Here is a 57671-nt window from a genome sequence, read left to right as displayed (position 1 = left end):
TTGGAGCCATAACCATTGCCGGTTCCTTACTGTTAACCAACCTCTCGGCAGAACAGATAGTGGGCCTCAACGGTCAGGCATTTACCGAAGGGATATTAGTAATGGCCTGGGAGACGCTTGCAGCAATCGCTATGGTATTGACTGCTTTAATACTCCTTCCAAAATATATGCGTTCGGGTATTACAACCATACCCCAGTTTATTCAAAATCGTTTTGATAAACAGACCAAAGCCATACTTTCAATTCTATTTCTTTTTGCCTATGGTCTTGTTTTGCTTCCTACCATATTGTACTCAGGGTCATTGGCATTTGCTTCTATGTTCGATTTACCCAGTCTACTGAACTTAAGTCAAAACCAGACCATTTGGTTGTGCGTTTGGAGTATAGGTATTATAGGTTCAATCTATGCAATATTTGGAGGATTGAAGGCGGTTGCCGTTTCTGACCTTATAAATGCAATCGGTTTGCTCATTGGAGGAATTTTGATTCCCTACTTTGGATTGAGGCTCGTTGGAGACGGAGACATTGGAAAAGGATTGATCACAATTTGGGAGAACCACCCAGAAAAATTTGAGTTGAAGGGAGAAGTGGATTCTTCCATACCTTTTGGGACCATATTTACAGGTATGATTTTGGCCCAAATGTATTATTGGGGAACCAATCAATCCATTCTTCAAAGGGTTTTTGGTGCGAAAAGCCTAAAGGAAGGGCAAAAAGGGGTAATGTTAGCAGCATTGGTAAAGTTTCTAATTCCAGCAATAGTTGTTTTACCAGGTGTAATCTCTTGGCATGTCTTTGATGGTGATTTGGCAAACGCAGATTTGGCGTATCCAGAACTGGTACAAAAAGTTCTACCTGCATCACTGTTGGGCTTTTTTGCCGCCGTTTTGTTTGGAGCCGTTTTGAGTTCCTTCAATAGCCTGCTAAATAGTAGCGCGACCCTTTTCGGTTTTGATTTATACAGACAGCTGTTCAAAAAAGACGCTTCGGAATTACAGGCCGTGAAAGCAGGAAAACGTTTTGGTCTTGTACTTGCTTTGGTGGCTGTTTGCATAGCTCCATTTATCGCTTCGGCAGATAGCCTTTTTGCATATATACAAGAAGCTCTGGGCAGTTTAAGTGTTCCTATTTTTGCAGTGGTCGTTGTAGGTATTTATACCAAGAGAGTTCCAGCTTTGGGAGCTAAAATTGTTCTCACAGCGGGTGTTTTGATGTATTTAATAAGTCAATTCGTGATTAGTCCGATAATGATTGAATCTGCACTCGCAGAAGCGGCCGCCAATGGAATTACCGACCCAAAACAATTAAGTATTATAGAGGCTAAAGCGTATCCTCACTTTTTGCACGTTATGGGTATTCTTTTCATTATTAATGTAGGTATCATGCTATTGGTTGGTAAGTTGAAACCTATGGCAGAACCTCAAAAAGAGGTAATTACAGACGAAATAGACATTCAACCTTGGAAGTATGCTTTTCTGGCCGGAGGTGTAATTACTTTACTTGTTCTGGGGACCTACTTTATTTTTTAAAAAAGGTAGTCTAAAGCTCGATTTTATGAACTGAGAAGTATTCTCGGATTTTTAGAGATTTCTGGGTTGAGCAAAAAAATGGTAAGTTTAAGTGTAAAGAAAAGGCTTCTTGGGCATATTATTTTTAGTAATCTATAGCTGTCCTACCTTTTCATAGAATAATTGCTGAATAGTGAAGTACCTTAGGTTTTTGTCCGTTCTTTTTTCATTTGGTCTTTTTGCACAGGAGCTGCCACCTATTCAAAATTATGCGCCAGTTGACTACAATGGAGAAAATCAAAACTGGTCGATTACCCAATCTGAAAACAAACTGGTATACATCGCTAACAACAAAAGTTTGTTGGAATTCAATGGTTCTTCATGGTCAAAATATGCTTCTCCCAATGAAACGGTAATACGCGCCGTTAAAGCCGTTGGAAATAGAGTGTATTCCGGAGCCTATATGGAATTTGGGTTTTGGCAAAAGGATAGTTTTGGAATATTAAAATATACTTCACTTTCCAATAAGATAAAGGATGACTTTTTGCCTGATGAAGAATTTTGGAGTATTTGGGAGATAGAAGACTGGGTAGTCTTTCAGTCTTTGGCTAGAATTTACATTTATAACCTAAAAGACGCTTCCATTTATCATATTGATTCTGAGACCACAGTGCCAAGCCTGTTCAGCGTGGACCAAAACATCTATTTTCAAAAGAAGAACAAAGGAATTTTTAAAATAGAAAGTGGAAAGGGTTCTCTGGTTTTTGATGATAAAACAGTGGTCGAAGATGAAGTTGTAGGAATCTTTCGTCAGGGGAATGAGTTTTTGGTTTTGACTAGGGATCATGGTTTTTTTCAATCTAGGGGTGAAGATTTGGTGAAATGGCAGATTGATGCGAATGAGCTTTTGTCCGAGGTTAGTGTCTATACCAGTCTTCAACTAAGAGATGGTACTTTCGCTTTGGGAACGATATCACACGGACTTATACATTTGAACAGGAACGGGAACCTATTACACCATGTCAGTCAAATTAATGGATTAAGAAACAATACAATCCTTTCTTTGTTTGAAGACGCTAGAAGCAATCTTTGGTTGGGTATGGATAATGGAATAGGGTATATCGACCTGAAATCACCCTTTAGGGTATACCAAGATAAACGTGGGGTAGTGGGTAGCGTATATGCTACTGCAGTTGTAGGGGATGTAATGTATTTGGGAACCAATCAAGGACTGTTTTATAAGAATAAAAATGACCTTTCAGATTTTACGCTCATCGAAGGCACCCAAGGTCAAGTTTGGTCCCTGAATGAAATTGACGATACATTATTTTGTGGACATCATAGAGGAACTTTTCTTATAAATGGAAATAGTGCTAAGAGAATTGCAAACATTCAAGGTACATGGACCGTACGAAATATTGAGGATTACCCAAATAGACTGTTGCAGGGAAATTATGATGGATTATACGTTCTAGAGAAAGATGGAACAGAATGGAGGCTTAAAAACAAGATTCAAGGGTTTGAACACTCTTCAAGATATGTTGAACTTTACGGAGCTGACATATTTGTGAATCATGAGTATAAAGGAGTGTTTAAAATAGAAGCCGACAGTTCGTATTCTGTTGCAAAAGAAGTAGATGTGGACACGGTCCTCAAAGGTTCTAACTCCGGATTGGTCAAATACAAAGATCAACTGCTCTATGCTTCCAAAAATGGTATAGCCAGGTATAATGGTCAACAGAAAGCTTTTATCAAAGACAGTCTCTTGAGTCTGGCCTTTTCTGAGAATGAATATGTATCAGGAAAACTGATTGTTGACAAACGAAATCAATATCTGTGGGTACAAACTGATTCCAACATTGGATATTTTATGGAGGGAAAGTTAGATGGTATCCCGCGACTACAGTCCATTCCTTTAACGGAGAATATGAGGGATGGAATTGTAGGCTATGAGAATATTTCGGTTACCAATGCGGATACCTATCTGTTTGGAAATAACTCCGGGTATTTTACGGTTTCAATCAATGATTTGAAAATCCCCGAATTCAAAGTAGAAATTGATAAAATACAGGCCACAGACATTCAAGGAGGAGAAAGTATTCATGACAAACGGGAAGAGGGGAAATTTGAAGATATTCAGAACAATATTAATCTATCATTCTTTACAACGGAGTATAATAAGTTTTTAAAACCTCAATATCAATACAAATTGGAAGGTTTGTATGAAGAATGGAGCGAGTGGTCGAGCGAACCGAAGGTATTCTTTAAAAACCTGCCTTCCGCTGACTATTCATTCAAAGTAAGATCTCGAGTAGGAAATACAATATCTACCAACATAGCCTCATATTCTTTTATCATTGCTAGGCCTTGGTATTTTTCCAATATCATGTTCTCCCTATATCTTATTGGGGCAATTCTTTTGGGCGTAGCGATTCATAATTTGTACAAAGGATATTACCATAAAAGGCAGAATAAATTAATTGAGGAAAACCAACGCCAAATAGAGCTCGCCAGAGCACAGAATGAGAAGGAGATAGTACAGCTTAAGAATGAGCAGCTCAAAAAAGAGTTTCAGAACAAAAGCAATGAATTGGCTGCCTCCACCATGAGCATCATCAAGAAGAATGAACTTTTATCCAAAGCCAAAGAGCAGCTTGTGGCCAATGTGGAAGAAAAAGAATCCGTAAAACCAATCATCGATATTATAGATAAGAACTTAAACCAAAACGATGATTGGGAGCTATTTAAGGAAGCCTTCAACAATGCTGATAGAAAGTTTTTGAAGAAACTTAAGAAAGTACATCCTAATTTATCTCCCAATGATATACGACTTTGTGCGTACTTAAGACTTAATCTTTCTTCAAAGGAAATAGCTCCTTTATTGAATATTTCTGCACGAAGTGTAGAAATCAAACGATATCGTTTGCGTAAAAAGATGGGGTTGGAACATGATGATAACCTTGTTAATTACATTCTCACCTTATAGCCCCTTCATTTTACCTCAACAATACCTATACAACCCACTTTTTAACAGGAAATACCTTCTTACTATTCCTACCCCTTAAGGCCTTTAATTTCAAGGAATTTTGTCAAATTCATAAAAAAAAATCACTTTTTTTACGATGTATATTTTTTGTAAAGGTGATTTTTATGGCATTGCTATATTTTTAAGATATGTTTAACCTTCTGAAGATTGACTCATTCTGCTATTGAAGGTTTCAAAGTCATATTTGTTCTTGCTAACCACAATCTTCGGAGCTGAACTAAAACTAAACTACACTATGAAAAACAAATTGCTAAGATTACTGCTCTTTCTTTTTGTGACAGGTATCTATTCCCAATCGGATCAGGTATCGGTTGTAAAGAACCAGGAAGGCACTAAGTTGGTTGTCAATGGAAAAGATTTCATGATGAATGGAATGAATTGGGATTACATCCCTATTGGCACCAACACGGTTAACGCTGCCTTTTGGAAAAAACCAGACGATATTATTAAAGCAGGACTTGATACTGAGATGTCTTTGCTTAAAAACATGGGTGTCAATGTAATCAGACAATACACGGGTGTACCTGCCAAGTGGATTCGGTACATCTATGAGAACTACGGTATTTATACCATGTTGAATCATTCTTTTGGACGGTATGGTTTGACTTTAAACGGAGTATGGACACCTGTAACGATTTACGATGATCCAACGACCATGGAATTTTTAATGACCGAAATGGAAGAGTTGGTCAAAGGGTACAAAGATACCCCTGGACTTTTGTTGTATTTGTTGGGTAATGAAAACAATTACGGGTTGTTTTGGGCCGGGGCAGAAACTGAGGACTTTCCAGATGATGAGGGTAGAATTCAATTCATAGGCGAAAGCAGGGGTAGGCCGATGTATAGGCTCATGAATGAAGCAGCTAAAAGAATGAAGGAGTTGGATTCATCCCATCCCGTGGCTATTTGTAATGGGGATGTGCTTTTTATTGACATTGTCGCGGAAGAATGTAAAGATGTAGACATCTATGGTACCAACACATATCGTGGTGCTTCCTTCGGTGACATGTTCCAGGTAGTAAAGGACAAGCTGGACATGCCGGTTATGTTTACCGAGTTTGGAGCAGATGCCTTCAATGCCATCGAAAATAAAGAAGACCAATATTCCCAAGCCTATTATATGGTTGAGAATTGGAAAGAGATCTATGAGAATGCTGCTGGTCTAGGAAAAGTTGGCAATTCTATCGGGGGATTTACTTTTCAATTCAGTGATGGATGGTGGAAGTTTGGATTTGATGATAGAGAAAATGCAGACGTACATGACAACAATGCTTCATGGTCCAATGGAGGTTATGCTAGGGACTTGGCAGCACCGGGAGCAAACAACATGAACGAAGAATGGTTTGGAATTTGTGCCAAAGGTGCAACCAATCCAAGAGGACTCTACGAACTATACCCACGTGCTGCCTATTACGCATTGAAAGAAGCCCATCAATTGAATCCATATGCCGAGGGTGTGAATATGGAATTTGTGAAAAATCATTTTAATAATATCGAATTGATGGATGCGGTTTTGAAGGCTCGTGGGGACAAAGCGGCCTTGCAAGGTGAGCAAAGTAATTTACTTCGTATAAGTAACCTTCAAGCAAAATTCGCAACATTTAGTACTGGTGGAAGCCTTATTACAACACCAGATACACCTGACCCAGATGAACCAAATACCTTCCCAAATCAACTAGGCTTTGACCATTTGCAGTCTTACTTTGTTGGAGTTGAAGGAAATCCTGCTCCCAACATGAGAGCAGAGGTGAATCTCAATGTCGTTGGAAATGTAGCTCAGAATCCAATAAATGAGATTTTTTATGAGAATAACTCGCGCCCTATAGATGTAAGCACGGACCAAGGTGATGTTGTTGTATCGGACGTCAACAGGATTAGGGTGTATCAGGCCGAATTTGAGTGGAATGCAAAAGAATTCGATTTAAGAGGATTCTATAGAACAGGACACTACCACTGGGGATACGAAGGCGACTTTTTCGGATTTTATCCGGAAGCCAACTATGGCCCCAACTTAGATATTTATAATGGTGAAATTTTAGGAGCCGAACTGGATGGAAAAGGACCTCTTAAGGGTTTGAAAGTTGCTATAGGGCCACAATTATGGTGGGGAGCAAATCCAACAATGCTCTTCAAGTACCAAAAACATATTGGAAAGTTTGATGTAACAGGTATTTACCACAGAGATTTTGAAACCAACGTGGTTCTTGATGAAAATGGTCGTCGTGTCCTTGATGCCAATCAATTGCGTAGTGGTGTGATTCCACCATGGCCCACTGAAAGAGCTTCAATTGCAGTTGAACGAGAGTTTGGAAAATTCGGAGTTCATGTTGGAGGGATTTGGGCAGGTAGTCCATTGAATGGCATCTCTTTTCAAGATGTAAGGGGTACACCAGGCAATTATGTAGTTTTCGAAGATAGAATTCAAGCTAGTGACAACTGGGGAGGAAAATTCAAAATCACTTATGAAGGAGGAAAATTCAACTGGTATGGTCAAGCATCGGCTATGGGATTGATTGCCAATGGCGGTGCAGACCAAACCTTGACTTTCACCGGATGGAAATTAAGGGATACGGGAAGTGGTAATGTAACTAGTGTCTTGTCAGGATTGACCTATGCTACCGGTAAATTTCAAATAGCACCGAATTTTATGTGGCAAAAACCTCTGGTTGAGGCCATTCCTCAAGATGTTCAGGGGCCTGGACGTTTACGTAACATCATAGATGATCCTTTTGCGGTACGTTGGAATCGTGAGACTACTGCTGGTGAGATACTGTTAACTTTTGACCCCACACCAGGTACCTGGATGTATGAGTGGGACAATGACCAAGCCGAAGATGCAAAGTTTGCTATGAACCTTGGTTTTGTATATCGACACCTTCCTACTACCATGGATGCACATATTGGTTTCAACGCAGCTCGTGAATTTTTCGCTTTTCCTACTTCTGCGCCAGCGGAAGATTTATGGGAAGTTCATTCAAGAATGGTTTCCAAGATCAATCCAGAACTAGGCCTTATTGGAAATTTCTATTACGGTAACGGACAAGGCAATGGAGATAGTGATAGGTTGATAAGACGATTTGGAGCTGAAATAAGGGGGATTTATAAGAAATACAGACTATCCACTCATGTAAGGGTAAACGATTGGGGGCCATATGATTATCATAGGGATTTTAACTTAACGTTCCCATTACAACTAATGTTGGATCTCTCTACGACTTTGGGTAAACCAGATTGGTTCATTTTACCAGATACCCAAATAGGAATACGTGGTACATGGAGATCTTTAGATCAATTCTCACCAAGATTCTCTCCAAATGCGGTAGCAGATGAATTCGCAACCGAACCCATCATAAGCCCTGTAGGATTTGGTAATGGTAGCGAATGGGAGATTATGACTTATGTACACATCAACATTGGCAAATAAAAAGATTGAGAAATGAAAAATTATAAAAATATCAACATACGTTTTATAGTGCTTTTGAGCTTGGGTATTGCTATTATTTCAAGTTGCGAAAGAGACTTTTCAGATGATGTACAGTTTGCCACGTTTAATAATAACGGGGACATATTCACGGATGCACCTGTAGGGCTTACCGATGAGTTCTTCGATTCTTTTGACCCTGCGGGTCCCAATCCTGCAAATCCAGAAGGTTTTGGCACGGATGATAACGTTGCTTTTATGGGGACATCTTCTATACGGATTGATGTTCCAGCACCGGACGATCCCGACGGTGGCTTTATTGGAGGTATTTTCTTAGATCGTGGTGATGGTAGAGACCTTACCGGATTTGATGCCCTAACTTTTTATATTAAGGGTTCCACAACGGCGACTGTTGGTGAGGTAGGTTTTGGAACCGATTTTGAAGAAAATAAGTTTGCAGTAATTGCCCAAAACATACGTTTGTCCACGGATTGGAGAAAGATTGTTATTCCTATACCGGACCCATCTAAATTGGTACAGGAAAGAGGGATGTTCTTTTTCTCTGCCGGTACGCAAAGTACTGGTGGTTTTGGGTATACTTTTTGGATTGATGAATTACGTTTTGAAAAACTGGGAAATATTGCCCAGCCAAGCCCTGCTATATTTTCAGGACAGGATATTTCAATTCCTGCTGTCAACGGCATAGAGTTTTTGGTTACTGGGCTTACCCAAACATTTAATTTAGCTTCTGGTATCAATCAAACGGTTATAGCAGCTCCCGCATATTTCGATTTTACATCATCTGATAACTCTGTGGCGATAGTTAACGAATCCGGTGAAATTGTTGTGGTTGGAGCAGGTGATACTTCCATTACAGCACAATTGGCAAATGTTGCGGCTTCAGGCTCTTTGAATATTAGTTCCAACGGAGTTTTGCCAACTGCCCCGCTCCCAGCAGAGTCGGCGGCAAATGTGAGTTCTATCTTCAGTAATGAATTTACAAATGCTGTAGAAAGCAACTTAGAACCCACATTTGGTGGGTCTACAACTAGCATTCAGCTTTTTCCAAACAATGGTGATGAGGTATTAGTGTATACCAATAATAACTTTACCGGAATTGTTTTCAATAATACGCTGGATGGTACTAGTCGTACCACTCTTAATATAGATGTTTATCCGTTAGATGAATCCACAGCCGTGGAAGTACAGATTCGGGATGTTGGTGCTAATCAAGTATTGGAAACAAATATTTTTACGGGACTTCCTGATGGGGACGATGTAGACCGAAGATTCTTAATAAATGGATTGACACCTGGACAGTGGACCTCGGTTGAAATTCCTTTGGACGGAGATTTGGTTGCCCAAAGAAACAATCTAGGGGCACTAATCTTGGCCGGTGGACCAAACTTCATATTCGACAACATTTACTTTTTCACGGAATGATGCTGGATTTAAAATCGAAAAAAATGATTATGAAATATATACAGATTAAAACAATACAATCATTAGCGCTAACATGCCTTGTGGCAATTGCAATGAGCGTTATATCGGGTTGTGAGACAGACGAAACTCAGACAGTGGCTACATTTACCAATTTAGTTTTAGACGAAAATTTTGATACCGAAGGAGCGCCAAACGCAGAACTTTGGAGTTTTGACATTGGTACTGGAGTTGACGGCTGGGGAAACCAAGAACTGCAATACTACACCGACCGACCCGAAAATGTGCAAATACAGAATGGTGTATTACTGATTACGGCACGGGAAGAGTCTTTTGAGGGATCTGACTACACTTCTGCCCGGTTGATTACCAAAGATAAATTTGAGCAGCAGTATGGTCGCTTTGAAGCCAGAATCCGATTACCGTTTGGACAGGGAATATGGCCTGCATTTTGGATGTTGGGAGCAGATATTGATGAAAATCCTTGGCCAGGTGCCGGAGAGATTGATATCATGGAATATCGAGGGCAAGAACCCTCAATTCTTGTTGGTAGCATCCATGGACCAGGCTACAATGGAGGAGACGCTATTTCTAAAGAATTTACTTTGGAAAACGATCGTTTTGATACGGGTTTCCACATTTTTGGAATAGAATGGGGTCCTGACTTTATCAACTTTTATGTTGACGATGTGCTCTACAATCAGCTTACCCCTGAAGATGTTGAGGAGGAAACGGATGGTGAAGGTGTGTGGGTGTTCAACAAGCCTTTCTTCATTCTAATGAATCTCGCGGTGGGAGGAACTTTTGTTGGTTCTCCTAATGAAGAGACCCAATTCCCACAAACCATGATTGTTGACTACGTGAGGGTATATGAAAATTAATAAACTAAACTAACTACTATAAAAATGAGACAATTACTTAACAAAGCCGGAATCTTTTCGCTTATCATTTTGGCCATATCCTTTTTGGGATGTGAAGACGATGATGATGCCAATGGACTACCCGAGGTGGTAGCGGCCTTTATACAAACACAAATTGAAAATACTGGAGTTGTATCTTTCACCAATATTTCAGAAAATGCAGATAGCTTTATGTGGGATTTTGGTGATGGCACCACTTCGACTGAGATAAACCCGGTTAAAACCTTTGCGGATGGAGCTTTTACGGTTACCCTGACGGCCTCGAATGCTGCTGGGGCGTCTAGCACCTTTTCTGATGATTTGACCATAGATTTACCGGATCCGCCGCCACCATTTGACAGTGGGTTATTGGCTAATGGTGATTTTGAGGATGGAGCGACCCCTTGGTTCACAAACTTCGGAGACAATATTCCTGAAATTAGGGAAGAAGGAGGAAATAGTTTCTTCTTTGCTAATGTAGAAACGCCAGATCCTATGCAACCCTTTGTAGTTAATTTGAGCCAGGTTGTTGAAATAACTCAGGGAACCAACTATATTTTAACTTTTAACGCTTCTTCAGATAGAGAACGAACCATTTTGGCAGGTATTGGACTAAATGAGGCTCCTTTTTCTAGTTCATCACCTGAGGTGACCTTGACTGCTACTACACAAACCTTTACATTACAGTTGGCAGCAAGTGATTTTGGAAGTGCAAATGGTCGTGTGCTGTTTGATTTGGCAGGTGCGGCAGGTACCGTAGTTCTTGATAACATATCTTTGGTAGAAGGTGGTGATGGAAGTGATTCGGATACTGGAGGCGGTGGAACTGCCACTGAACCTACAGAAGCAGCGACTACACCGACCCAAGACGCTGCAAATGTAATTTCGGTATTTAGTAACGCTTACACAGACGTGGCGGGAACAAATACTAGAGCCTTCGGAAATGATGGTGGGGCCGTGTTCTCAGCGGTTCAGGTAGCTGGTGACGATGTATGGAGGTACGATAATACCGATTTCGTTGGGATACAAAATGATACAGGTTTTGACCTTACCGGCATAACCAATTTCAGTATGGATATTTGGGTGGCGGAAGATGTTTCGTTCAGGGCTGGCCTTATTTCCTTTACCACCCCTACCAGTAGAGAAGACGTAGAGGTAAATTTGACAGGTGGTCAATGGACAACTATTGATGTAGCCATTACAGATTTGGTACAGTCGTTAGGAGCTGAAGGTCCATTGCCTGACGACCCAACCATCAACCAGATTATCTTTGATGTTCTGGGTGTTGATGTAACAGCAAATATATTTGTAGATAACGTATTTTTCTACACAGAGGTTGTAGCTACAGAACCAACGGTGGCAGCTCCAACACCAACCCAAGATGCAGCAAATGTAACTTCGGTATTCAGTAATGCCTACACCGATGCAGCGGGAACAAATACCAGAGCCTTCGGAAATGACGGTGGTGCTGTGTTCTCAGCAGTTCAGGTGGCAGGTGATGACGTGTGGAGGTACAACAACACTGATTTTGTGGGAATACAAAACGATACGGGCTTTGACCTTACTGGTAGAACTAATTTCAGTATGGATATTTGGGTAGCGGAGAATAATTCGTTCAGAGCTGGCCTTATTTCCTTCACTACCCCAACAAGCAGGGAAGACGTAGAAGTGAATTTAACAGGTGGTCAATGGACAACCATTGATGTGGCCATTTCGGATTTAGTGCCTTCGGCAGGTAGTGAAGGGCCATTACCTGATGACCCAACCATTAACCAGATTATCTTTGATGTTCTAGGTGTTGATGTAACAGCAGATATCTTTGTGGATAACGTGTTCTTCTACACTGCAGGTGGCGGAGGAAGTTCTGCTCTAGTTGATGAAACTTTTGATGCTGCAACATCAATAGATTCCTGGATTCGGGCTGGTGATGCAGATACTTTTTCGGCTGAAGCAACATTGACCTTCAATGCTGCCGAAGGAAATCCAGATGGAACTATTGAACTGGCAGGAGCTAACACTGTGACTTCTGCCGGACGGGCCTATATTTTCCAGAACATATTTGGAGGTATTGATTTTAGTGGAGTTACTGATGCTCGACTTACATTTGATGCGAGATTGGGAGCACCTCTAACAGCTGCAGCAATTCAGCTTCAAACTGAAATTGAAGGCCAAGGTACTGTCAATACCAACGATATACAAAATCAAGGCATTAATGAATCCACTTGGACCACAATTACTGTAGATTACACGGGTATATCTGCTGGAACCGGATTTTTCAGGTTCAATGTCAACATTGCTGCTGGTGCGGTGGTTGGAGCAGGAACTACCTTGTATATTGATAATATCCGTTTGGAGCAGACAAACTAATTGATATCTATAGAAGGCCAGTAGGATAAATCAATTTTGCTGGCCTTTTAAAACTGTTAACCACTTTATTTCTATTCTTAGCCATAGCCAAGAAACGTAACTATGACCACATCGTGGGTTAAAATATTAGTTGGACAATTATTCCTTGTCTCGTGTTTCTTTTTGTCTTGCAAAAAACAAAGGATGACTACAGAAAATACAGAATCCATTATAGAGGAAAAGATTGACTCTTTACTTGGTATGATGACCTTGGATGAAAAAATTGGTCAAATGACCCAAGTGCGGCACTTCGATGATATTTCTGAAGAAGATATTGCAGGGAAGTTTATTGGTTCCGTAATTCATACCCAAGGGCCATTACCAGGTAATAATGCTCAGGAATGGCAAGCGAAGTTTAAGCATCTTCAGGAATTGGCGTTATCAACCCGGTTGGGAATTCCCCTTGTTTTCGGAGTAGATGCTGTCCATGGTCAGAATACCTATGAAGGCGCTACCATTTTTCCCCATAACATTGGAATGGGTGCTGCGGGAAACGCTGAGTTGGTGGAAAAAGCAGCCAGAATTACCGCAATTGAAACTCAAGCAACCGGGTTTAATTGGGTTTTTTCCCCTTGTATTGCCATCCCCTACAATGAAAAATGGGGAAGGGTATATGAAGCATTTTCTGAAAGTACAGAATTGACAGAAGAACTGACCAAGGCTTCGATAATGGGGCATCAAGGAAATGATTTAAAAAGCAAGCGTTCTGTAATGGCAACAGCCAAACACTATGTAGGTGATGGCGCAACTGATTTTGGAGTGGAAGGTGGAGAAACTACTTTGGATGCGGAAGAAGTAGAAAAAAGATTGCTGCCGCCATATCGGGTAGCCGTAGAAAATGGTGTAGGTTCTGTTATGGCTTCATTTAACTCATTGAAGGGCATACCCATGCACGCACATAAAACCTTAATCACCCATATTCTTAAAGGCACCATGCAGTTTGACGGCATTGTGGTTTCGGATTGGAAAGGATATTCAAGATTCGGGGAAAACGATGTTATCAATGCCGGTGTAGACATGATTATGGCCGTGGAAGGAGATTTTGATATGTACCAAGAAGGGCTGAAGGGAGGAGTGGAAAGTGGCGAAGTTTCTATGGAAAGGATAGATGATGCTGTTCGCCGTATTCTTAGGCAAAAATTTAGACTGAATGTTTTCGAAAACCCTTTTCCTAATTCAAGTTTAATCCCTGAAATAGGAATCAAAGCACATAGAGATGTTGCAAGACAGGCTGTACGCGAGTCTTTGGTTCTGTTAAAAAACGAAGGAAACATGCTGCCCTTGGATAAGAACCTATCTAGAATTGTGGTTGTTGGTGAACACGCCAATAGTTCAGGACTACAATCAGGCGGTTGGACCATTAATTGGCAAGGCACCAAGGAGAATTATAAAGGAGCTACCACCATTCTAGAGGGCATTCAACAAATGGCTAAAGGTGAGGTTATTTACGATTCAGATGCCAATGGAAACCATTATGATGCCGATGTAGCCATTATTGTCGTAGGTGAAACTCCCTACGCGGAATCATTTGGCGATATAGGTGGAGAAATGGATTTGTATCAAATCACTTTGACGGAAGCACATCAAAAATATATAGAAGCCTATGCTTCAAAAGGTATAAAAACTGTTATTGTACTGGTTTCGGGCCGCCCATTGGTTGTCACCAAACAAATTGAACAGTCAGATGCTTTTGTTGCTGCTTGGCTGTTAGGTTCAGAAGGTCATGGAGTGGGGGAAGTCCTATTTGGAGACTATAATTTTAAAGGAAAACTGCCGCATTCTTGGCCAAAATCTGAAGAGGATTACAATGGAAAATACGGACCCAATTTCTGGGATGATTCCATCACTCCGTTGTTTCCTATCGGATTTGGTCTTAACTACTGATGTCGGAAATAGAAAGAAACAAATACGAAGTAATACAGCAATACTATGAAACCAATCTTAAGACTTTTTACAATTAGCTTCATTTTATTGGTTGCTTCCTGCGGTACTAAAAAGGAAAAAAAAGAAATTGAAGAAACCCAAATAAAAAAAGAAGTGACTGCAAAAGATATTTTAGGTAATCCAGATTATCTCGCCATAAGCTATGGAGGATATAGAGAAGTAAGCCGTGATAGTCAACCGACTGTTGCGGAGATTAAAGATGATATGAAACTGTTGTCTGCCATGGGAATAAAGATTCTTAGAACCTACAACGTGCAGCTACCACATGCTGGAAACGTCCTTAATGCCATCAGGGAACTTAAGACGGAGGACCCCGAGTTTGAAATGTATGTTATGCTTGGGGCATGGATAGACTGCAAAAACGCTTGGACAGATAAGGAACCAGACCATACTATGGAAAGCGAACAGAATGAAGGTGAGATTGCACGAGCGGTAGCCTTGGCCAATACCTATCCTGATATCGTTAAAGTGCTAGCCGTGGGCAATGAGGCTATGATTAATTGGGCGACAAGCTATTACGTTCAACCGGAAGTGATTCTCAAATGGGTAAACCATCTACAATTTCTAAAAATCAATGGGGAATTACCAGAAGACCTATGGATAACAAGCTCAGATGACTATGCTTCATGGGGAGGTGGTGAAGAAAGCTATCACACAGAAGATTTGGAAAAGCTGATTAAAGCAGTGGATTACATATCTATGCATACTTATCCCTATCATAATTCACATTATAATCCAGAGTTTTGGAGAGTCCCAGAATCCGAAGCACATCTTTCAGATATCGAAAAAATAGACTCGGCTATGTTGCGCGCCAGAGGTTTTGCAAAAAATCAGTATAACGCAGTAAAGGAATACATGCTTAGTTTGGGAGTAGATAAACCCATTCACATTGGAGAAACAGGATGGGCCACCACATCGGATGGATTCTATGGTCCAGAAGGCTCGAAAGCAACGGACGAATACAAAGAAGCACTCTACTATCAACATATGAGAGAATGGACCAACACGGAAGGTATATCGTGTTTTTATTTCGAGGCATTCAATGAACGTTGGAAAGATGCTGGTAATCAAAATGGTTCTGAGAATCATTTTGGATTGATTACCATTGATGGTCAGGCAAAATACGCATTGTGGCCCCAAGTGGATTCCGGGGTTTTTGATGGCTTGACAAGGAACGGAAATTCAATTACTAAAACGTATGAAGGCGATAGAGAAGCTTTAATGAAAGACGTACTGGTCCCTCCAATGGCGGAAGAACAATCCGTGGCACACTAGGAAGTGGATTGCCAAAAGAGACACAAAAGATGAAAGTGAAATCAAATGAAAAATTTTAACCATATTTATTTCATGCTGATATTGATCATAACACTAAATGGGTGTGTTGTAGAGCAAAAACTGGAAGTTGAGGTCTATGAAACTTCTGCCACTGGCCATAAACTAGATTCTATCACCGCTTTTGATACAGACGGTGAGACATCACAAATTAGGATACTGCCTGAACAAAAATTTCAGACGATAACAGGTTTTGGAGGTTCTTTTACGGAAGCTTCCGCTCATCTGCTAAATAAAATGGGCAAGGAAAATAGAGAGAAAATAATCAATGCCTATTTTGGGGAGGACGGTGCCATGTATTCCTTGACCCGTACCCACATGAATTCATGTGACTTTTCAGTTAGCAATTACTCTTATGCCCCAGTCGAGGGGGATACGGAGCTGAACAACTTCTCAATAGATGAGGATAGGGACGACATTATACCCTTTATCAAAGAGGCCATGGCGGCTTCGAAAGACGGTTTTAAGATACTGGCTTCGCCATGGACCGCTCCTCCTTGGATGAAAGACAATAAGGATTGGATGGGAGGAAAATTGCTCCCTGAGTATTACGATACTTGGGCGTTGTTCTTTTCAAAATACATCGATGCCTATGCCTTGGAAGGAATTGATATCTGGGGATTCACGGTGGAAAACGAACCATTGGGAAATGATAGTAATTGGGAAAGTATGCATTTTTCACCTGAGGAAATGACAGATTTCGTTCAGCATTATTTAGGACCCAAATTGGAACAAGATGGCCATAATGTTAAGGTTTTGGGCTATGACCAGAATAGGGAGCATTTACAGGAATGGGTTGATGAAATGTTCAGGACAGAAGCTTCTTCAAAATACTTTGATGGTACCGCCATCCATTGGTATGCCAGTACGTTTGAAGTTTTTCCCGAAGCCTTACAGTATGCGCACTCCAAAGCCCCAGATAAGTACCTGATACAATCCGAAGCTTGTGTTGATGCTGATATCCCTAAATGGAAGGACGATAATTGGTATTGGTCCAAAGAAGCCACCGATTGGGGTTGGGATTGGGCTCCTGAAGACCAAAAACATCTTCACCCTAAATACGCTCCAGTAAATAGGTATGCTCGTGATATTATTGGATGCCTGAACAACTGGGTTGATGGATGGATTGATTGGAACATGGTTTTGAACAAGCAAGGCGGCCCCAATTGGTTTGAGAATTGGTGCGTGGCCCCAGTTATTGTGGATGAAGAAAATGATGAGGTGTATTTTACACCCATTTATTATACCATGGCGCATTTTAGCAAGTTTATTCGACCTGGCGCCATAAGGATAGGGTTTGAAAAAACCGATGATGATTTATTGGTCACTACGGCAGAAAATCCTGATGGTTCCATAGCTGTGGTGGTTTTCAATGAAGGTGAGTCCAAAAAACAGTTTGAGCTTGTTTTGGGAGAAGCTACCCAAGGGGTGTCCATCAACCCAAAGGCAATTCAAACCGTAATAATAAAACCAACAGAAACTAACTAAAAGAACTTTTTATGGCAACGGTAAAAACAGCTAAATCAGATAGAGTCCCTTTAGGGCAAAAAGCCGCCTTTGGAGCTGGTCATTTGGTTTTAAACCTATACCCTGGAGCTCTGGGCTTTTTTATGTTTTTCCTATTGACTGCTTTTGGAATGGATCCTTTTTTAGCAGGACTTTTAGGTGGATTACCTCGGTTTTTTGACGCAATAACTGACCCAATAATGGGATTTATTTCGGATAACACAAGTTCAAAATGGGGTAGAAGAAGACCATATATATTGGTAGGCGGAATTCTTAGCGCTATTACCTTTGTTTTGCTTTGGCAGTTGGATGAAAATAATTCATCAGACTATAATTTCTGGTACTTTTTAATTATGTCAATGGTCTTCCTTATCGGGAATACCATGTTTGCCACACCCTTGGTAGGTCTTGGTTATGAGATGACATCCGACTATAACGAGCGAACACGTTTAATGGCATTTTCCCAAACCGTTGGTTTACTAGCTTGGGTTATTGTGCCTTGGTTCTGGGTTATCATCGCAGACCCCGATATTTTTAGCGACCAAGCGCAGGGGGTAAGAACCATGGCAATTTATGTAGGTGTGGCCTGTTTGCTGTTAGGCCTGTTGCCTGCTATTTTTTGCAGAGGTATTGATGCTTCACATATGGCAAACAGAAAAAAATTGACCTTCACTTCAATATTTAGCAACTTAAAGGACTTGTTTGTAAGCATAAAGGAGGCGGTAAAAAACAAACCCTTCATGAAGTTGTGTGGAGCTACATTTCTAGTATTTAACGGATATCAGATTGTGGCCTCTTTTAGCTTCTTTATTTTCGTTTTTTATATATTCAACGGTAGCTATGAAGCCACATCCACCTGGCCAGCATGGTTCAGTTCCATTGGAGCTTTGGTTTCTGCATTTTTGGTAATTCCCATTGTTTCGAAAATGGCTGAAAAATGGGGTAAAAAGAATGCGTTCATTATTTCTACGGCACTCTCCATTATTGGATATGTAATGAAGTGGTGGGCGTTTACCCCTGATAATATTTGGCTATCTTTTATTCCAATTCCCCTTATGTCATTTGGATTAGGAAGTTTATTTACATTGATGATGAGTATGACCGCCGATGTTTGTGATTTGGATGAATTGGTGAACGGAATGCCAAGGAAAGAAGGTACATTTGGAGCCTTGTATTGGTGGGTGGTAAAACTAGGTCAAGGACTAGCTTTGGTTTTAGGAGGTTTGGTACTTAAAGTAATTGGGTTTGATGGCAATGCTGCAACACAAACCGCAGAAACCCTAACACAATTAAGAATAGCGGATATTGTCATTCCTGCTGTGACCGCCGCATTGGCCATTTGGATTATGTGGAAATATAGTTTGTCCGAAGAAAGGGCAAAAGATATTAAAGCGCAATTGGAAGAACGAAGAGGGGTATTATAATAATCTTGAACAGGTTGTAAATCATTTAGAAAAAACAAAAAGATGTCAACAAAAATAATTATCCTATCCATTGGAGTTTTGCTTACGCTTTTGGCATTGCTCGGTAGCATAAAAGGAAGCTCAGGAAAAGGACTTATAGGTTCCAAATTGGGAGTACCCATCGGTATCATTGGTGTTTTGATGATGATATTTGGTAGTTATTCTTCCGATTTAGTTAATTACAACACTCAAATTGAACAAGTCTCCATTGGAAAAAAGTTGAAAATTGAAGGATCGGTGGATGCGGTTAAGGTAGTTTCCCCAATTGATAAGGATTCCGTGGACTGCCGTATTCTAACCATGGGTGTTTATCCTGAATCACATGAGGAAGATATTTGGGTCATCATTAGACCTACTGATGATCGTTATTATCCCCAATCAGACCACACCAATACATCTTATAAAAGAGATGGGGAATGGCAGGTTGTAACTCGCTTTGGCGGAGATAAGGGAGAAGTTTATGATTTAATTATCTATGAGACGGATTCGGAGGCATCGGCGTTTTTTAGTTCCACGATAGAAAAATGGAAAGAAGCAGATGACTATCCTGGGCTACAACTTGAAGAAATGCCGAAAGGCGCCAAAGAAGTGGAACGTATAAAAATCTATACAAGAAAGAACTGTAGAGGTATTTTCTAGGGTTCTTAAGAGAATCCATCAAAATAAAGGAAATCGTATCGATTTCAATAAAATGAAAGAATTATAAACTGAAGTAATTCCCATAATACACTATAAAAGAATACTATGTCTTCATCTAGAAAAGAAAAATATTTGGCTTTGGCCTCTCTCGACTATAATGGAAAGTCGAGCGACGAACTAAAAAGGCTTTGCAAAGAAGTTTTGGAAGGAGGAATGCACGGACTATGTTTTAGTCCTTATGAAGAAGGGCAAAAACCTGGAGAGCAAATAAACGAAGAGCAGATACGGAGAAGGATGGAAATTATAAGGCCTTATACAGATTGGGTCCGTTCCTTTTCATGTACCGAGGGAAATGAATTGATTCCTAAGATTGCCCGTGAATATGGTATTAAAACCATGGTTGGGGCTTGGTTGGGAGATGACCCAAAAATTAATGAACAAGAGGTAACCAATTTAATACAAATGGCGAATGAAGGCTATGTGGATATAGCTGCTGTTGGGAATGAGGTGTTATTGCGAGGTGACCTTACAGAAGATGAACTGTTAGGTTTTATGGGGCGTGTAAAGCAGGCAATACCAGATGTTCCCATGGGATATGTGGACGCCTATTATGAATTTTCCGACCATCCAAGAATAGCTGATGCCTGCGATGTGATTTTGGCGAACTGTTATCCCTTTTGGGAAGGATGCGATTTGGATTACTCCCTATTGTACATGAAAGACATGTATCAACGGGCGCTTAGAGCGGCCAAAGGTAAAAAAGTGATTATATCCGAAACTGGGTGGCCAAGTCAAGGTTCAAGTTTGGAAGGCGCCTATCCTTCTTTGGACAATATGCTTAAATACTTCATGAATACCCAAAAGTGGGCTCAAGAAGACGATATTGAGATTTTCTACTTTTCTTCTTTTGATGAATCATGGAAAGTAGGGGCAGAAGGGGATGTTGGTGCCTATTGGGGACTTTGGGATGCCCAAGAGTCACTTAAATTCTAAAAGACATATTTCAATTCTTGTAGAGAACACGGGGCCCTTCAAAAGAGGTTATTTTATAATTATCTTTTGACAGGGCTCTTTGTCATTATTCACGTTTTTTATTACTTCGTTCTTTAAAAAAATAAGCTATGACATTATTTGTGGATATGGATGAGGTCCTTGCAGATACCTATCAAGCCCATATAGATGTATATAATTCAGAATTCGGAGCGTCTCTTACACGTGAAGAGTGTTATGGAAAGGAAGTATGGCAGTGTGTTCCAGAAGAACATCAACAAAGCGTAAGGCAACATGCGCATACCCGGGGATTTTTCAAAGAGTTGCCGGTTATTGAGAACAGTAGCGAGGTGCTTGAACAACTCAATGAGAAATACAAAGTATATATAGCCTCTGCGGCCATGCAGTTCCCAAATTCACTCGAGGAGAAATCGGATTGGTTGGACAATCATTTTTCATTTATCCCATGGCAAAGACGCATTCTTTGTGGCTACAAGCATATTTTAAAAGGAGACCTATTGATTGATGACAGAAGCTATAATTTGGAAAGATTTAATGGAAAAACCATTCTTTTCACTTCACCACATAATGTTAATACCAAAGGTTTCGACCGTGCCAATACCTGGCTGGAAATCGCAGATAAACTTTTGTAACTTGTGGCATGCCCAAATTAAAACATGTTTTAAAAATAGTTTTAATCACCTGCTATTTAGGTTTGAACGCTTGTCAATCCCAATCTAGATTGATTCGTGGGGAGCTGAACACACTCACAGAAGAAAACCTGAAATACTATTTATACTATCCTGAGGGATATGATTCAAACGAAGAGGATGAATTTGGTCTCTTGCTTTTTTTGCATGGAGGTGGAGAATCCGGCGGTACATTAAGCGATCTACGTGGAAGTGGGCCTCCCAAAATGCTGGTGGAAGGGAAGCAATTTCCTTTTTTGGTTTTGGCTCCACAAAATCCCCACAAAAAGAAATGGTGGAACACTCAAGCATTGATACAACTTTTGGATGATGTTTTGGAAAATAACAGGATTGACCCCAAACGGATTTATTTAAGTGGTTTGAGCAGGGGAGGGAGTGCTGCCTGGAGTATGGCAGTGCAATACCCGAAAAAGTTTGCGGCCATGGCGGTGGTATGTGGTATGACCCCATTACCTTATGCCCATTGGATAGATAAAAATATGCCAATATGGGTTTTTCATGGTAATAAGGATGAGGTAATTCCGGTTTCCGAGTCTGATACTATGGTCAAGAAATTAAAGTCGATGGGCTATAATGTAAAATACACCAGATATGAGGGTGTAGGGCATAACTCTTGGGCTAAAGCCTATACCACCGAGGAATTATATACTTGGTTGGCTGAACAAAAACGAAAGTGATGAAAAAATATCTGGTTTTCTGCCTTATTTTGATAATTACCTCATGCAAACGAAATAATAGTGCTTCAGCTGACGTGAGCCTTCCGGAAAAGGATAGTATCGAAAGTATAGTAAAGGATTCTGTACTGCCAGTGAAAGAGAAGAAGCCTCTAAAGACGTTTACTGGTTTAGCAGATACAACCTTTGTGCGCGTTGCGGACTTTAGCCATGATTTTGAGTACGACTTACGCTATGCCACGGAAAACAATTTCTTGAAATCCAAAGTGTATGACTGTGCTGAGTGCTACACAAGGGTAAAAACGGCTAAAGCCTTGGTTAAGGCCAATGCTGAATTCATGGAAAAGGGATACAAAATCAAGTTTTTTGATTGTTACAGACCCAACTTTGTGCAATTTAAAATGTGGAAAATTGTACCCAATCCCCAATATGTAGCGAATCCCGTTAAAGGTTCCATTCATAATAAAGGAGGCGCAGTTGACATAACCTTAGTAGATTTTGAAGGAAACGAATTGGACATGGGCACTGATTTTGATTTCTTCGGAAAACGTGCCTATCATGATAATATGGATTTGCCTGAAAATATCCTTCAAAACAGAAAGCTATTAAAAGAAACCATGGAAAAATATGGGTTCTGGTCCATCCGTACGGAATGGTGGCATTATAACCTGTCCGGTAGTTCCAAGGATAAAATTGCCAATTTCAAATGGGTTTGTCGGCAAGAATCTGAGTAGGATGTTCACGTAGGTTCCGTAATTTTTTCGCAGATGATAACCCGTTTACCGTCATCTAAGGTTTTTGTGAAAAATACATAGTCATCACCCCCATCTAAGATTTCATACTTTTTGCGTAGTTGGGCAACTGTTGTTGGAAAATTTCTTGTGGTAATATTCGCCTTTGTTCTCTTAAAAGATTTCATGGTATTCTTTGAATAAGGAAGATTTGATTTTATGGTAAATCTCCTTCCTGGAAATTCAATTAGCTTATCCGAGGTGTACAGGTGCGAATGCTCATGCAACTTTCTTAATCCGAACTGCTGTCCTACAGACTTAAAGGCTCCTATCTTTAAAATAGCAGAATTCGGTTCGTAGAGGTACTTGGTGGGTAAGCCCAAATTTGGAGGTTGTGATTTTTCTTCTGTTTGCTTGAAGACGAAAGAATCTTTTCTTCCAGAACTAAGATTCACTGCATGAAACAAAGTTTCACCATCAAAATCCCTATCTAATATAAAAAGGAGTTCTTTCACCTCATTGTGAACAGCTACAACATGAACTTCTTTTACCAATTGGAGGTCTTTTATAGCTTGGGAGATGTCCAACAATGGAGATACTTTAACCAAAATCTTCTTTGAAAATTGAAATAATTCCGGTAGGGTATCTGGGACATTGGGTTCACAATCTTTTAGCAGAAAGACCTTTGTTTTTGTCTTGTCTCTTCGAGATGGGTCCACAAAAATCCAATCAAAAGTAGCTGATGAACTTTTTAAAAATTGAAAACCGTCTTCAGGAATAAAAGTAACATTTTCTACCTTAAGCTGATTGAAATTATGAGCGGCAATTGCACTCAATTCTTGGTTGGTTTCACAATGAAACACCCGGGTCATTTTCTTTGAAAAAAAATAGGTGTCCACCCCAAAACCTCCCGTTAGGTCAACCAAAGTTTTTCCATTCACCAAGTTGGATTTGTACTCCGCGGTGACTTCAGAACTGGTTTGTTCAATATGAAGTTTTGGAGGATAATAAATCCCATCAGCATTGAACCAAGTGGGAAGCTTTTGCTTAGCCTTTTTTTTGGATTCCAGTTGCTGGACCAACTCTTTTTGTGATATTCCGTGAAATCTGGGTTTTTGCAACAGAACTGACACGATGTCAGCATTCCATTTATTTTTTATAAATTCCTGCACACCAGTATTTAAAATGAGCTTATTCAAATAAAGACTACAAATTTTTTGTTAGCTTTTTCACAAACTCATTTCCAGTCAAAAACTCCTTCAAAATGACCTTAATTGCGGTGTATCCGGGTACCGCAACGACCATTCCAACAACACCAAAAAGGAGCCCTGCTATAATGATTACCAAAAAGATTTCCAGAGGGTGGGATTTAACGCTGGTGGAAAAAATAAACGGTTGCGAAAAGAAATTATCTATCAGTTGTCCAATAACAATTCCAATTAAAACATAACTGGCTTTAGGTAAAATCACCGTGCTGAAATCGGCCCCCAGAAAACTGGTCATTGTCAAGGTAATCATAATGACTCCACCAATGATTGGTCCGATATAGGGAATGATATTGAACAAAGCGCAAAGAAAGGCGATGACAATCGCATTCTCCACACCAACAATAAATAGTGTTATGGTATAGATGATGAAAAGAATGAGGAGCTGTAAAAGTATACCTGCAAAATATCTCGACAGCAAGCCGTTTATCTTGTCTATTGAAGCCACCAAATTTCCTTCTTTTTGGTCTGGAACGAAAACAAGCATTCCCTTTTGAAGCAATTTACTATCCTTCAAGAAAAAGAACGATATGAAGAGTACCGAAAACAAACCGATACTAAAGTTGCTTAAAACGTTCACGAAGGAATTTAGGAAGTTGGGGATAAACCCTAAATCCAAACCCTTGATAACACTTTCTTCTAATCCAGATTCTTCAATTAAATGGGTGACACCATCGGTGGTAGCTCCAAAATATTCCAAAATCTGAAAATATAAAGTGTTTAAATTAGCTTTCAAATCCTCCAAATCCAAGAGTGATAGATTTCTACTTTGTTCGGAGATTAGTGGAATAAAAAGGGCCAAGATTCCTAAGAAAAGCCCAACCATCAATATCATAGTGGTTACAACAGCCAATGTGTTCGGAAATTTGAGTTTTCGCCTCAAAAACAAGACTATGGGCCTTCCTAAAAGGGCTATGACCGCGGCAATGGCCAGATAGGCAATAACCGATTGGATTTTTATAAAGAAGTATATAAGTAAGACTATCGCTATAATTATGGCGACAGCCCTCAGAATTCCTTCCGAAATTGTTTTTGCATTCATTGGTTAGTTTTTAAAGGCATATTCAACAATATTGGCCCCCATTTGCAACGCTTTCAATCGTACATCTTCGGGGTCATTATGCACTTCAGGGTCCTCCCAACCGTCGCCTAAATCGCTTTCATAGGTGAACAAAAGAATTAATCTTCCTTCTTCAAAGATACCTAGAGCCTGTGGTCGTTTGCCATCGTGCTCATGTATTTTGGGTAGACCATTCTCAAAATTGAACTTTTGGGAAAAGATGGGGTGGTCAGCACCTACTTCTTCCAAATTTCTATTGGGAAATACTTTTTTTAACTCACGTCTTACATAAGGTTCCATCCCGTAATTGTCATCAATGTGGAGAAATCCTCCGGATAATAGGTAATTTCTCAAGTTTTCAGCTTCCTCGTTCGTAAAGAAAACATTTCCATGACCAGTCATGTGAATCAGTGGAAATTGATAAATGGAGACACTACCTACCTCTATGGTCTCAGGTTTTGCATCCAACTTAGTATCGATATTCTCATTGCAAAACTGAATTAGATTGGGCAACGCCGTAGGGTTGGAATACCAATCTCCACCACCGCCATATTTTAGTACTCCAACTTGTTGACAATGACCCGCGTATATCACAAAAAAAGTTAAAAAAGCTAGGAAACGGGTAAGTTGTGCCATTGAACCACGATTAAGAAAGTATATCAAAAGTACTGTATTCATGTCTAAAAAAATCATAATCCCTACCATCGCCTTTCTTGGTATGGTTTTTATGGCCTTCTATACGGCCAAAATAGAAGATAAGTCCGTGTCTATTAATACAAACGAAGTAAAGTCCACAGAAACCTTTCCTTCGATTGTGGTAGTAGAACTGTTCACGTCTCAAGGTTGCTCCAGTTGTCCTCCTGCTGATGTTTTGCTTGAAAAGGTCAAAAACCAATACCCAAATGAAGTATTTGCATTATCCTATCACGTGGACTACTGGAATTACATAGGATGGGAAGACCCCTTTAGTCATGCACGCTATACAAAACGGCAGAGTTATTACAATCAGAAATTGGGGTATCGTGGAAACTACACTCCAGAGGCCATTGTTAATGGGAAGGAGCATTTTGTGGGTTCTAGCACAGGTAAAATGTATTCCAAAATTGATAAATACAAAAGTCAAAAAGCCCAAAATCAAATTGCATTGAGCAATGTAAATCGAAAGGGGAATTCAATTTTGTTTGATTATGAAATTGAAGGGGACATTTCAGATAAAACCTTAAGAGCTGTTTTGGTTTTGGATGAAAGAACCACTTCCGTGAAACGTGGAGAAAACAGAAACAGAACGCTTAAGAATAGTAACATTGTTGTATCCGAAAGCTACAACGAATTGAAGTTATCCAGAGGTTCAGGTAGCATAACCATTCCGTCTTTGGTAAGGCAAAACGAAGGGACAACCCTCATGCTCTTAACTGAGAATGAGGTGCTGGATATCACAGGAGCCACAAAAATTAAAGTTTAGTTATTCAATATTGGCCAAGGCCACAGCAGTACATGCAACAATAGCTGCGGTCTCGGTTCGTAAACGGGTATTACCCATTGCTACGGGGTGATACCCTTTTTTTATGGCCATGTCAATTTCCTCTGGAGAAAAGTCACCTTCTGGACCAATTAAAATGGTAGTGTCCCTCCCAGGGGCTAGGACATTCTTTAGTTCCTTTTTTTCATTTTCCTCGCAGTGTGCGATAAAAGAAAGAGAGTTTAGAGGCTGGTTTTCCAAAAAATCATTGAAAGATGAAAGTGGATTGAGTTTGGGCAAAAAAGTCTGTAAAGATTGCTTCATTGCCGATTGCAATACCCGTTGCATTCGCTCTAATTTTAAGCTTTTTCGCTCAGACCTCGCACATAGAATTGGAGTGATTTCATCAACTCCAATTTCTGTAGCCTTTTCCAAAAACCATTCAAATCGGTCATTCATCTTGGTGGGAGCAACCACCAGGTGCAAATAATAGGGTTTAGTTTTGGTATTCTGAATCTTTATGATTTGAGCATTACATTTTCTGGAATCTGTATTCAATAATTCAGCTTCGTAAAGAATTCCCCTACCATCTGTAATATGAAGTACATCGCCTTCCTTTTTCCGTAAAACCCTACTAATATGTTTGCTTTCCTCAGGTGAGAAAAAAAAGGAAGTTGTAGAAGGGTCTAGTGTAGGATTGTAAAAGAGCTGCATCCAAATTCTGTTAATTTAGCTGCCTATGGCATATCTCGCTTTTGCAGCAATACCTTGGTCAGTAAATTGATTTTCCATGAACTTCAAGTATCCTACAATTCCGATCATACCTGCATTATCTGTACAATATTGAAATTTTGGTATATAAGTGGTCCAACCTTTGGTTTCTCTTGCATCTTGTAATCGTTGTCGTATTCCTGAGTTGGCAGCAACTCCTCCACCAATGGCGACATGTTTTATCCCAGTTTCTTTTGCCGCCTTATCCAGTTTTTCCATCAGAATTTCCAAGATGGTATGTTGTACAGAAGCACAGATATCATCAATATTCTCTTGGACAAAATTGGGATTGTTTTTGGTATGCTTTTGAAGAAAATAAAGAATACTGGTCTTAAGACCACTAAAGCTGAAGTTCAATCCATCAACCTTGGGTTTAGGAAAAGAAAAAGCACTTGGGTTTCCTTTACGGGCATGTTTGTCAACTAAAGGACCTCCTGGATAGGGTAAACCCATTAACTTGGCACTTTTATCAAATGCCTCGCCTACGGCATCATCCAAAGTTTCGCCCAAAACCTCCATGTCAAAGTAATGGTTCACTTTTACAATCTGGGTATGTCCTCCGCTTATGGTCATCCCTAAAAAAGGAAAAGGTGGAGCGGTCATCTCTTCGTCATCAATAAAGTGAGCCAGAATATGGGCTTCCATATGGTTCACTTCAATCAAGGGAATATTTAGGGCCAATGCAAGCGACTTAGCAAAAGAGGTCCCTACCAAAAGAGAACCCATAAGGCCCGGCCCACGGGTAAAGGCTATGGCCGAAAGTTGTTTTTTGTCGATATTTGCCTTGGCCAAGGCTTGGTGGACCACAGGTACGATGTTTTGTTGATGTGCACGTGAGGCTAATTCAGGTACCACTCCACCATATTGTTTATGAATCTCTTGGGTAGCCACGACATTGCTCAATACTTTTGTATTGCATAAAACGGCTGCAGAAGTATCATCGCATGACGATTCTATCGCAAGAATATATATTTTTTTGGTAGTCACAGGCTTTGGAACAAAAATTGGTCGTACAAAAGTAAAACATAAAGCCCTATCAAAAAATTTAGGAAAATACTGGTTCGATTGCTGTTATCCATTCTGTTGATAATGGTATTGGCGTCGTTGGTACTTTCCATACCAGCGGTGCAAACCAGACTGGGGCAATATGCTACCAAATCTTTAAATGAGGAGTTTGGCACCAATATTTCCATAGAGAGATTGAGTCTTTCCCTTTTCAGTCTCAATACCGGACTCAAGGGCATTTACGTTGAGGACCATAAAAAGGATACCCTGGCCTATATACAAAAACTATCTACCTCTATTCTAAATCTTCGCAACATGGCCGATGGAAGCATGGAATTTGGTGACATTGAATTGGATGGGGTTATTTTTCACCTGAAAACCTATGAAGGTGAAAATGATACCAACTTGGACATTTTTGTCGAAAAATTGGATGATGGAAAACCAAGGGCACCCGGAACACCACCATTTTTTATGTCTTCGGACGAGATTCAAATTTCTGAGGGAGAATTCAAATTAGTGGATGAAAATTTGGAAGCCGAAGAAACTTTGAATTTTTCCAATTTGGAGATAAAAGCCAGTGATTTTCAAATTCTGGGTCCGGAGGTGACGCTTACAATTAACGAGTTGGCATTGGATAGCAAACGTGGAATCCGCTTAGAGCAATTGTCCACTGAATTCAAATATACCAAGCAGCAGATGAGGTTTGATTCTTTGCAAATCAAAACAGCACAATCTGAACTTATTGGGAACTTGGTGTTTGATTATAACAGAGAGGATTTTTCTGAATTCTTGGACAAAGTGAACGTTAAAGCCGAATTTAACGAATCTACGGTGGCATTAAATGAAATCAATACATTTTATAATGAGTTCGGTAGTAACAAGGTAGTGTCGTTTTCGTCCAAGATAAGTGGTTTCTTGAATGATTTAAAGGTAGAAGATTTGTTTTTGAGGTCTGAGAATACCGGAATACGAGGGGATTTTGCGTTCCAAAATCTTTTCAGTAGTACTGCCCCTTTTGTTTTAAGAGGGGATATCGAGAACCTAACATCCAGTTATTACCAACTTAGGTCGTTGTTACCTGACATTTTGGGCAAAAGTATTCCTTCTTCATTTCAAAAGCTTAGACAGTTTACCGTTCGAGGAAGCGCTGAGATTACCGAGACCTCGTTGGATGTAAAAGTAAATCTGAATACGGCCATTGGTAGCAGTTATACGGATTTGCAAATGACCAACATCCAAACTATTGATGATGCCTCATACATTGGATTTATCTCCCTTATTGATTTTGATTTGGGAACATTTATAGAGAACAAACAACTGGGTCTGGCAACCATGGATGTCAATGTTGAGGGAAAAGGATTCATTGCCGAATATTTGAACACCGAGGTAATAGGAGAGGTCTACAAATTGGAATTCAACGGTTATGAATACAATGGTCTAAAAGTATCTGGAATATTAAAGGAGGAACTTTTTGACGGTTCATTATTGAGTAGTGATGATAATTTTAAATTCGACTTTAAGGGATTGGCTGATTTTGGAGATGGTGTCAATAAATTCAACTTTGTTGCATCTGTGGATCATGCTGACTTGAAGCGCTTGAATTTCATTAACGATAGCGTATCCATTTTCAAAGGAAACCTCAATATGGATATAGAGGGCAATACGTTGGACAATATTGTAGGACAAATACGCTTCTCGAACACAACCTATCAAAACAAAAACGATACTTATTATTTCGAGGATTTTTCAGTTTCATCCTCTTTTGATGCAGATACAGTCAGAACTGTAGAAATCAACTCTCCTGATATCATAACAGGTTATGTAAAGGGAAAATTTAAGGTAGAGGAAATTGGGAAGTTAGTTCAAAACTCCGTTGGAAGCATCTACACCAACTATCGACCTTTCGAGATTTCAGAAGGTCAGGAACTGAGCTTCAATTTTAAAATTTACAATAAAATAGTTGATGTTTTCTTTCCTGAGGTTTCGTTTGATGCAAATACATTTATTAGGGGAGATATTGTTGCGGATGAAGGAGATTTTAAACTCACCTTTAAATCACCAAATATTAAGGCCTACGGAAATGAGTTTGACAACCTGGAATTAAAGATAGATAACAAAAACACCTTGTTCAATACGTATTTATCGGTAGAGGACATGGCTACTTTGTACTATGATGTAAAAGATTTCAACCTTATCAATACAACCCTGAAAGACACTTTGTTTTTTAGAACAGAGTTTAAAGGTGGCCGTGGTTTGGACGATAGCTACAATTTAAACTTTTACCACACCTTCAATCAAGAGAACAAGTCTGTAATTGGACTCAAAAAGTCAGAAATGAACTTTAAGGGAAACACTTGGGTATTGAACCGAGAGGGCAATGCCAAAAACAAGGTAATTCTTAATAGAACCCTGGACAGTATTTGGATAGAGGATTTAGTGATGGACAATGAAAACGAAGAGCAGATTAGATTGCGTGGAGAGTTGGCTGACTCAACCTACAAAGATTTGGACCTGCAATTCAAAATAGTTTCGTTAAATAAAATTATCCCGGAAGTGGATAGTCTAAAGATGGATGGAACTATAAATGGCTTTTTAAACATTCTTCAAAAAGAGGGGAAGTACTTACCAACTTCCAGTCTAAACATTGAAAACTTAACTGTAAATGATTCAAGATTGGGTGATTTGGAGATTGGAATTTTTGGGAACAATGATCTAACTCAATTTGGCATCAGTACCTGGTTGGATGATAATGGAAGGGAGAAAATGTCCATTAACGGGAAGGTTACCAATAAAAATCAGGATACAAGACTCGATCTTACGGCCAACTTTACCGATTTTGAGATGGAACCGTTCAGTCCTTTGGGGGAGGATGTCATTTCTAATATTCGGGGGAAAATCAGTGGTAACGTAAAGGTAATTGGCAAGGCAGAAAATCCCTCAATCAATGGGAACTTGACTCTTAATGAAGCAGGCTTGGGTATACCTTATCTAAATGTGGATTACGATTTTGCACCATTCTCTCGGGTCCGTCTTTTTGATCAAACCTTCTATTTTGAAAACATTGGTCTTTCCGATGTGGCGGAGGGTACCACAGCAACCTTGGATGGTACGATTAACCATACGGCTTTTGGAGACTGGTCTCTAGACTTGGATGTGGATACCAGGAACGATCGGTTTATGATACTCAATACCGAATTTAATGAAGAAGCTCTGTATTACGGTACTGGTTTTATCAATGGTACAGGAAGTATTTATGGTCCTACGGAAGGGCTTACCATTTCAGTGGATGCTACCACAGGACCAGGTACATCCCTAAAAATACCTTTGAGCGATGTAACCTCCGTTGGTGATTATTCCTTCATCAATTTCATTGAAAAGAAGGGTACAGAAACTTTTAAGGATGAACGTATACTGAAAGATTATGAAGGTCTGGAAATGGCTTTTGATTTGGCCGTTACACCAGATGCTGAAGTTGAAATTGTTGTGGATCAAAATACAGGGAGTTCCCTCAAAGGAACCGGTGAAGGAATTCTGCTGATAGAAATTAATACCAACGGGAAGTTCAACATGTATGGGGAATTTGTAGCGGTTACGGGGGAATACAACTTTAGGTATGGAGGAATTATTGACAAAACATTTCAGGTACGCCCCGGTGGTACTATACTTTGGGAAAGAGATCCTTTGGCCGCCCAACTGAATTTGGAGGCAGTTTATGCCATTAATGCAAATCCCGCACCACTGCTGGATGGTAACAATTTCAGAGGAAGAATCCCTACAGAAGTGGTAGTACGCCTTAGCGGAGAATTGGAAAATCCAAACATCGGTTTCGATATTGATTTTCCAGGAACAAATTCAGTGGTTCAATCTGAATTGGAATACAGACTTCAAGACCCGACTGTAAAAGAGAGGAATGCATTCTCTTTAATGGCCCAAGGTACTTTCTGGAATCAACAGAATGCAAATTTTGATGGCGGACAGATAGCTATTGGAAATGCTATCCAAACCGCATCGGGCTTGCTGAATCAGATACTTGCAGGCGATAACGACAAACTGAATTTTGGAGTATCCTATGAACAAGGGCTGTTAAACCCAGAAGCGGATATTCAAACCGAGAATCGAATAGGGGTTACGGTGTCAACAAAGATATCTGATAGAGTCCTTGTGAACGGACGCTTGGGGGTTCCGGTCGGAGGAGTATCGGAAACTGTGGTTGCTGGGGATGTTGAGGTACAGGTTTTACTGAATGAGGAAGGTACACTCAGTGCGAAGATTTTTAACCGCGAAAATCAAATCCAGCAGTTTTTTGCAGAACGACAAGGGTATACACAAGGTTTGGGGCTTTCATATCAAGTGGATTTCAATAGCTTCAAAGACTTGATGCAAAAGGTTTTTAAAAAGAAAGCGAAAGCAGAAGAAAAATCGGCGCCAATCCAATCCACAGAAATCATGGGAAAGGATAGTCTCATACGATTCAAACCAAAAAATAGCACGGCTAAACGCTCACCCAATTTGGAGTGATTTTTTTGCATCTTTTTGTCCTTAATTTTACGAAAACGTTTGCGAAAAACGTTGATTATAAATTACTTAATATCTCATTCGTTAATTAAATAAAGTTTCCTAGTTTTGCCAACTTAAAGTGTTCAATGGCTTCAGAAATTAAAAAAATAGGCGTGTTTACATCCGGGGGAGATTCACCTGGAATGAACGCCGCTATACGCTCTGTAGTACGAACTTGCGCATACCTTAAGTTAGAGTGTGTAGGTATCTATAGAGGGTATCAAGGGATGATTGAGGGGGACTTTAAACCAATGGATGCCCGTAGTGTAAATAACATCATTAATAAAGGTGGAACTATACTTAAATCCGCTCGTTGTGATGATTTCCGGACTCCGGACGGCCGTAAAAAAGCACATGAGCAATTATTAGCTGAAGGCATTGATGCTTTGGTGGTTATTGGCGGTAATGGAAGCTTTGCCGGTGCTTTGGCTTTGAATGAGGAATTTAATTTTCCAGTGATAGGTATTCCTGGTACAATAGATAATGACATTTTAGGGTCTAGCTATACCATAGGATTTGATACGGCCATAAATACCGTTGTTGGGGCAATTGACAAGATTAGAGATACAGCTAGCTCACACAACCGTCTTTTTTTCGTTGAAGTGATGGGTAGGGATGTAGGTCATATTGCACTAAATGCTGGGGTAGGGGCAGGAGCGGAAGAAATTCTTATCCCTGAACAGAATTTGGGACTTGAGAGATTATTGGAATCCTTGAAACGTAGTAAGAAATCTGGAAAATCCTCGAGTATTGTTATTGTTGCTGAAGGTGATAAAACGGGTAAGAACGTTTTTGAACTCAAGGAATATGTCGAAGAGCACCTTCCTATTTATGATGTTCGGGTGTCCGTACTGGGACATATGCAACGCGGAGGAAACCCTACTTGTTTTGACAGGGTCTTGGCCAGTAGGATGGGTGTTAAGGCAGTTGAGAGCTTGCTAGAAGGAAAATCCAATTATATGGTTGGAATTCGGGACACTAAACTTATACTCACCCCGATAAGTGAGGCTATTAAGGCTCACACAGAAATTGACGAAGAACTTATACGAGTTTCAGACATAATGACTACATAATTAAAAACTAAACACGAAGAAATGGCGAATTTAAAAATAGGAATCAACGGATTCGGTAGAATAGGTAGGTTGGTATTCAGAGCTACTGTTAAAAGAGATAATGTTGATGTTGTTGCCATCAACGATTTGTTGGATGTAGAGCACCTTGCATATTTGTTGGAATATGATTCTGTACACGGAAGATTTGATGGAACAGTTGAAGTAAAGGATGGCCACCTGGTGGTAAACGGAAAAACCGTTCGAGTAACTGCCGAAAGGGATCCTAAAAATTTGAAATGGGATGAGGTAGGTGCTGATATCGTTGCAGAATGCACCGGTATTTTCACTACACTGGAAACAGCACAATACCACATTGATGGTGGTGCCAAGAAAGTGGTCATCTCCGCACCATCCAAAGATGCACCTATGTTTGTAATGGGTGTTAATCACAATGAGGTGAAAGCATCGGATACCATTGTTTCCAACGCTTCTTGTACTACAAACTGTTTGGCTCCATTGGCTAAAGTGTTGGATGATACCTTTGGTATAGAGGAAGGTTTGATGACCACGGTGCACGCTACCACTGCTACTCAAATGACTGTGGACGGCCCATCTAAAAAAGACTATCGTGGTGGTCGTGGTGCTCTTCTGAACATCATTCCTGCATCAACTGGAGCAGCAAAAGCCGTAACCAAGGTTATTCCTGCCCTTGAAGGTAAATTGACAGGTATGGCGTTTAGGGTACCTACATCCGATGTTTCAGTAGTAGACCTTACTGTTAAGTTGGAAAAGGAGACTTCTTATGATGAGATCAAGAAGGTTTTCAAAGCAGCTTCGGAAAACGAATTGAACGGTATTTTGGGTTATACTGAAGAACCAGTCGTATCTCAGGATTTTGTCGGAGATGCTAGAACTAGCATTTTTGATGCTGGGGCAGGTATCGAGTTGAATTCAAAGTTTTTCAAGGTGGTTTCTTGGTATGACAATGAAGCAGGTTATTCCAATAAACTGGTAGATTTGGCTGAGCATGTAGCCCAGTTATAATTTAGTATCTTACATAAAATTACTTGAGGGTGCTGGTGTTAATTGGCACCCTCATAGTTTCAACCTAAAAACCAACTTATGATTTTAATTGTTGACAGTGGGGCTACCAAATCCGACTGGATTGCTCTTGACGAAAAAGGAGAAGAACTTTTTTTGACCCAGACCTTGGGATTGAGTCCGGAGGTCCTCTCAAGAGAGGTAATCGAAGACAGACTGGCCAACAATTTTGATTTGTCCCAAAATAGGGAACAAGTAAGCCACTTGTACTTTTATGGGGCTGGATGCGGTACCGACCGTATGAAGAATTTCCTGAAGGATATTTTCAAGGATTTCTTTCCCAATGCCAAAGCGGAAGTTAGGGAGGATACTTATGCTGCAATCTATTCGACAACCAAAATTGGACATCAAGGTATAGTCTGTATTTTAGGGACGGGTTCCAATTGCAGTTATTATGATGGTCATCAATTGTTTCAAAAAGTAACCTCTTTGGGCTACATTCTTATGGACGACGGAAGCGGGAACTTTTTTGGGCGCAAGCTTTTAAGGGATTATTACTTTCATAAGATGCCTCAGGATTTGGGAATCCGTTTTGCCAAAGATTATAACCTGGATGCAGATGTAATAAAAGATCATCTATATAAACAACCAAATCCAAATACATATCTAGCCACTTTTGCTCGCTTTATAATCGAGAATAAAGAACACCCGTACTGCAAAGGGGTAATTGACAAGGGCTTTCAGCAATTTGTCAACAACTACATCATGCAATTTGAATTGGCCACTAAAGTGCCTATCCATTTTGTAGGAAGCATAGCCCATTTCCTCAGAGATGAATTAGCTACTGTTTTAGAGCGAAACGATTTAATCTTGGGTGTTATCCGTAGAAGACCTATTGAAGGTCTAATGGAATTTCACAAAGAGACTATTTAATAGCAATCATAGATATCTCCACATTTACAAAAGCTGGTAGATTAGCAACCTCCACAGTCTCCCTGGCTGGAGCGGTTTCAGCATCAAAATAAGCACCATAAGCTTCATTGATTTCAGAAAATTGATGCATATCCTTAATAAAAATTGAAGTTTTTACTACATGCTCAAAAGTCATTCCGGCCTCTACTAAAATGGCTTTTAAATTTTCCATGGATTGCTTGGTCTCAGCTTTAATGTCTCCTTCAACCAAATTACCAGTAGCAGGGTTAATTGGGATTTGTCCTGAAATAAAAAGGGTATCTTTTATTAACACGGCTTGGTTGTAAGGCCCAATAGGAGCAGGGGCTTTAGGTGTATTGATAATGGTTTTCATAGTATGAAAATGTGAATTGAATTTAAAGATAACGCTATCTTCTGAAAGGTTGGCTCCTATTTTCCCATTTCAGGTCACTAAGGATGGAGCTCTTAATGCCGATAAAGAAATACCAACGCTCAAATTGCCCAAAAGGCGTCCAATCAAAACTAATACGGAAGCTATCCAAGTCCCTGTTAAAAATAAATCGGGTATCTGTAAACCCCTTGTTTCTAATATCATATCCAGAGTTAAATCCCACCTCCCATTTAGGAGTAAGTTTAATGTTTCCTGAAAACATTAGGGAGTGGTTGGTCAACTCTCTTTGCCTGTTGTTATTGTTGTAAGTAGCTACATAGGTAAAACGAGCGTCCCATGGCAGTTTATTGGAATACGTGGGATTTTCTACATTTCCCTGATCATCCTCTTCTCGCTGAAAAAAAGTTTCCCCGGTTCGTGCTCTGTCATTTAAAGCAAATGGATTGTCTCCGTAACCAGGATCTTGTTCTTGGTCCGAATCTTCCTCACTTTTTTTAGCTCCTCCCTTTTTAAACATATCACTGTTTAATGAGAATCCCGTATTGATTCTTGCTGAGGTGAGTCGAAACAGTCCGCCACCATTGTTAATGTTCAGTGTATTGATACGTCTTCCATTATTGTCTATGGCAAATGGATCAAAAGTAGCGGCAAAATTTATTGGGACATTTTTTATGATTTCTGTGGCACCATTCATATTGATGGGGCTCAATCTAAGGGAATCCGCTTCAAAATTATAGCTGGTTGTAAAGGTTAGATTGCTCAAGATGCTTACCTTTCTAGGTTCCGTAGCTGTAGAATCTTTATCCCTGACCTTGGCTTCCAACGTGTTTTGTAACGAAAAACTCATGGAGTTGCTACGATTCAAAGAGGGTCTTCCATATAGGCTGGTTTCAAAAGGAGTAAACTGAACCTCTTCTCCATTTCCATCAACAAAAGTGTCGAAAAATTGCTCGAATGAAGGGGCATAGTTATAGCTAATGGAGGGGCGCATTACATGGCGTATTGCCTGTATTTTTTTATCCTCCCCAAAATTAAATGTCCCGTACACTGTTGTTCCTACGGACGCTCCAAAGTTATATCGATTGAAACGGTCGAATCCGGCAATAGTGTCAGTAACCGTTTCCTGTAGGTCCTCATCAAACCTCCTGTTTATGGTCTCTAGGGTCCAGACGTCCTCGTAATTTCCATTAAGCGTAACACTCAAATATTTGGCCACTTTAAAATTTGTAGCAAGGGGAATTCTGTGTCTGGCACCAATCCGAGCGTCATCAAAAGAAAAGTTCTGTTCGTCCGTGGTTATGGTATTTTGTGCATTTACGTCATACTGAAAATTGACATTCTGAATGAGTCCTTTTTTAATCCCATCCCTTTTGGCAAAAGGAAAAATACGTTCCATACTGGCTTGGAAAGTTGGTAAAGACATTACGATTTGCTCAGTTCTAGAGTTCTGAGTATGGCTTAAGGTTATGCTGGTATTCACCGAAGGATAAGCAGGAAACGTCTTTGAATAACTGATGGAAGAGGCAAAGGTGTTGGTCTGCACATCATTTCTATTGATTTGGTTTAAGGAATTGGTGAAAAACTGACTACTCCCTAAGTTCACCGAAGCCGAAAATCGAGAATTCGGACTGGCCTTAGGGTCTTGGCTATGCTGAATGCGTATATTATAGTTGCTGGACCTACTGAAATCATCAAAACCTCTTTGACTTTGGATTAGGTTTTCAAAGCTAAAGTTGATATTTCCCCTAAACTTGTAGCGTTTCGTATAAATGGATTGCCCCCTAAAGCCAAAACTACCATTGGTATAGTAATCCCCTGTTAGGCTTAGGTCAACATAATCATTGAAAGGAAAATAATAGCCACCATTTTGAATAAAATACCCTCTTTGGGGGTCGTTTCCAAAGGTGGGAAAAATTAGCCCTGCCGTTCTCCCCGTGGTAAGCGGAAAATACGCAAATGGTAGCGCAATTGGTGTAGGTACATCAGCAATATACATATTACTGAAGCCCGCTATTATTTTCTTCTTGGGGACAAATTTCGCTTTTCTTATACGAATGTAATAATCAGGATTAACCGTATCCTTTGAAGTAGTTAACTTCCCTTCACTTAAGAAATAAACAGAATCATTTTCCTTCTTTGTAATCTCGGCATAAACTTTCATGGCATCACTCCCCAATTGACCCAATCCTGCTTGTTGTTCCGTTCTTGAATTCCAAATGAGCGCCTTTTGCGTATCAAAATTAAATCTTATGGAATCTGGTCGTACTTCATTGCCCCCCTGTTTAAAATAAGGAAATTGGGAATAGGTGCCGGTCGAATCTTTAATACGTCCTGCGTACACCTCATTGGCAATATAATCCAAGACAATTATTCCGGCTTTTAGTTCTGTGTCCTGATAATAGATTTCGGCTTCATCATAGAGGTAAATCTTGTTTTCCGATTGACTCAACTTGACGTAATCTTTAGCCTTGTATTTGATTTGGTCTAGAAGAGCAGCTTCCTTTTTCGGCACGGTATCGGACTGCACCGAATCCAGGGGAATAGAGTCATTTAAAATGTTGGCCGGGAGCAATGGGGCCACTATACTATCCTGTATCGCCTTGATGGGGAGGGGTGTTATTGGGTCTTCCTGAGCAAAAGAATGCATCGAAAAGCCTAGGATAACAAATAGGAATATGAAAAGATGTTTGTTTGATTGCAACGTGATAAATCCTATTTTTGTGCTAGTTTGGCCTAGTTTTTGGTCTCAAACTTACATATATTTTTTCTTCTGTTACTTGGGGATTACAATATTTTTAACCCTAACAGAATGCTAAAATTCTTGAGTTCTTATGTCTGTACAAAGGTTGTTTTTTTTAATTGTATTGCCCTTTCTGTTCCCATTAAGCTCTTTTACCAAAAATAGTACCGAAGTACCCCAGAAGGACAAATTTATAGTGGTTTTGGATGCAGGACATGGTGGACATGACCCTGGAAATCTTGGAAACGGTTATCTGGAAAAGGATATTGCACTTCAAATTGTTTTAAAAACAGGTCAAGAACTGGAGAAAAACCCGAACATCAAGGTAATCTATACAAGAAAGGACGACACTTTTGTAGATCTTTATGTAAGGGGAAAAATTGCTAACGAAGCAAACGCGGACTTGTTCGTTTCAGTGCATTGTGACTCTCATTCATCACAGGCTTATGGTGCAGGAACTTTCGTTTTGGGATTACACGCAAACAGACAGAATTTTGAAGTAGCCAAGAAAGAAAACTCGGTTATCTATCTAGAGGATGACTATGAACAAAGATATGCCCAATACGATATTAATTCTCCAGAATCGGTAATAGGGCTGACCATTATGCAAGAAGAGTTTCTTCAGCAAAGTATATTATTGGGTAAGAAGCTGCAAGATAACTTTACGGTAAAGCTTAAAAGAAAGGATAGAAAGGTAAAGCAAGCGGGATTCATTGTGCTGCATCAGACTTTTATGCCCAGTGTACTGATTGAAGCAGGGTTTTTAACCAATAAAAATGAAGGAAGCTACCTCAATTCTTCAAAAGGACAAGCGCAAATGGGAAAGGCAATTGCGGATGCAATTGTGGCCTACAAAGAAGATTTAAACAATGGAATAGCTGAAGATGAATCTTTTGAGAACACTCCCGAAAATACTCAAGTCGCTGAGGAAGCCCCTAAAAAGGAAAAGGTTGTAGAGGAAGTAGTTGAAGAGGTAAAGGCTGAAAAGGAGCCTGTAACGACAGTTGTTGAAACCAAAACCCCGCCCCCAGCTGTTTCTGACCTGATTTTTAAAGTACAGTTAATGGCAAGTTCCAAGGATGTTCCGCTGACGAAGGCAAATTTCAAAGGATTGGATACCCTTTCCAAAGAACCTTTTAAAAATTTATACCGCTATATGTATGGGAATGCCAAAACCTATGATGAGGCCAAGCAATTAAAAATACAGGCAGATGCCAAAGGATATACCACCTCTTATATTGTCGCCTATAAAAAAGGGGTTAGGGTTCCATTGAAAGAAGCGCTAAAGTAGCTTATCGGAAAGGCTTGTCTCCTTCCTAAAATTATTCCTAATTTTGTTTGGAACCGAAAAAATAATCTTTTGAAACTATCCAGAGAGATTAAAACTGGGATTATTGTACTTACAGGTATAGTAGCCTTTGTTTTTGGACTGAGTTATCTAAAATCCTCTTCACTTTTTGAAAATTCTCGGACACTTTATGCAGTCTATGACCATGTTGGAGGGCTCCAACCAGGTACTCAGGTAACCATTAATGGTTTAAATGTTGGGAATGTGAATAGCATCCGATTTAAGGATAATTCAGGGAAACTTATTGTTACACTTTCAATTAAAAGCGATTTCGAATTCTCGAAGAGCAGCACCGCAGAGCTCTATGATACTGGAATTATAGGAGGAAAGGGAATCCAGATAAACCCGGTCTTAAATGGGGAACGTAATGCGCAATCTGGGGATACGCTGGTTACTTCAACCCGGCCTGGGATTACGGAATTGGTACAACAAAAGTTGACCCCCCTACAACTTAAAGTTGAAGGGGCTGTGTCCCATGCAGATTCTCTGTTGATGAATGTAAACGCTTTGTTGGATGAACCTACTAAGATGGATTTGCAAAGAGGAATTTCGGGTCTTAGCGAATTGATAATATCCTTTAAGAGCAGTGCCGACAAATTGAACAATCTCTTGGAAGAAAACCAAGATCAGTTGGACAATTCATTAAAGAACGTAGACAACATTACCTCAAACTTTTCCAAGCTCTCGGATTCTTTGGCAAGTGCAGGCCTGGCGTCAACTGTTGCCAATTTTCAGACCACAGTGAATCGATTGAACAATGTTTTGGGCAAAATTGAAAAGGGAGAAGGCTCTCTCGGTAAGTTGGCCAATGATGAAGAGTTGTATAATAACTTAGCTGATGCTTCAAGGGAATTGGACTTATTGCTGCAAGATTTTAGACTGAATCCAAAACGTTACGTTAATGTTTCCGTATTTGGAAAAAAGCAAAAAGAATATGAACTTCCAGAAAACGACCCTGCCAATAAACAATAGCAGGTTAAATAGCTAATAAATTTATTATGCATGCATAATAAATTTTGTATTTTTAAGCTTTACTATTCTTATGACCGCATATATACCAAATATTCTGTTCGCAATTCTCCTAACGTTGGGTATTGGTTTTTTTATTAAAAATGTCAAAAAACTTTCTCGTAATATCAAACTAGGGAGGGATGTTGATGTTAGTGATAACAAAACCCAACGTTGGAAAAATATGGCCCGAATCGCTTTGGGACAGACCAAAATGGTGGTGCGACCCATTGCGGGTCTTCTACATATTATCGTGTACGTGGGTTTCATCATCATCAATATAGAGGTACTGGAAATCATCATAGACGGTCTTCTAGGAACCCACCGCATTTTTGCTCCTTTAGGAAGTGTTTACGATTTTCTAATTGGTTCCTTTGAGATTTTAGCTTTTTTGGTTGTCGTTTCCGTGGTTGTATTTTGGCTTCGTAGAAATGCCATAAGGTTAAAAAGATTCATCAAACCTGAAATGGAAGGATGGCCCAAAAAAGATGGCAACCTTATACTTTACATCGAATTGGTTCTCATGGCCTTGTTCCTTACTATGAATGCTGCCGATTTTCAATTGCAACAACTCGGTGCAGAGCATTACGTTCAAGCGGGAGCTTTTCCAGTAAGCCAATATATTGCCGGCCTGTTTGAAGGGCTTTCTGCGTCAACCCTTATTATAATTGAAAGAGCCGCTTGGTGGCTTCACATTCTGGGTATTCTTGCTTTTTTGAACTACCTATATTACTCCAAACACCTTCATATTTTACTGGCTTTTCCAAATACATATTATGGGCGATTAAAGCCTCAGGGAGCGTTTTCAAACGTAGAATCGGTTACCAAGGAGGTTAAACTAATGATGGACCCATCCGCTGACCCTTTTGCGGCTACAGATGATTCTGAAGCTGAACCCGAGAAGTTTGGAGCTTCCGATGTAATGGATTTGAACTGGGTACAGCTTTTAAATGCTTATACATGTACAGAATGCGGTAGATGTACTTCGGAGTGTCCTGCCAATCAAACGGGCAAAAAGTTATCCCCTCGAAAAATAATGATGGATACTAGGGATAGACTTGAAGAAGTGGGCAAAAATATAGACGCCAACAAAGGAGACTTTGTGCCTGACGGCAAACAACTTTTGGATGATTACATCAGCCGGGAGGAACTTTGGGCTTGCACAACGTGCAATGCCTGTGTTGAGGCTTGTCCTGTGAGCATTGACCCTTTGTCCATTATTGTTGAGATGAGACGTTTTTTGGTGATGGAACAATCGGCGGCTCCTACAGAATTGAATAATATGATGTCCAATATTGAAAATAATGGTGCCCCATGGCCCTATAATCAAATGGACCGTTTGAACTGGGTAAACGAATAATAGTATAGCTATGAGCGAGAAACTGATTGTGAAGACCATGGAAGAATTCATGGCTGAGGGCAAGCAACCGGAAATACTGTTTTGGGTGGGTTCTGCAGGTAGTTATGATGATAGGGCTAAAAAGATTTCAAGGGCCTTTGTAAAGATATTGAACAAGGCCAATGTAGATTTTGCCGTTTTAGGACCTGAAGAAAGCAATACTGGGGATGTGGCCAAACGTGCTGGAAATGAGTTTTTATTTCAGATGCAGGCTATGATGAACATAGAAGTATTGAATGGTTACGAAATCAAGCGCATTGTGACCTGTGACCCGCATTCATTCAACACTTTAAAAAACGAATATCCAAGTTTGGGTGGTAATTATGACGTAATTCACCATACCCAATATATAAAAGAGCTGATGGATTCCGGACGCCTATCCCTTGAAGGGAAAACCTATAAAGAAAAGCGTATTACCTTCCATGATCCATGCTATTTGGGGAGGGCCAATTCAGTATATGATGCTCCTCGGGACATTCTCAAGAAAACCAACGCGAACATCGTTGAGATGAAACGTCATAAGAAAACCGCATTATGCTGTGGTGCTGGAGGTGCCCAAATGTTCAAAGAACCGGAGAAAGGCGATATGGATATCAATGTGATGCGCACCAAAGACGCTTTGGAAACTAATCCAAACATAATAGCAACGGGTTGTCCCTATTGCAATACCATGATGACAGATGGCATAAAGGCCCACGAAAAAGAAGATAGTGTTACCGTACTGGATGTAGCGGAACTAATCGCTAACTCTATTTAATATGCTAGTAGATTTTAATTCCCTACCTGATACCTCGAGAGTTTGGATTTACCAAGCAAACAGAAGCTTTACCGAAGCAGAAATTGAGGAAATTGAACAATCGTTAGGTGAGTTTATCACCCAATGGACTGCACATGGGGCACGGTTGAAAGCAGGATTCCTAACTCGATATAATCGTTTTATAATTATTGGTTTGGACCAGTCGCATGCTGGCGCTTCCGGCTGTTCCATCGATGCCTCGGTGCATTTTATACAAACCCTTGAACAGAAATATGGCGTGGATTTATTGGATAGGATGAATGTATCCTTTAAACAAGGGGAATATATTGCTTATAAAACATTGAAAGATTTCAAAAAAATGGCAAAAGAGAAAGCCATATCCAAAAATACTATTGTGTTCAACAATCTTGTAACCAATAAAATGGAGTTTCTGGACCATTGGGAGGTACCCGCAAGCGAGAGTTGGCATGCACGATTTGTCTAGAACAAAATAAAACCGTGTAACAGCAATAGATTGACAATAACACAAAAATATCCACATGTTTAAAAAGACAACGACAGCCTTGGCTTGTTTAATGGCGCTATTCTATGGCATGGCACAAGAAAACACTTTAAAAGAGAGCCTTATTTTTTACGCCCCTTTTAATGAAAGTACCACAGCTCAGGTCGCGGTGGGAGATGCAGAGATTTATTCGGCTTCGAGCAGAAAAGAACTTCAAAACGCTATAAAAGGTTTGGAAGGCTCCAATGTGATTTTCGTCAAGGATATTGGTCTTAGCGGAGGCGCATTGGATTTCAAGAAAAAAGGGAAGCCTGTTGTATTTTTTGATGCATTCCGAAATATGGGATATTCTAAAGAATCCTGGAGCGGGGCAATTTCTTTTTGGTTACAACTTGACCCAGCAAAGGATTTGGAACCTGGATTTTGTGATCCTATACAAATAACCGATGTGAATTATAACGATGCATCTATTTGGGTAGATTTCACTAAGGAAAATCCAAGGGATTTTAGATTAGGCGTTATTGGAGATTTGGAGTTATGGAATCCAAATAAAATTGGACCTGACAACAATCCAGCACTCGAAAAAAGGTTGGTGCGGATGAAAAATCCTCCTTTTAAGAGAGGTGAATGGACCCACATCGTGATTAACTTTTCAAATCTAGGCGCGGACTCTTCGGAGTACCAGCTCTATGTAAACGGAGAGCTACAAGGCACAAAAAAAGATATTGGAGATTTGTTTACTTGGGAAGAAGAAAAGGCAAAAATTTTTCTTGGACTCAATTACATAGGCTTAATGGATGAACTTTCAGTTTTTAATCAACCATTGTCTGCAGAGACTATCAACATGGTATATAAGGTCAAATCTCTTGGATTATTGATAGAACCCTAGAAATCTTTGACAGGTGAAAGAGAGTCCATAAACATGTAATTTAGCCTTAAAATGTCTTAAATACTGGTCTTTCTTCAATGAAATACAATATTTTTACATGCATAAAGTTCACATTCTAGATAGACCTTTATGCGGATAAACGTTTACTTTCCTCTCCTTTTATTGTTTTTTTTGGGAGCCAAGGCACAAAACCCTTTGGTTGCAAAGGATACTTTGGCTCAAATGGAATGGGTTGACAATACCTATAACAATTTGACACTTGAAGAAAAGATAGGTCAACTTTTTATGGTTAGCATAGGGTCCAACAAAAGTGTAGAGTCTACCAATAGAATACAATCATTAATAGAAAATCAACATGTTGGAGGTGTAATCTTCTTAAAAGGAGGACCAGTTCAGCAGGTTAGGCTCACCAACGAGTTTCAATCAAAATCCAAGATACCTCTTATGATTGGGATGGATGCGGAATGGGGACTGGCCATGAGACTGGATTCCACCTATGCCTTTCCTTGGAATATGACCTTGGGTGCAATTCAAGATGACAAAATTGTTGAAAAAGTTGGGTTTCAGATTGGAAAGCATGCCAAAAGAATGGGAGTACACATCAATTTTGCTCCAGATATTGATGTAAACAACAATCCACGAAATCCTATTATTGGTAACCGTTCTTTTGGAGAATCACCAGAAAATGTTGCAAATAAGGGCTTGGCCATAATGAAGGGCATGCAAAAGGCTGGGATTCTTGCCTGTGGCAAGCATTTTCCTGGCCATGGAGATACCGATGTGGATTCCCATAAGGCACTTCCCATAATTGATGCAGACAGACAGCGATTGGATTCAATAGAGCTATATCCGTTCAAATATCTGATTAAAAATGGATTGAGTTCCGTTATGGTGGCCCATTTGGATGTCCCCTGTTTGGAAAGTAGGGACGGGCACCCTTCCTCACTATCAAAAAGTATCATTTCGGACCTGTTAATAAAGGAACTCGGATTTGAAGGCTTGGTCTTTACTGATGCACTAAATATGAAAGCGGTATCCCAATTTGCTAATGAAGGGGAAGTGGAGCTTGAATCGTTTTTGGCGGGTACCGATGTGCTTTTGATGCCTCAAAATCCAATGGAATCCATCAAACGATTTATAGACGCCTACAATACGGGTAGAATTTCGGAGTACAGGTTGTCTCTTTCGGTGAAAAAGATTCTAATGGCCAAATACAAAGCTGGTCTTCATACTTATGTTCCAGTTGCTGAGGAAAATCTGTTAAATGAGCTGAATGGAGTTGAAAATGACATCATTTACGAAGAAAGCATTGAAAAGGCCTTGACTGTTGCTAAAAACAACTTTTCCTTGTTGCCCATAAAAAACTTGGAGAATAAACGAATTGCCTATGTACAGTTTGGAGATGCAGATGGGTCACCCTTTTATGATATTCTTTCTAAATACACCAAAGTCACTTGGGTAAAAGAAAAGAATATAGCGGATTACAGGAAGGAACTGGCAGAATATAATCTTGTCATCATTGGATTCCACAAAAACAATGACTCTCCTTGGAAATCTTACAAGTTTAGTGATACGGAGCTGTTTTGGCTTCAAGAGATATCAAAATTAAGAACCAGCAATACCATTTTAAGCATTTTTGCAAAACCATATGCCCTGTTGGATGTGGTTAACTCTACTACCATCGATGCATTACTGATTGGGTATCAAAACAGTGAGCTCGCTCAAAAAAAGGCGGCCCAGGCGATTTTTGGTGCAATAGGGGCAAATGGTAAACTTCCAGTTTCGGTTGGGTCCACTTTTCAGGAGGGTACAGGGTTGGAAGTTAAACCTATTCAACGTTTGGGGTATTCAATTCCGGAGAAAGTAGGAATGAGTTCTAAAAACTTAAAAGCAGTTGATAGTCTCGTTCAAATAGGTTTAGATTCTTTAATGTTTCCAGGGGCTCAAATTCTCATCGCCAAAAAGGGAAAGGTGATTTACAATAAGAATTTTGGGAAACCTACATATGGTTCAGATGGGAAGGTAAACAAAGACCATATTTATGATTTAGCATCTTTAACAAAAATTCTCTCAACCTTACCTATGATAATGAAAATGGAAGAGGAGGGAAATATTGCGTTGAATGATACTTTCAAGGAGTTGGTTCCAGAATATGAGGATTCAGAATTAAAGGATGTAACTGTACTTAAAGCACTTTCGCATTATGGCCGATTACCTGCTTGGATTGCTTTTTACATTGATACTTTATCAGAAGACAGGAAACCCTCACCGGACTTTTATAGAAACCATCCAGCTGAAGGATTTCCTTTTAAGGTCGCCGATAATCTTTATTTAACCTCTGCCTATAAAGATTCCATTTACAATAGAATTGGCAGACAAGATTTAAAATCAAATCGTTATCGCTATAGCGACGTGGGTTATTATGTCTTTAAGAAATATATTGAAGAGTTTTATGGGAGCTCAATTGATGAACTTGTTGATAGGTTTTTTTACCGTCCCATGGGGCTTCAATACACTGGGTTTAACCCTTTAGGGAAGTTCAAGAAAAACCAGATAATCCCCACTGAAGAGGATACATACTTCAGGTACCAAACCATCCAGGGGTATGTGCATGACATGGGCGCAGCCATGCAAGGTGGAGTAGGAGGCCATGCCGGTTTGTTCAGTAATGCCAACGATGTGGCCAAAATTATGCAGATGTATCTACAAGGAGGAGTATATGGCGGCCGACGTTTTCTCAACGACCGAACTATTCAAAAGTTCAATACCTGTTACTTTTGCCATAAGATGGTGAGGCGGGGTGTAGGTTTTGACAAGCCACAATTGGAAGAAAAGGGACCTACCTGCGGATGTGTTTCACGAAAAAGTTTTGGACATAGTGGTTTCACGGGAACATATACATGGGCAGACCCTGATGAGGAATTGATTTACGTGTTTTTATCCAACCGAACATTTCCAACAGCAAGTAATACCCTGTTGATTAAGTCGGGATTGCGAACAAGAATACAACAAGCAATTTATGATTCCATTATCAATTAAAAGATGAATTAGCGCTAGATTTGTCAATATGAAGATTGCAATAGTTTGTTATCCAACCTTTGGGGGTAGTGGAGTTGTCGCTACGGAATTAGGAATTGCATTGGCCGAAAGAGGTCATGAGGTTCACTTTGTTACCTATAGACAACCGGTTCGACTTGGTTTATTGAACAGTAATATCCATTTTCATGAGGTTCATGTACCGGAATACCCGCTCTTTCACTATCAACCCTATGAATTGGCATTGTCAAGCAAGCTGGTGGATACCGTCAAACTTTATGGTATAGAGCTGTTACATGTACATTACGCCATTCCCCATGCTTATGCCGGATATATGGCCAAGAAGATGTTGTTGGAAGAAGGCATTTATGTCCCTATGATTACCACTTTGCATGGTACGGATATCACGTTGGTTGGAAAGCACCCATTTTATAAACCCGCTGTTACCTTCAGTATCAATAAATCAGATATTGTGACTGCCGTTTCCGAAAATTTGAAACAAAGCACATTGAAAATCTTTGATATTCAAAAGGAGGTAGAGGTAATACCAAACTTTATTGATTCGAAGAAATACAGTCAAGAATATACAGATTGTCAACGTTCGTTAATGGCCAATGAGGATGAGCGTATTGTGACACACATCAGTAACTTTAGAAAGGTGAAGCGTATTTCGGATGTTATCGATGTGTTTTACCGAATACAAAAAGAAATTCCTGCAAAACTCATAATGGTTGGAGAAGGCCCCGAAAAAGAGGGGGCTGAGCTTCAATGTGATAAATTGGGAATTGCTGAAAAAGTAATTTTTCTAGGGAACAGCAATGAGATTGATCGTATCCTTTGTTTTTCGGATTTGTTTTTACTACCATCCAAATCAGAGAGTTTTGGTCTTGCCGCACTGGAGGCGATGATAAACAAGGTTGCCGTTATTTCCAGTAATACTGGTGGAATTCCGGAGGTCAACATACAAGGTGTCTCTGGCTTTTTGGCAGATGTAGGAGATGTTAATGAAATGGCAGCAAAAGCCATTCACATCTTAAAAGATGACAATGTGATGGAGAAATTCAAGGAAAACGCCCATCAAGTGGCTTTGAAGTTTGATATTCTCAACATATTGCCATTGTATGAAGAAGTGTATGAAAAGGCTTATAATTCCAGATATAAGAACACCTATTAAGAATGAGAGTCTTAATTTTCATAGCGTACTTTATTGTTTCCTTGACCCAGACTTCCTGTAAATCACAAAAACAGGGCATTGTGGAAGAAGAGTCTCAAAATGATCCAAGAATTACATTGGTTGATTCCGATGATTATAGCGGTTTTTATGAAGCGGAGACCATGGTTATCCGTGATATGAAGTCATTATCCAAGTTTTACTCCCAAGTAAACAAAACTCGAAAACCTGGCTTACCGGTCCCAACAATTGACTTCACTAAACATACCGTCTTAGCCATCTGTGCTGGAGAGCAAAAGCCTAATAGTAAAATGGTACTTTTTTATGGAAAAGAAGAGGGTAATCGTTTGAAAATCAATATGAAGGTCAAAAAATCAAATGCTTTAAATGAACCGGAGATTACTGTGATTTCCTATCCGTTTTATATCTATACAATTCCCTTTACCGACAAATTAATCGACTTTCAGTATTCAGAGTAAGGGCCTTTTTGCCGATTTTTCCCACTTAACGATTTTTGAAGCCATTGAAAGCACAAAAATGGACTATTTTGACACCTGACGTAATTTTGTAACTCTTAACCTCAAATCAATACTTATGAAAACGTTTAAGGTTACGGCAATATGTTTGCTATGTATTCCATCAATCTTTTTTGGTCAGGAACTACAACTTACCAAAAAGGACACCATCGTAAAATCCTCTTGGATGGTTTCGTTAGGAATGAATGTGGTTGATGATTCGGGAGATGAATTTGGAAACTTATTGGATATTCGCGATGGTTGGAATGCTGTTCCCTTTCCATCAAGAATTAGTATTGGAAGATATTTCCAAAATGGTTTGGGTTTGGAGGCAATAGGGACCTATAATCAATATAGAGAAGGAAAAATTGTTGACAATGTTGTAAATACTGAAGACATAGATTATTTCGGTATTGACTTTAGAATAAGTTATGATCTGAATCAAATTATAGGTGAAACTGGTTTTTTTGACCCATATGTGGGTATTGGAGCAGGTTATACGGATGCGAACAACCAAGGACGTGGAACGTATAATGGTGTAGTAGGATTTAGAACCTGGCTCTCAGATAGGGTAGGACTGGATTTCAATTCTACTGGAAAATGGGCCATGAGTACTGAAAACGCAACAAATCATATACAACATGCCATTGGTGTGGTGTATCAATTTGATATTGAAAAAGGTCTTTCACCCAAAGGAGAAGAAAAATTGGCACTTTTAAAAGAAATGGAAGCTGAACAAAAAAGAGTTCAAGATTCTATTGCTGAAAAGGAAAGAGCTGATGAGGAGGCAAGACTGTTGGCGGAAAGGTTGAAAAGGGAACAAGAAGCAGCAAAACTTGCAGCGGCAGAAAAAGCTGAGCAAGAAGTAGCAGAGAAAAGAAGGGCCGACATTGAAAATGAAATCAAAGCACTTGGTAATGTTTATTTTGCTTTGAATTCTTCATATTTAACTCCCAAAGACAAAACTACTCTGGATAAACTGGCCTTGATTATGGATAAGTATCCGAAATTACGAATTGAGGTTTCTGCTCATACAGATTCTAGAGGTACGGACAAATACAACCAATGGCTCTCAGAAAGACGTGTAAAACGCACAGTTGAGTATCTTTTGAATAAGAAGGTAGATGCGAGTAGATTAAAATCGGCGGCTTATGGCGAAGAGCGCTTGGTCAATGAATGCAAAGATAAAGTGCCCTGTTCTGAAGCAAAGCATAGCGAAAACAGACGGTCCGTCTTTGCTATAGTCGAAATTTAACACCAAACCCTTAAGGATTTACGTATCAAATGTCCAGTTTGCTTTTACTGTAATAAGTGCTTGACTGTTCAAATTCCTCCACAGCATATTGGTGCTAGCAGGTGATTCTTAGAAAAAGGACCAAATAGTATTCTCACTTTATATAAGGCAATGGAAGTTTTGAATGAATGAGGTCACTACCAATTCAAAAGCCTAACTACCACGAAAATGGGTTATTGCTAAAGACCGGCATGATAAATACTGGGTATTACAAGAATAAAAAAATTAGTTTTTTAGAATCTGTAATACACCTACTATATAAATGGACTCTTTGTTCTTATCCGACCTTGGGGATGGCCATAATTCTTTCTTTGAAACGATAGAACACCGTCGTGTCATCTTTTACGTTCTTATCAACACACATACCTGCTTGTATCACATTGTTGTTACCTATTTCAACTCCAGGTATAGTGAAAGAACGAATACCGAAATAATTATTATTCCCAACCTTGACTGATCCCGCTACCCCAGCTACGGAGAAGAAGTTATTATCTCCCACAACACAGTCATGACTTATAAAGCAGTATGAGGTAAGGAGATTGTAGCTGCCAATAGTGGCATATTTTTCCAGCATACAAAAAGGACCTGCAATATTGCCCTCACCAATGTTCAAATCGTCCGGTTTTACTACAGTATGGTGAAAAAAACTACCAATTGTAGCATTCTTTGATTTTAGGGCATTAATCATCTTTTCCCTGAAACCAATATCCATTACAGCTATCAATACCTCTTCACCTTCTTTTGGCTCATAAGAATCTATATCGCACAGAACAGGAGCCTTAAAGTTGTATTTTTTGTAATGATCTTCAATATGGTCGGCATAATCGATGTAGCCCAAAATATTGATTTTGTTCTCTTCTTTCGCTAATTTGTTATTGTCTTCTATATAAAATGTTACCTCAGAAGCGCAGCCCCCGGTACCTAGTATGATTACATTTCTCATATTTGTTTTTTTATCAGTTACTCAGTTAAGAGCTTTATTTTATTTCAAAGAATTGTGATTTTTGGAAATCTGTTTTATTGGTTCATGTTTTCGAAATACTATTCTAAAGGTTTAGATTGTATTCTCTATCAATATTAAGGCATTTAAGCTTATTCAAAAAATGGGGGAGGAAAAGTTTTTGAGAACTTAAAGTTATAAAACCCACAGCAAACTAGTAAACAAAAAGAAGCTCAAAGTGCTTAAGGTTCGTTAAAACAGACCCTGTTGTACATTGTTTTATACCTACATTTTACTTTTTATGAGGTCCTTTAAACCCTGTATGGTTCCTGAGTCATCTACTTCTTCTGCCGATAAAGCCACACCGTATTCAGAATCGCAAAGTGCAATAATTGATAGAACGGTCAATGAATCCCAAGCATCAAAAGAATCGAGGTCATCAGTAAACTCAACCGATTCCTCTTCCAATATCTCAGCAATGGATGTCAAAAAGTTTTCCATATTTTTTTTAGTTGTTATAATCTATTGTTTCACAAAAATCTAAATGCCCAATGTCCAAAACCAGCGAAGACCAGCTCAAACCATTACCAAATCCACAAAGGCATATTTTATAGCTTTCGTCCTTTAATTTTTCACCCAAATTGAAAGACATCAATGCAGGAATTGTAACACTTGCAGAGTTGCCAAAATTCTCAACTAAATTATTCGGCATTTTTTCGTTGGGTACACCCATGGCATTGGCCAACTGCTTTACCATAAATTTATTGGGCTGATGGAACATGAAATAGTCGATATCTTCCTTGGTCGTACCAGCTTTTTCCAATAGGTTATCAATCATTGGGGGTACCTCTCGCTGAACGAAATTGAATACTTCGTCCCCTTTCATATCTATATGGTCCAAAGCTTTGTAATTACCAGCTTTATCCTTTACAAGTTTTCCAGTTTCTTCGTTGGAAGGTTGTTTGAACCCTCCTGCGGGAATAATAAGTGCACTCGCTCCAGAACCGTCAGATTTAACAGAGCCGTATATTGTATTCCCATCTTGGTTTTTTTCCACAATGGTAATGGTCGCTCCATCTCCTGTAAGTGGACCACTACTTCTATCCTTATTGGACACCTTGATACTCAGAATATCCGCATTTAGTACAACCACCTTATTGATTTCTTCCTGTTCCAATAACATAAAGGCATGGTTAAGTCCATAAGAATAACCTGCACATCCCTGATTGATATCACTACAATAAATGTCTTGCTTAAGGCCTAATTTGCCATGTATGATATGGCTTGTTGAAGGCATGAAATGATCGGGTGATTGAGTGACCAGTATCAGGGCATCGATATCTTCTTTTTTCAACAGGTTTTTCTCAAAGAGATGGTTTAGACCGAACACACATAAATCTGATATGGCTGTACCTTCTTTTACTACTCTTCGCTTATTAAAGCCCATGACCAACTTTAGTTTCATAGATTGTTGTCTAGTAAACTCGTAGTTGTCTATTTCGTCGTCAAATTTGATTTCCTTTTCCGGGAAAACCGTGAGAATGCCCGTTATTTTTTTGTCTGTAAACTTTAGATTCATATCCTATTGTTTTAAAACCAATTTTAAGGTTTGATTTTGACTAAAACTTAGATTTTAGACTCTTTTAGAAATAAATCTCTACCCGGTTGGTTATGATTAATTCACTAATTGTTGCTTTTTTGGTCGATTGAATCTATAATCTCCCCAACATTCTTCCAATTTTGGATTTCTCCAGATTTGAATCGAATATCAAAATGCTTTTCCATGGCATCAACCAATAGTACATGCATTAACGAATCCCATTGATCTATATCCGCCGCTTGGGTCGATTCATCGAGAACGATTTCTTGATTGTCCAGAGTATCTATGAAGATTTCATTTATCTCTTTCAACACTTCATTTCTTGACATATCCTATTTTGTTTCTTGTTTTGTTATATGACTTTTTTTATCTGCGTATTCGTTTACATCTAAAATGTAATAAGGCTTTTGATATTCAAAGCCCAAATCCTTGTAATGATTTTCTACCAATTTGTTTTTAGGAGTTGGAATGTACTCTCCCTTTAAGAAATCAAAGTTATTTTCTTTTGCAAAGGTTACAATGGTATTTAGGACAAAGTTCTCCATTCCTCGTTTTAATACACGACAACTCATAAACCAGGTATCAATAAACCACGTTTTTGGGTCTTCTTTTTGAAGAATAATGGCACAAATCAACCCGTTGTCACCAAATCTATCTTCCAACGTAAAAGAAAATGTCGCGTAATCTTCAGAATTGGCCATTTGTTCCACATCCGATTCGGAATACCGAACTGTTCTAAGATTGAACTGATTTGACCGTTGAGATAATTGCGCTATTCTGGGTGTGTTGAATGGCGTAAAGGGTTCTACCTTTGAGGTCATGGCCAAGTTCTTTAAAAAATCGTCCTCATTTGTGAATTTTTTATGGGCCTTTACACGTTCTGCCTCTATCTGATACAACTTGGTTCTTTTGGCATCCTCGCCAGAAAAGGATGTAGTCTCAAAAAGGTTTAGACCATAAAGATATTCCAGATAATTTGCTGGGTCTTCGGGTAATTCAGGGACAAGAACGTCGGGCAGGTTTTCCCGTACGATGTTTCTTTCAAAAGGATTATCGTCCAAGAACACCATTGAATCAAACCCAATATTAAGAATCTGCTGTATTTGACGAATATTATCTGCCTTGTTCTCCCAATTGGCCACAAATACAGAGATATCTTCCAATCTCAAAACCATTTCGGGATGTTTCTCGAACGGTTCTTTTGCAACGGACTCCGTGTTTTTACTGCAAACCGCAATGATTATGCCCCTGTTTTTTAGCTTTTTCACCCATTGCTGGAACTCCGAAAAGGCTTTTCCAATTCCTAAACTTCCAACCTCAATATTTTCAATTCCATCATCCCCAATAATACCTCCCCATGTAGTGTTGTCCAAATCCAAAATCAGACATTTCTTAATCTTTCCCTTCAACCCATTGATTATGGAGATTGTCCTTGCTGCAATCTGCGGTAAAGCATCAATGCCCAGCACCATTTCGGTGTTTATGTATACTGATGGATTGAATAACGAGGCTTTTCCTATCTGGTTTTGAATTGATGAAAGGTCGCACAAAAACAAACTTGGCTTTTTAGCTGCTAAAAGCATAAGCTCGTAATTGAGTTTACGTAACTGAAACAAAAAAGAGGACTCGGCTTTATTGGCGTAATTTCCAAAAACGGAATCATCTATTTCCGGGTAATTGTAATAGATGATTTCAGCTTTTATGTTATCCGTAATATTGGCATAAAGGTCCTCAATGGCATTTATCTGATTTTCTGCAAATGAAAGGTGCTGATCAGAAGTTGTTTTGTTGTATTTGGACAGCAGTTTATGTGAAGATTGGAAGAGGATTACGATTTCAGGCTCGAAGGCATAAAGCTCTGAAGAAGGATCTAATACTTGTCTTTCTATCTGATTGAAGTCGGCTTCCCATATGTTCAAGTGAATCCCATAGTCGTGACCCAAACCTTTTAAGGCTTGTTTCAAAAACTGCGTAGCGGTATCGCCCAATAAAGCTACTTTAATATCCCTTAGATCGGTAAAATCCTTTTTTAAGTTCTTTTTTAACTGTATGAAGTTTTTCATCAGGTCAATTGTAAAATGATTAACGTGCCAAACTTGTTTATCTTTTGTTGATTTGCGAAATAGTTTTTCTTAATAGTATTTGCGATTGCTATATTCTCTTAGATTAATCCCATATACCTTCTGGAATAGGTTTTTCCTCAACAATTTCAATTAGTAGGCCATCAGGCCCCCTAACCAAAAAACTGTTTAAACCATAAACAGGATCTGTTTTTATTTCACGGACGATTTCAGTGTTATTTCCACTTATATGATTATAAATCGGTTCTATTTCTGGAAACGAAAACGCTATATGGTTTATGGACGTGCCGTCCGTATTTGAAAAACCTTCACTGGGATACCATGTGCGTTCTTGGACTGGTCTCCCGTTTACCATTATATTGATGTTATCTACAGTCAACCTGTTCCATTTAAACAGTCCATTGCCCCAGGTTTGTGCTGAGGGACTTTCTGGGGACAAGCCTAAATTTGTTTTGAACCAATTCATAGTTTGGTCAACATCTGATGCCAATAGGTGTATATGTTCAAACCTATGGTTTTTATTCCCAGTAAATACTTCCACAACTTCTTTGTTGGGACCATAGAAATACATCCAGTGGCTGTCATTCAAAGGATTGATAGGAGTGTGTACCTCTATACCCTCCTTAACTCGCCAATCAAATTCTGATTGGCCGTCAACTCCCGACCAACCAATATGCCAAAGGCTTGTTCCCAAATGACTCTTAGGGGCTTCACTTACTTTGTTCAATAAAAGAAAGGATTTCTCGGTAAAAAGGGCTTCTGCCTTTCCTCTATAATTTAAGCAAGTAGCCCCAAAAAATTTTTGATAAAATGAAATGGACTTATCAATGTCCGTTACGTTAAGCCGTATATGGTGAAAATTCGCCTTGAACATTAAAGATTTTTTGACTTGAGTTAACTAAAAAAGCTGTTTTTCAGGATTAGATTGGATTTTCTATTCTACGGTACTCAGGGAAATAGTTAGTTGATTTGTCAAATTGTCCTCCACGACGTTCCTGTCTTACCAGTTCATGATAAACCTCTGAATTAGCCTTGAACTTCCATACTTTAAAAGGAATTTGTTTTTTTGAAAACCCTGATTTAAAATAAAACAGCGAGTCTTTTCTTCCACCTACTCCGCCACCAAGGTTAAAATATCTAAAATTTTCCTCCGTCCCTTTAATCCGCATTTCATCAATCAACAGTTTAATAGGATTTAAATCAAGATATTTCTCGCTTGTACCTGAAAGGTGGTATTGGATGATACCATCCTTTTTAATAAAAATGGCTCCACCAGCTACTTCTTTGGTATCGTTCTTTAAGGCCAAAAGCAATTCGGTTTCAAAATCGGGACAATTGAATAAGTCTAGGAAATAGGCTCTGTCAAAGAAGTAAGATTTGTCCGCATTGACACGAACCATATTTTCTTGATATAGAGAGATAAAAGTATCCAGATCTTTATCCCCATCTGCTTTTTTGATACTGTAAGTCCTTCTAGATTTATTGATGTAGGTTTTCAGTCTTTTATGATATTCGGACCTCTGACCCTCCAAACTAGTATTTAGATTCAGATATATAACATTCCCAATTGCTTCAATACGCCCCAGTTGATTGAGACAATCGTTCTGGCGGGAAATAAATGGATTTAATCTTGAAAAAATAGAGATGATATCGTTATCCATACAAAATTTTTCCAACTGCATTTGAAAGTTCTTACAATCATAACCTGAGGGAATACCTTTAGTGATTGGCCCTGGATAACCGTAAACGGAAGTGGCATCATAATAGCGAGTGCCATCAATTTTCCTTAGGAGTAAGGGGAGAGCTATAATCTTACTTCCTTCGGCATAATGAATCAAAATAGGTTCTTCATTCTTTTTCTTGGCAAGTTGATGGTATGAGTAACTGTGATAAGCATCCTTAAAATCACATTCATTAACAACACTATCCCATCTTTGTTTTTTTCGTATAATTTCTAAAAAAGAATCATCTTTCGCCTCAGTTAGCATAGCTCTACGATACTGATTTCCAATCATCTACTTGGTTCCTGTAAACATGGTCATGGTTGCTTCGCCACTTTCAGAGACACCTTCTCTTTTGAATACTTTAAAAGCGGTCTTGAAAAGAATTTTTAAATCTGTCCAAAAGCTTATATTATTCACATACCAA

General features: G+C 39.4%; 45 protein-coding genes (2 of these 45 running past the window's edge). 30 read left to right on the top strand and 15 right to left on the bottom strand.

Annotated elements, in window-relative coordinates; all coding sequences use genetic code 11:
- The 15 genes from CLV81_RS18430 to CLV81_RS18360 form a co-directional block, all read left to right on the top strand.
- Positions 1-1529, top strand: the 3' portion of a protein-coding gene (locus tag CLV81_RS18430) for a solute:sodium symporter family transporter (RefSeq protein ID WP_106147132.1). 124 nt of this gene lie to the left of the window's left edge; the window shows 1529 of its 1653 coding nt (coding positions 125-1653); the start codon falls outside the window, past its left edge; its stop codon occupies positions 1527-1529.
- A gap of 172 nt (positions 1530-1701) precedes the next feature.
- Entirely contained in the window at positions 1702-4494 is a 2793-nt protein-coding gene (locus CLV81_RS18425) for a helix-turn-helix and ligand-binding sensor domain-containing protein (RefSeq protein ID WP_106147130.1), read from the top strand.
- A 295-nt stretch (positions 4495-4789) separates the two neighbouring features.
- Positions 4790-7978, top strand: a complete 3189-nt coding sequence (locus CLV81_RS18420) for a glycoside hydrolase family 2 TIM barrel-domain containing protein (protein ID WP_106147716.1) — start codon at positions 4790-4792, stop codon at positions 7976-7978.
- Positions 7979-7990: 12 nt separating this feature from the next.
- On the top strand, positions 7991-9418 hold the full coding sequence (locus CLV81_RS18415) for a glycosyl hydrolase family 16 (RefSeq protein WP_106147128.1): 1428 nt from the start codon (positions 7991-7993) through the stop codon (positions 9416-9418).
- 29 nt (positions 9419-9447) lie between these two features.
- A complete protein-coding gene (locus CLV81_RS18410; protein ID WP_245912084.1) occupies positions 9448-10296 on the top strand; it encodes a glycoside hydrolase family 16 protein in 849 nt (282 codons plus the stop codon).
- 24 nt (positions 10297-10320) lie between these two features.
- A complete protein-coding gene (locus CLV81_RS18405; RefSeq protein ID WP_106147127.1) occupies positions 10321-12681 on the top strand; it encodes a PKD domain-containing protein in 2361 nt (786 codons plus the stop codon).
- A 183-nt stretch (positions 12682-12864) separates the two neighbouring features.
- Positions 12865-14604: a glycoside hydrolase family 3 protein gene (locus tag CLV81_RS18400; protein WP_106147125.1), complete on the top strand. Its 1740-nt coding sequence runs from the start codon at positions 12865-12867 to the stop codon at positions 14602-14604.
- Positions 14605-14649: 45 nt separating this feature from the next.
- Positions 14650-15939: a glycosyl hydrolase family 17 protein gene (locus CLV81_RS18395; RefSeq protein WP_106147123.1), complete on the top strand. Its 1290-nt coding sequence runs from the start codon at positions 14650-14652 to the stop codon at positions 15937-15939.
- A 45-nt stretch (positions 15940-15984) separates the two neighbouring features.
- Positions 15985-17484 (top strand): glycoside hydrolase family 30 protein, encoded by a 1500-nt coding sequence (locus CLV81_RS18390; RefSeq protein ID WP_106147121.1) that lies wholly within the window; start codon positions 15985-15987, stop codon positions 17482-17484.
- A gap of 11 nt (positions 17485-17495) precedes the next feature.
- The gene (locus CLV81_RS18385; RefSeq protein ID WP_106147119.1) at positions 17496-18926 is read left to right on the top strand and encodes an MFS transporter; all 1431 of its coding nucleotides are present in this window, start codon (positions 17496-17498) and stop codon (positions 18924-18926) included.
- A 42-nt stretch (positions 18927-18968) separates the two neighbouring features.
- Positions 18969-19604 (top strand): hypothetical protein, encoded by a 636-nt coding sequence (locus CLV81_RS18380; protein ID WP_106147118.1) that lies wholly within the window; start codon positions 18969-18971, stop codon positions 19602-19604.
- Between the two features lie 105 nt (positions 19605-19709).
- Positions 19710-20597 (top strand): glycoside hydrolase family 17 protein, encoded by an 888-nt coding sequence (locus tag CLV81_RS18375; protein ID WP_106147116.1) that lies wholly within the window; start codon positions 19710-19712, stop codon positions 20595-20597.
- 128 nt (positions 20598-20725) lie between these two features.
- Positions 20726-21247: a 5' nucleotidase, NT5C type gene (locus CLV81_RS18370; RefSeq protein WP_106147114.1), complete on the top strand. Its 522-nt coding sequence runs from the start codon at positions 20726-20728 to the stop codon at positions 21245-21247.
- Between the two features lie 8 nt (positions 21248-21255).
- Positions 21256-21981: a carboxylesterase family protein gene (locus CLV81_RS18365; protein WP_106147112.1), complete on the top strand. Its 726-nt coding sequence runs from the start codon at positions 21256-21258 to the stop codon at positions 21979-21981.
- The gene (locus CLV81_RS18360; protein WP_106147110.1) at positions 21981-22712 is read left to right on the top strand and encodes a M15 family metallopeptidase; all 732 of its coding nucleotides are present in this window, start codon (positions 21981-21983) and stop codon (positions 22710-22712) included. The genes CLV81_RS18365 and CLV81_RS18360 overlap by 1 nt, the downstream gene beginning before the upstream one ends.
- Positions 22713-22717: 5 nt before the next feature.
- Here CLV81_RS18360 and CLV81_RS18355 read toward each other — a convergent pair whose 3' ends face one another.
- Genes CLV81_RS18355 through CLV81_RS18345 form a run of 3 tightly spaced genes read right to left on the bottom strand, consistent with a single transcriptional unit; the run spans position 22718 to position 25670 of the window.
- Positions 22718-23908 (bottom strand): THUMP-like domain-containing protein, encoded by a 1191-nt coding sequence (locus tag CLV81_RS18355; RefSeq protein ID WP_106147109.1) that lies wholly within the window; start codon positions 23906-23908, stop codon positions 22718-22720.
- Between the two features lie 7 nt (positions 23909-23915).
- The gene (locus tag CLV81_RS18350; RefSeq protein WP_106147107.1) at positions 23916-25016 is read right to left on the bottom strand and encodes an AI-2E family transporter; all 1101 of its coding nucleotides are present in this window, start codon (positions 25014-25016) and stop codon (positions 23916-23918) included.
- A 3-nt stretch (positions 25017-25019) separates the two neighbouring features.
- A complete protein-coding gene (locus CLV81_RS18345; protein WP_106147712.1) occupies positions 25020-25670 on the bottom strand; it encodes a DUF4159 domain-containing protein in 651 nt (216 codons plus the stop codon).
- 40 nt (positions 25671-25710) lie between these two features.
- On the opposite strand from CLV81_RS18345, the gene CLV81_RS18340 reads away from it, so the two are divergent.
- On the top strand, positions 25711-26496 hold the full coding sequence (locus CLV81_RS18340; RefSeq protein ID WP_106147105.1) for a DUF1223 domain-containing protein: 786 nt from the start codon (positions 25711-25713) through the stop codon (positions 26494-26496).
- On the opposite strand, the gene CLV81_RS18335 is transcribed toward CLV81_RS18340, so the two are convergent.
- Both CLV81_RS18335 and tsaD read right to left on the bottom strand, forming a co-directional pair.
- Positions 26497-27207: a 16S rRNA (uracil(1498)-N(3))-methyltransferase gene (locus CLV81_RS18335; RefSeq protein ID WP_106147103.1), complete on the bottom strand. Its 711-nt coding sequence runs from the start codon at positions 27205-27207 to the stop codon at positions 26497-26499. It lies immediately after the preceding gene.
- A 15-nt stretch (positions 27208-27222) separates the two neighbouring features.
- A complete protein-coding gene (gene tsaD, locus CLV81_RS18330) occupies positions 27223-28251 on the bottom strand; it encodes a tRNA (adenosine(37)-N6)-threonylcarbamoyltransferase complex transferase subunit TsaD (protein ID WP_106147101.1) in 1029 nt (342 codons plus the stop codon).
- Positions 28252-28353: 102 nt separating this feature from the next.
- Here tsaD and CLV81_RS18325 point away from each other — a divergent pair, with 102 nt between their 5' ends.
- The 4 genes from CLV81_RS18325 (at position 28354) to CLV81_RS18310 (ending at position 35852) form a co-directional block, all read left to right on the top strand.
- Positions 28354-32787: a translocation/assembly module TamB domain-containing protein gene (locus tag CLV81_RS18325; protein ID WP_106147099.1), complete on the top strand. Its 4434-nt coding sequence runs from the start codon at positions 28354-28356 to the stop codon at positions 32785-32787.
- A gap of 125 nt (positions 32788-32912) precedes the next feature.
- Positions 32913-33899, top strand: coding sequence for a 6-phosphofructokinase (gene pfkA / locus CLV81_RS18320; protein ID WP_106147097.1), 987 nt, complete (start codon positions 32913-32915; stop codon positions 33897-33899).
- Positions 33900-33920: 21 nt separating this feature from the next.
- The gene (gene gap, locus CLV81_RS18315; protein ID WP_106147095.1) at positions 33921-34922 is read left to right on the top strand and encodes a type I glyceraldehyde-3-phosphate dehydrogenase; all 1002 of its coding nucleotides are present in this window, start codon (positions 33921-33923) and stop codon (positions 34920-34922) included.
- Positions 34923-35000: 78 nt separating this feature from the next.
- Positions 35001-35852, top strand: a complete 852-nt coding sequence (locus CLV81_RS18310; protein ID WP_106147093.1) for an N-acetylglucosamine kinase — start codon at positions 35001-35003, stop codon at positions 35850-35852.
- Here the strand turns inward: CLV81_RS18310 and CLV81_RS18305 are convergent.
- Positions 35845-36225: a RidA family protein gene (locus tag CLV81_RS18305; protein ID WP_106147091.1), complete on the bottom strand. Its 381-nt coding sequence runs from the start codon at positions 36223-36225 to the stop codon at positions 35845-35847. The two genes, CLV81_RS18310 and CLV81_RS18305, sit on opposite strands and share 8 nt — an antisense overlap.
- 34 nt (positions 36226-36259) lie before the next feature.
- Positions 36260-38890, bottom strand: coding sequence for a putative LPS assembly protein LptD (locus CLV81_RS18300; RefSeq protein WP_245912082.1), 2631 nt, complete (start codon positions 38888-38890; stop codon positions 36260-36262).
- 184 nt (positions 38891-39074) lie between these two features.
- Between CLV81_RS18300 and CLV81_RS18295 the strand changes: the two genes are divergently transcribed.
- The 10 genes from CLV81_RS18295 to CLV81_RS18250 all read left to right on the top strand — a co-directional run bounded on the left by CLV81_RS18295 (position 39075) and on the right by CLV81_RS18250 (position 50863).
- A complete protein-coding gene (locus tag CLV81_RS18295; protein WP_106147087.1) occupies positions 39075-40274 on the top strand; it encodes an N-acetylmuramoyl-L-alanine amidase family protein in 1200 nt (399 codons plus the stop codon).
- 69 nt (positions 40275-40343) lie between these two features.
- Complete coding sequence (locus CLV81_RS18290; RefSeq protein ID WP_106147085.1) at positions 40344-41303, top strand: MlaD family protein; 960 nt, start codon at positions 40344-40346, stop codon at positions 41301-41303.
- A gap of 70 nt (positions 41304-41373) precedes the next feature.
- Positions 41374-42699, top strand: a complete 1326-nt coding sequence (locus CLV81_RS18285; RefSeq protein ID WP_106147084.1) for a 4Fe-4S dicluster domain-containing protein — start codon at positions 41374-41376, stop codon at positions 42697-42699.
- Positions 42700-42709: 10 nt separating this feature from the next.
- A complete protein-coding gene (locus CLV81_RS18280) occupies positions 42710-43495 on the top strand; it encodes a (Fe-S)-binding protein (protein WP_211298022.1) in 786 nt (261 codons plus the stop codon).
- A gap of 1 nt (position 43496) precedes the next feature.
- On the top strand, positions 43497-43979 hold the full coding sequence (locus CLV81_RS18275; RefSeq protein ID WP_106147081.1) for an ABC transporter ATPase: 483 nt from the start codon (positions 43497-43499) through the stop codon (positions 43977-43979).
- Positions 43980-44034: 55 nt separating this feature from the next.
- On the top strand, positions 44035-44886 hold the full coding sequence (locus CLV81_RS18270) for a LamG-like jellyroll fold domain-containing protein (protein WP_106147079.1): 852 nt from the start codon (positions 44035-44037) through the stop codon (positions 44884-44886).
- A 129-nt stretch (positions 44887-45015) separates the two neighbouring features.
- A complete protein-coding gene (locus tag CLV81_RS18265) occupies positions 45016-47925 on the top strand; it encodes a glycoside hydrolase family 3 N-terminal domain-containing protein (RefSeq protein WP_106147077.1) in 2910 nt (969 codons plus the stop codon).
- 28 nt (positions 47926-47953) lie between these two features.
- Complete coding sequence (bshA, locus tag CLV81_RS18260; protein WP_106147075.1) at positions 47954-49096, top strand: N-acetyl-alpha-D-glucosaminyl L-malate synthase BshA; 1143 nt, start codon at positions 47954-47956, stop codon at positions 49094-49096.
- A 2-nt stretch (positions 49097-49098) separates the two neighbouring features.
- The gene (locus CLV81_RS18255) at positions 49099-49572 is read left to right on the top strand and encodes a hypothetical protein (protein ID WP_106147073.1); all 474 of its coding nucleotides are present in this window, start codon (positions 49099-49101) and stop codon (positions 49570-49572) included.
- Between the two features lie 115 nt (positions 49573-49687).
- Positions 49688-50863, top strand: coding sequence for an OmpA family protein (locus CLV81_RS18250; protein ID WP_106147071.1), 1176 nt, complete (start codon positions 49688-49690; stop codon positions 50861-50863).
- A 316-nt stretch (positions 50864-51179) separates the two neighbouring features.
- On the opposite strand, the gene CLV81_RS18245 is transcribed toward CLV81_RS18250, so the two are convergent.
- The 8 genes from CLV81_RS18245 to CLV81_RS18210 form a co-directional block, all read right to left on the bottom strand.
- Positions 51180-51845, bottom strand: coding sequence for an LbetaH domain-containing protein (locus CLV81_RS18245; RefSeq protein WP_106147069.1), 666 nt, complete (start codon positions 51843-51845; stop codon positions 51180-51182).
- Between the two features lie 282 nt (positions 51846-52127).
- Positions 52128-52343 (bottom strand): acyl carrier protein, encoded by a 216-nt coding sequence (locus CLV81_RS18240; RefSeq protein WP_106147067.1) that lies wholly within the window; start codon positions 52341-52343, stop codon positions 52128-52130.
- A gap of 7 nt (positions 52344-52350) precedes the next feature.
- Positions 52351-53421: a 3-oxoacyl-ACP synthase III family protein gene (locus CLV81_RS18235; RefSeq protein WP_106147065.1), complete on the bottom strand. Its 1071-nt coding sequence runs from the start codon at positions 53419-53421 to the stop codon at positions 52351-52353.
- A 104-nt stretch (positions 53422-53525) separates the two neighbouring features.
- Positions 53526-53771 carry an acyl carrier protein gene (locus CLV81_RS18230; RefSeq protein ID WP_106147063.1) on the bottom strand — a complete coding sequence of 82 codons (246 nt, stop codon included), beginning with the start codon at positions 53769-53771 and terminating at the stop codon, positions 53526-53528.
- Between the two features lie 3 nt (positions 53772-53774).
- Positions 53775-55505, bottom strand: coding sequence for an HAD-IIIC family phosphatase (locus tag CLV81_RS18225; RefSeq protein WP_106147061.1), 1731 nt, complete (start codon positions 55503-55505; stop codon positions 53775-53777).
- A 103-nt stretch (positions 55506-55608) separates the two neighbouring features.
- A complete protein-coding gene (locus tag CLV81_RS18220) occupies positions 55609-56397 on the bottom strand; it encodes a VOC family protein (protein ID WP_106147059.1) in 789 nt (262 codons plus the stop codon).
- A gap of 46 nt (positions 56398-56443) precedes the next feature.
- Positions 56444-57538: a GNAT family N-acetyltransferase gene (locus CLV81_RS18215; protein WP_106147057.1), complete on the bottom strand. Its 1095-nt coding sequence runs from the start codon at positions 57536-57538 to the stop codon at positions 56444-56446.
- Positions 57539-57671: the 3' end of a sugar transferase gene (locus tag CLV81_RS18210; protein ID WP_106147056.1), read on the bottom strand. Its footprint extends 473 nt past the window's final position; only the last 133 of its 606 coding nucleotides appear in the window; the start codon falls outside the window, past its right edge; its stop codon occupies positions 57539-57541.

This window comes from Flagellimonas meridianipacifica (genome assembly GCF_003001695.1).
Lineage (GTDB): Bacteria > Bacteroidota > Bacteroidia > Flavobacteriales > Flavobacteriaceae > Flagellimonas > Flagellimonas meridianipacifica.
The sequence above is the reverse complement of the archived record's forward strand: the minus strand, read 5'-3'. Positions and strand labels throughout refer to the sequence as shown.

Excerpts from the sequence above, each read along its gene's own strand:
- CLV81_RS18405 (WP_106147127.1), top strand. The coding sequence starts at position 10,321 with ATGAGACAATTACTTAACAAAGCCGGAATCTTTTCGCTTATCATTTTG.
- CLV81_RS18415 (WP_106147128.1), top strand. The coding sequence starts at position 7,991 with ATGAAAAATTATAAAAATATCAACATACGTTTTATAGTGCTTTTGAGC.
- CLV81_RS18420 (WP_106147716.1), top strand. The coding sequence starts at position 4,790 with ATGAAAAACAAATTGCTAAGATTACTGCTCTTTCTTTTTGTGACAGGT.
- pfkA (WP_106147097.1), top strand. The coding sequence starts at position 32,913 with ATGGCTTCAGAAATTAAAAAAATAGGCGTGTTTACATCCGGGGGAGAT.
- CLV81_RS18335 (WP_106147103.1), bottom strand. The coding sequence starts at position 27,207 with ATGCAGCTCTTTTACAATCCTACACTAGACCCTTCTACAACTTCCTTT.
- CLV81_RS18265 (WP_106147077.1), top strand. The coding sequence starts at position 45,016 with ATGCGGATAAACGTTTACTTTCCTCTCCTTTTATTGTTTTTTTTGGGA.
- CLV81_RS18395 (WP_106147123.1), top strand. The coding sequence starts at position 14,650 with ATGAAACCAATCTTAAGACTTTTTACAATTAGCTTCATTTTATTGGTT.
- CLV81_RS18375 (WP_106147116.1), top strand. The coding sequence starts at position 19,710 with ATGTCTTCATCTAGAAAAGAAAAATATTTGGCTTTGGCCTCTCTCGAC.
- CLV81_RS18240 (WP_106147067.1), bottom strand. The coding sequence starts at position 52,343 with ATGGAAAACTTTTTGACATCCATTGCTGAGATATTGGAAGAGGAATCG.
- CLV81_RS18410 (WP_245912084.1), top strand. The coding sequence starts at position 9,448 with ATGAAATATATACAGATTAAAACAATACAATCATTAGCGCTAACATGC.
- CLV81_RS18300 (WP_245912082.1), bottom strand. The coding sequence starts at position 38,890 with ATGCATTCTTTTGCTCAGGAAGACCCAATAACACCCCTCCCCATCAAG.
- CLV81_RS18270 (WP_106147079.1), top strand. The coding sequence starts at position 44,035 with ATGTTTAAAAAGACAACGACAGCCTTGGCTTGTTTAATGGCGCTATTC.
- CLV81_RS18285 (WP_106147084.1), top strand. The coding sequence starts at position 41,374 with ATGACCGCATATATACCAAATATTCTGTTCGCAATTCTCCTAACGTTG.
- CLV81_RS18310 (WP_106147093.1), top strand. The coding sequence starts at position 35,001 with ATGATTTTAATTGTTGACAGTGGGGCTACCAAATCCGACTGGATTGCT.
- CLV81_RS18275 (WP_106147081.1), top strand. The coding sequence starts at position 43,497 with ATGCTAGTAGATTTTAATTCCCTACCTGATACCTCGAGAGTTTGGATT.
- CLV81_RS18295 (WP_106147087.1), top strand. The coding sequence starts at position 39,075 with ATGTCTGTACAAAGGTTGTTTTTTTTAATTGTATTGCCCTTTCTGTTC.
- CLV81_RS18380 (WP_106147118.1), top strand. The coding sequence starts at position 18,969 with ATGTCAACAAAAATAATTATCCTATCCATTGGAGTTTTGCTTACGCTT.
- CLV81_RS18345 (WP_106147712.1), bottom strand. The coding sequence starts at position 25,670 with ATGGCACAACTTACCCGTTTCCTAGCTTTTTTAACTTTTTTTGTGATA.
- CLV81_RS18235 (WP_106147065.1), bottom strand. The coding sequence starts at position 53,421 with ATGAATCTAAAGTTTACAGACAAAAAAATAACGGGCATTCTCACGGTT.
- CLV81_RS18255 (WP_106147073.1), top strand. The coding sequence starts at position 49,099 with ATGAGAGTCTTAATTTTCATAGCGTACTTTATTGTTTCCTTGACCCAG.
- gap (WP_106147095.1), top strand. The coding sequence starts at position 33,921 with ATGGCGAATTTAAAAATAGGAATCAACGGATTCGGTAGAATAGGTAGG.
- CLV81_RS18215 (WP_106147057.1), bottom strand. The coding sequence starts at position 57,538 with ATGATTGGAAATCAGTATCGTAGAGCTATGCTAACTGAGGCGAAAGAT.
- CLV81_RS18250 (WP_106147071.1), top strand. The coding sequence starts at position 49,688 with ATGAAAACGTTTAAGGTTACGGCAATATGTTTGCTATGTATTCCATCA.
- CLV81_RS18230 (WP_106147063.1), bottom strand. The coding sequence starts at position 53,771 with ATGTCAAGAAATGAAGTGTTGAAAGAGATAAATGAAATCTTCATAGAT.
- CLV81_RS18390 (WP_106147121.1), top strand. The coding sequence starts at position 15,985 with ATGAAAAATTTTAACCATATTTATTTCATGCTGATATTGATCATAACA.
- CLV81_RS18400 (WP_106147125.1), top strand. The coding sequence starts at position 12,865 with ATGACTACAGAAAATACAGAATCCATTATAGAGGAAAAGATTGACTCT.
- CLV81_RS18350 (WP_106147107.1), bottom strand. The coding sequence starts at position 25,016 with ATGAATGCAAAAACAATTTCGGAAGGAATTCTGAGGGCTGTCGCCATA.
- CLV81_RS18365 (WP_106147112.1), top strand. The coding sequence starts at position 21,256 with ATGCCCAAATTAAAACATGTTTTAAAAATAGTTTTAATCACCTGCTAT.
- CLV81_RS18245 (WP_106147069.1), bottom strand. The coding sequence starts at position 51,845 with ATGAGAAATGTAATCATACTAGGTACCGGGGGCTGCGCTTCTGAGGTA.
- CLV81_RS18325 (WP_106147099.1), top strand. The coding sequence starts at position 28,354 with ATGGTATTGGCGTCGTTGGTACTTTCCATACCAGCGGTGCAAACCAGA.
- CLV81_RS18225 (WP_106147061.1), bottom strand. The coding sequence starts at position 55,505 with ATGAAAAACTTCATACAGTTAAAAAAGAACTTAAAAAAGGATTTTACC.
- CLV81_RS18385 (WP_106147119.1), top strand. The coding sequence starts at position 17,496 with ATGGCAACGGTAAAAACAGCTAAATCAGATAGAGTCCCTTTAGGGCAA.
- bshA (WP_106147075.1), top strand. The coding sequence starts at position 47,954 with ATGAAGATTGCAATAGTTTGTTATCCAACCTTTGGGGGTAGTGGAGTT.
- CLV81_RS18220 (WP_106147059.1), bottom strand. The coding sequence starts at position 56,397 with ATGTTCAAGGCGAATTTTCACCATATACGGCTTAACGTAACGGACATT.
- CLV81_RS18340 (WP_106147105.1), top strand. The coding sequence starts at position 25,711 with ATGTCTAAAAAAATCATAATCCCTACCATCGCCTTTCTTGGTATGGTT.
- CLV81_RS18370 (WP_106147114.1), top strand. The coding sequence starts at position 20,726 with ATGACATTATTTGTGGATATGGATGAGGTCCTTGCAGATACCTATCAA.
- CLV81_RS18305 (WP_106147091.1), bottom strand. The coding sequence starts at position 36,225 with ATGAAAACCATTATCAATACACCTAAAGCCCCTGCTCCTATTGGGCCT.
- CLV81_RS18280 (WP_211298022.1), top strand. The coding sequence starts at position 42,710 with ATGAGCGAGAAACTGATTGTGAAGACCATGGAAGAATTCATGGCTGAG.
- CLV81_RS18360 (WP_106147110.1), top strand. The coding sequence starts at position 21,981 with ATGAAAAAATATCTGGTTTTCTGCCTTATTTTGATAATTACCTCATGC.